Annotated in this window: 44 protein-coding genes (2 of these 44 running past the window's edge); all 44 read right to left on the bottom strand. The window is 42.4% G+C overall.

The genetic code is table 11. The features are described 5' to 3' along the window. A protein-coding gene (locus tag ACSNJE_RS01430; protein ID WP_495251805.1) for an LCP family protein crosses the window boundary here: on the bottom strand, nt 1–855 show its 5' portion. It extends 522 nt beyond the left edge of the window; 855 of the gene's 1,377 nt are visible here — the first part of the coding sequence; its start codon is at nt 853–855; the stop codon falls past the left edge of the window. 87 nt (nt 856–942) lie between these two features. Next, complete coding sequence (locus ACSNJE_RS01425) at nt 943–4,491, bottom strand: S8 family serine peptidase (protein WP_495251804.1); 3,549 nt, start codon at nt 4,489–4,491, stop codon at nt 943–945. 41 nt (nt 4,492–4,532) lie between these two features. Then, nucleotides 4,533–5,606: a mannose-1-phosphate guanylyltransferase gene (locus tag ACSNJE_RS01420; RefSeq protein ID WP_495251803.1), complete on the bottom strand. Its 1,074-nt coding sequence runs from the start codon at nt 5,604–5,606 to the stop codon at nt 4,533–4,535. A 135-nt stretch (nt 5,607–5,741) separates the two neighbouring features. After that, on the bottom strand, nt 5,742–6,338 hold the full coding sequence (locus tag ACSNJE_RS01415; RefSeq protein ID WP_052217281.1) for a TetR/AcrR family transcriptional regulator: 597 nt from the start codon (nt 6,336–6,338) through the stop codon (nt 5,742–5,744). Nucleotides 6,339–6,369: 31 nt separating this feature from the next. Then, nucleotides 6,370–7,527 (bottom strand): TolC family protein, encoded by a 1,158-nt coding sequence (locus ACSNJE_RS01410; RefSeq protein WP_495251802.1) that lies wholly within the window; start codon nt 7,525–7,527, stop codon nt 6,370–6,372. Between the two features lie 31 nt (nt 7,528–7,558). After that, nucleotides 7,559–8,677: an efflux RND transporter periplasmic adaptor subunit gene (locus ACSNJE_RS01405; protein WP_495251801.1), complete on the bottom strand. Its 1,119-nt coding sequence runs from the start codon at nt 8,675–8,677 to the stop codon at nt 7,559–7,561. A 156-nt stretch (nt 8,678–8,833) separates the two neighbouring features. Next, nucleotides 8,834–10,408, bottom strand: coding sequence for an ArnT family glycosyltransferase (locus tag ACSNJE_RS01400; protein WP_013121656.1), 1,575 nt, complete (start codon nt 10,406–10,408; stop codon nt 8,834–8,836). A gap of 4 nt (nt 10,409–10,412) precedes the next feature. After that, complete coding sequence (locus tag ACSNJE_RS01395; protein ID WP_013121657.1) at nt 10,413–11,339, bottom strand: NAD-dependent epimerase/dehydratase family protein; 927 nt, start codon at nt 11,337–11,339, stop codon at nt 10,413–10,415. Nucleotides 11,340–11,387: 48 nt separating this feature from the next. Then, on the bottom strand, nt 11,388–12,371 hold the full coding sequence (locus ACSNJE_RS01390; RefSeq protein WP_013121658.1) for a lysylphosphatidylglycerol synthase transmembrane domain-containing protein: 984 nt from the start codon (nt 12,369–12,371) through the stop codon (nt 11,388–11,390). Nucleotides 12,372–12,391: 20 nt separating this feature from the next. Further along, nucleotides 12,392–13,474: a DUF362 domain-containing protein gene (locus tag ACSNJE_RS01385; RefSeq protein ID WP_013121659.1), complete on the bottom strand. Its 1,083-nt coding sequence runs from the start codon at nt 13,472–13,474 to the stop codon at nt 12,392–12,394. Between the two features lie 4 nt (nt 13,475–13,478). Further along, the gene (locus tag ACSNJE_RS01380; RefSeq protein WP_495251800.1) at nt 13,479–14,624 is read right to left on the bottom strand and encodes an AarF/UbiB family protein; all 1,146 of its coding nucleotides are present in this window, start codon (nt 14,622–14,624) and stop codon (nt 13,479–13,481) included. A 96-nt stretch (nt 14,625–14,720) separates the two neighbouring features. After that, entirely contained in the window at nt 14,721–15,638 is a 918-nt protein-coding gene (locus tag ACSNJE_RS01375; RefSeq protein WP_495251799.1) for a decaprenyl-phosphate phosphoribosyltransferase, read from the bottom strand. Nucleotides 15,639–15,738: 100 nt separating this feature from the next. Further along, nucleotides 15,739–17,196 (bottom strand): undecaprenyl-phosphate glucose phosphotransferase, encoded by a 1,458-nt coding sequence (locus ACSNJE_RS01370; RefSeq protein ID WP_474659077.1) that lies wholly within the window; start codon nt 17,194–17,196, stop codon nt 15,739–15,741. 25 nt (nt 17,197–17,221) lie between these two features. Further along, nucleotides 17,222–18,322 (bottom strand): glycosyltransferase, encoded by a 1,101-nt coding sequence (locus ACSNJE_RS01365; protein WP_013121664.1) that lies wholly within the window; start codon nt 18,320–18,322, stop codon nt 17,222–17,224. Next, on the bottom strand, nt 18,319–19,710 hold the full coding sequence (locus ACSNJE_RS01360) for an O-antigen ligase family protein (protein ID WP_495251798.1): 1,392 nt from the start codon (nt 19,708–19,710) through the stop codon (nt 18,319–18,321). The genes ACSNJE_RS01365 and ACSNJE_RS01360 overlap by 4 nt, the downstream gene beginning before the upstream one ends. A 17-nt stretch (nt 19,711–19,727) precedes the next feature. After that, nucleotides 19,728–20,825 carry a glycosyltransferase family 4 protein gene (locus ACSNJE_RS01355; protein ID WP_495251797.1) on the bottom strand — a complete coding sequence of 366 codons (1,098 nt, stop codon included), beginning with the start codon at nt 20,823–20,825 and terminating at the stop codon, nt 19,728–19,730. A 31-nt stretch (nt 20,826–20,856) separates the two neighbouring features. Further along, nucleotides 20,857–22,080, bottom strand: coding sequence for a glycosyltransferase family 4 protein (locus ACSNJE_RS01350; protein ID WP_474659073.1), 1,224 nt, complete (start codon nt 22,078–22,080; stop codon nt 20,857–20,859). Between the two features lie 4 nt (nt 22,081–22,084). After that, nucleotides 22,085–22,975 (bottom strand): glycosyltransferase family 2 protein, encoded by an 891-nt coding sequence (locus tag ACSNJE_RS01345; RefSeq protein WP_495251796.1) that lies wholly within the window; start codon nt 22,973–22,975, stop codon nt 22,085–22,087. A gap of 15 nt (nt 22,976–22,990) precedes the next feature. Then, the gene (locus tag ACSNJE_RS01340; protein WP_495251795.1) at nt 22,991–23,779 is read right to left on the bottom strand and encodes a class I SAM-dependent methyltransferase; all 789 of its coding nucleotides are present in this window, start codon (nt 23,777–23,779) and stop codon (nt 22,991–22,993) included. Next, nucleotides 23,772–24,596: a glycosyltransferase family 2 protein gene (locus ACSNJE_RS01335; RefSeq protein WP_495251794.1), complete on the bottom strand. Its 825-nt coding sequence runs from the start codon at nt 24,594–24,596 to the stop codon at nt 23,772–23,774. Before ACSNJE_RS01335 ends, ACSNJE_RS01340 begins: the two co-directional genes overlap by 8 nt. After that, complete coding sequence (locus ACSNJE_RS01330) at nt 24,596–25,336, bottom strand: class I SAM-dependent methyltransferase (RefSeq protein ID WP_474773496.1); 741 nt, start codon at nt 25,334–25,336, stop codon at nt 24,596–24,598. The genes ACSNJE_RS01335 and ACSNJE_RS01330 overlap by 1 nt, the downstream gene beginning before the upstream one ends. Nucleotides 25,337–25,553: 217 nt before the next feature. Then, nucleotides 25,554–27,014 carry an oligosaccharide flippase family protein gene (locus tag ACSNJE_RS01325; protein ID WP_495251793.1) on the bottom strand — a complete coding sequence of 487 codons (1,461 nt, stop codon included), beginning with the start codon at nt 27,012–27,014 and terminating at the stop codon, nt 25,554–25,556. A 227-nt stretch (nt 27,015–27,241) separates the two neighbouring features. Next, nucleotides 27,242–27,703: a polysaccharide biosynthesis C-terminal domain-containing protein gene (locus ACSNJE_RS01320; RefSeq protein ID WP_495251792.1), complete on the bottom strand. Its 462-nt coding sequence runs from the start codon at nt 27,701–27,703 to the stop codon at nt 27,242–27,244. A 12-nt stretch (nt 27,704–27,715) separates the two neighbouring features. Then, entirely contained in the window at nt 27,716–28,474 is a 759-nt protein-coding gene (locus ACSNJE_RS01315) for a sugar phosphate nucleotidyltransferase (RefSeq protein ID WP_495251791.1), read from the bottom strand. After that, the gene (gene rfbD, locus ACSNJE_RS01310; protein ID WP_495251790.1) at nt 28,471–29,340 is read right to left on the bottom strand and encodes a dTDP-4-dehydrorhamnose reductase; all 870 of its coding nucleotides are present in this window, start codon (nt 29,338–29,340) and stop codon (nt 28,471–28,473) included. The genes ACSNJE_RS01315 and rfbD (ACSNJE_RS01310) overlap by 4 nt, the downstream gene beginning before the upstream one ends. Before the next feature lie 45 nt (nt 29,341–29,385). Continuing rightward, complete coding sequence (locus tag ACSNJE_RS01305) at nt 29,386–30,147, bottom strand: nucleotidyltransferase family protein (RefSeq protein ID WP_495251789.1); 762 nt, start codon at nt 30,145–30,147, stop codon at nt 29,386–29,388. 16 nt (nt 30,148–30,163) lie between these two features. Then, nucleotides 30,164–32,278 (bottom strand): O-antigen ligase family protein, encoded by a 2,115-nt coding sequence (locus ACSNJE_RS01300; protein ID WP_495251788.1) that lies wholly within the window; start codon nt 32,276–32,278, stop codon nt 30,164–30,166. 154 nt (nt 32,279–32,432) lie between these two features. Next, nucleotides 32,433–32,627: a hypothetical protein gene (locus ACSNJE_RS01295; protein WP_495251787.1), complete on the bottom strand. Its 195-nt coding sequence runs from the start codon at nt 32,625–32,627 to the stop codon at nt 32,433–32,435. Between the two features lie 77 nt (nt 32,628–32,704). Beyond that, entirely contained in the window at nt 32,705–33,874 is a 1,170-nt protein-coding gene (locus ACSNJE_RS01290; protein ID WP_495251786.1) for a metallophosphoesterase, read from the bottom strand. Between the two features lie 83 nt (nt 33,875–33,957). Further along, nucleotides 33,958–36,996 carry an S-layer homology domain-containing protein gene (locus ACSNJE_RS01285; protein WP_495251785.1) on the bottom strand — a complete coding sequence of 1,013 codons (3,039 nt, stop codon included), beginning with the start codon at nt 36,994–36,996 and terminating at the stop codon, nt 33,958–33,960. Nucleotides 36,997–37,152: 156 nt separating this feature from the next. After that, a complete protein-coding gene (locus ACSNJE_RS01280) occupies nt 37,153–37,614 on the bottom strand; it encodes a polysaccharide biosynthesis C-terminal domain-containing protein (RefSeq protein ID WP_495251784.1) in 462 nt (153 codons plus the stop codon). A gap of 12 nt (nt 37,615–37,626) precedes the next feature. Further along, nucleotides 37,627–38,397 carry a sugar phosphate nucleotidyltransferase gene (locus tag ACSNJE_RS01275; protein WP_495251783.1) on the bottom strand — a complete coding sequence of 257 codons (771 nt, stop codon included), beginning with the start codon at nt 38,395–38,397 and terminating at the stop codon, nt 37,627–37,629. Then, nucleotides 38,394–39,251 (bottom strand): dTDP-4-dehydrorhamnose reductase, encoded by an 858-nt coding sequence (rfbD, locus tag ACSNJE_RS01270; protein WP_495251782.1) that lies wholly within the window; start codon nt 39,249–39,251, stop codon nt 38,394–38,396. The genes ACSNJE_RS01275 and rfbD (ACSNJE_RS01270) overlap by 4 nt, the downstream gene beginning before the upstream one ends. 199 nt (nt 39,252–39,450) lie before the next feature. Continuing rightward, nucleotides 39,451–41,757 (bottom strand): glycosyltransferase family 117 protein, encoded by a 2,307-nt coding sequence (locus ACSNJE_RS01265; RefSeq protein WP_495251781.1) that lies wholly within the window; start codon nt 41,755–41,757, stop codon nt 39,451–39,453. Further along, a complete protein-coding gene (locus ACSNJE_RS01260) occupies nt 41,754–44,345 on the bottom strand; it encodes a glycosyltransferase (RefSeq protein WP_495251780.1) in 2,592 nt (863 codons plus the stop codon). The genes ACSNJE_RS01265 and ACSNJE_RS01260 overlap by 4 nt, the downstream gene beginning before the upstream one ends. Nucleotides 44,346–44,347: 2 nt before the next feature. Next, a complete protein-coding gene (locus tag ACSNJE_RS01255) occupies nt 44,348–46,171 on the bottom strand; it encodes a hypothetical protein (RefSeq protein WP_495251779.1) in 1,824 nt (607 codons plus the stop codon). Next, nucleotides 46,171–47,454 (bottom strand): ABC transporter ATP-binding protein, encoded by a 1,284-nt coding sequence (locus tag ACSNJE_RS01250; RefSeq protein WP_495251778.1) that lies wholly within the window; start codon nt 47,452–47,454, stop codon nt 46,171–46,173. Before ACSNJE_RS01250 ends, ACSNJE_RS01255 begins: the two co-directional genes overlap by 1 nt. A 16-nt stretch (nt 47,455–47,470) precedes the next feature. Further along, nucleotides 47,471–48,340 carry an ABC transporter permease gene (locus ACSNJE_RS01245; RefSeq protein ID WP_495251777.1) on the bottom strand — a complete coding sequence of 290 codons (870 nt, stop codon included), beginning with the start codon at nt 48,338–48,340 and terminating at the stop codon, nt 47,471–47,473. A gap of 3 nt (nt 48,341–48,343) precedes the next feature. Further along, the gene (locus ACSNJE_RS01240; protein ID WP_495251776.1) at nt 48,344–50,113 is read right to left on the bottom strand and encodes a glycosyltransferase family 2 protein; all 1,770 of its coding nucleotides are present in this window, start codon (nt 50,111–50,113) and stop codon (nt 48,344–48,346) included. A gap of 162 nt (nt 50,114–50,275) precedes the next feature. Then, entirely contained in the window at nt 50,276–51,502 is a 1,227-nt protein-coding gene (locus ACSNJE_RS01235; protein WP_495251775.1) for a glycosyltransferase, read from the bottom strand. Between the two features lie 2 nt (nt 51,503–51,504). Then, nucleotides 51,505–52,650, bottom strand: a complete 1,146-nt coding sequence (locus ACSNJE_RS01230) for a glycosyltransferase family 4 protein (protein ID WP_495251774.1) — start codon at nt 52,648–52,650, stop codon at nt 51,505–51,507. Beyond that, entirely contained in the window at nt 52,647–54,014 is a 1,368-nt protein-coding gene (locus tag ACSNJE_RS01225; protein ID WP_495251773.1) for a sugar transferase, read from the bottom strand. The genes ACSNJE_RS01230 and ACSNJE_RS01225 overlap by 4 nt, the downstream gene beginning before the upstream one ends. A gap of 157 nt (nt 54,015–54,171) precedes the next feature. Beyond that, nucleotides 54,172–56,313: an O-antigen ligase family protein gene (locus ACSNJE_RS01220; protein ID WP_495251772.1), complete on the bottom strand. Its 2,142-nt coding sequence runs from the start codon at nt 56,311–56,313 to the stop codon at nt 54,172–54,174. 128 nt (nt 56,314–56,441) lie between these two features. Then, nucleotides 56,442–57,671, bottom strand: the 3' end of a protein-coding gene (locus ACSNJE_RS01215; protein WP_495251771.1) for an S-layer homology domain-containing protein. 1,668 nt of this gene lie beyond the right edge of the window; 1,230 of the gene's 2,898 nt are visible here — the last part of the coding sequence; the start codon falls outside the window, past its right edge; the stop codon is at nt 56,442–56,444.

Raw genomic sequence — 57,671 nt, 5'->3', positions numbered from 1 at the left:
TTTCTCCTCATCAGCCTTCCAGTAACTGATGCCTTTGTAATTGTAAAAGGTTCCCGGCAGGGTTTGCGCCACAATATTATCCGGGCTCAATGATGAAGCAACTCTGGTCAAAAAGAATATATCTTTAAATCCAAAGTTTGTATCTACTACCGAAAAGATTTGTGGCAGCAGTTTGGGCAACTTGACTATGGTTTTCGCCTGCAGAATTTCATCGGCTAAAGCCATTAGAAACTTCTGCTGCCGCTCAGTACGGGAGATATCGCCAAGAGCGTCATGGCGGAAACGCACATACTGCAAAGCTTTATTGCCATCCAGGCGCTGCACGCCCTTGTACAGGTTAATTGTGTTCTTCCCATCGCGCCAGTACATCCTTTTTTCCACATCGATGGTAACCCCGCCCAGGGTGTCAACAATATCTTTAAATCCCTCGAAATTGGTTTTAACATAGTATGGTATATCTACTCCCAGTAAATTTTCCACAACGTCAACGGCCAGGTCGGTTCCGCCTATCTGGTTAGCGGCATTGATCTTTGATTTGCCGTAACCGGGAATATCCACCAGTGTGTCTCTGGGAATAGAAAGCATGGCAATTTTCCTGGTTTCCTTATCAATACTCACCAGAATCATGGTGTCAGTCCGGGCATCTTTTTCCCCTTTCCGGGCATCAATGCCGAGCAACAATACATTCAGCCTGTCAACAGGCAAGTCGTCTTTTTTGTCGCCAGCTTTTATCTTAACCGGCTCATTATTCTTTTCCTCACCTACATTGGCCAAAATATTGCCAATGTAAAAAGAACCGGCAAAAACAGCGACTAACGCGAGGATATTCATGATCTTAAAAAATTTGTTCTTCATAAAAACCCACCCCAAATCAAAAAAGGTGCTACCTAAATAATTTTACAGTATTTTTCTGCCATATTCAATAACCAACACTTGGCAGCTCTAAAAACGAAATTCGTACTCTACGGGTCTGGCCTTGGAGATATCGGTTACCGTCTTTACAACCAGGCGCCGCTCATCGCCCGGTTTGAGCGGAATAGTAATATATCCTTTACCGGTGTAATATAACTTCCCGTTTACCTCGACAGCTCCCCGGAACGGACGCTTATCCGCCCGGTTCCTGATCTGCACGGTAACAAAACTTACCCGGTCTACCGGTAAATCTCTTGGTATTACGGACACAATAACGGTACGTTCGCTGACAGGCAAATCAGACCCATTCTCTCCTGAAGCGGCCACACTCAGAGAAAACTGTGAACGATCAAGGCCCAAAGCGCTAAGGCTGGCGGAACTGTATACTACCACTTCCCATGTACCGGCCCGGGGGGAAAGAACCTGGGCAGAAACACCGGGCTTACCCGCGGCATCGCCGCCGGCAAACCCCGTCTCAGCTTTTTTGTTGCCCTCCGGGTCATACAGGTACATCCTAACTTTGCCGGCATATAGGTCTGTATTTAGTTTATTAACGCTTAAAAGAACATCCAGTTGCGCTCTTCCAGGCGGCACTTCGAAAAAGTACCTTTTGTACTGGGCGGGCTTTAGTGTTTCTTCCAGGCTGCGGCTGTAGTTGTCAGTCTCATTTAAAGAGTAAGGTTTTACAATATTCACTGAAAGGTCTGTATCAATTCCATAACTGGTCTGGTCATTGGCGCGGACCAAGGTGGAATACAGTCCTTCCTTAGCCGGAAGATCAAACTGGAGAGGTATTTCCCGTGTCTTTCCGGGCGGGACAAGAATCCGGTCTGTGTCAGGCTTGATCCACGGCGATAGAGTATAAATTGACAACTCTTTTATTCCCGAAGAGTTGTTTTTCACATACCATGATACTTTACCCGGTTCCAGACGCTGTTCCAACAGTCCATATCCCATACCGCATTGCGAGTTATATATCGATGAGCTAAAGTTGGCATTCTCTTTAATAAACTGCATTTCAATCCAGGTCTGAGCAATATTGACCAACCCATAGCCCTGTTCAGCATAGGAATAGTCAGGTATTTTTCTCGCGCCCAGTTCTATAGCTCTTTTAATAATATACGGAGTAACATTGATTTTTTCATGTGTAGCAGCTTCCTGCAAGAGGGCAATACCCCCCGCAACGTGCGGAGCTGCCATGCTGGTCCCTTCACTGATGAAGTACTGTTCACCTTTTCTCATCGGCACAGTAGACACCACACTGCCGGGGGCTACTACCCGCGGGGCCATGGCGCCATCTCTGCGGGGGCCCACAGAGCTGAAAAACCAGAGGTTTTCTGCCGGCACCTTCCAGCCATAGTCGGTTTCCCACATTTCCGGAGCAGTATACGCCCCGACACTGATAGCCGAATCGGCATCGGCAGGAGTAGTTACTGAACTTAATCCGGGACCGTCGTTTCCCGCAGCCACCACAAAAACAACGCCGTATTCTTCTGTTAAGGTATTTATTAACTTGGCCGGGACACTTCCCCCAACGTAATCATCGGGCTTAAACCCCAGGCTGAGATTGACAACTTTAGCCCCATGTGAAGCAGCATAAATCATGGCCTCCGAAACAGAGCTCCAACTGCCGTAACCGGCGGAATCCAATACTTTTAAAGCCATAATCTGCGCCCCCGGAGCTACCCCCTGAGCATACCCGTTAGCGGCAATAATCCCCGCCACATGTGTTCCGTGATCATTGCCGTCAAAACCCAGGTGAATTCTATTTCCATTTGGATCGATTTCCAGCAGGTTAAAATTAAAAATATTTTTTCCGTCCAGGCTTTTAAAATTGGCGAAGACCCCTGAACCTTCAAACAAATTAAGGGCAGTCTCATCTGCAAAGTCCTTGTCCAGGTCTGTATCTACATATACAGTGTCATATTTTCCACTTACTTTTGCATCGGTAACCAAAACAGCAAAAACATCGTTTGTATTCCCATTGAAATTTATATCCATACCGTTTCCGTTAGCAGTGGAAAAATCGCTTTCCCGTATATAACCGTAATGAAAATGTTCACTTTTAGAGACGATAGAACCAATCCGATAGTTCCCGTCAGCCAAATTTACGGCTCCATTATTTTCGGGGGCAATAGCCTTTGTATCTAATACGCCTTCCCCTGTAAAATCTTTCCAGGTGATAATTTTTCTCTTCCCGTCGGTAGTCTTCTGCAGGTCAGGATGGCCGGGATCAACCCCTGTATCAATTACCGCCACAATCTGGCCTTTTCCGTCGGCTCCCGTTGCATTCGTGAAAAGATCCGCCGAAATACTGCTTTTTGTCACCTGCAAACTTTTCCGGGGGTCCATAAGCATACCGGCATCCGTTTCGGCTGCTTCCAACGGCGCAACCCTTTGTTCCCTGTCCAGGTTTATCCTCTCTACGCCTTGCATATGGGCAATTATATCAAGTTGGCTTGGTGGTACGGTAGCCGTAAGGTAATCCAGGCGTGGATAAAACAAATTAACCTTTCCGCCCATCCGTTCAATGGCCGTCCTGACCCGGCCGGCCTGCCCGGCGGCAGTGGTTATCAGTATTTCTTGGTCACTGTCTATTGAGACACTGTCTTTACCGTTATTAGTCAATTGATTGCTTGTTTCCAAAGTCAGACCGGCTTTTTGCGCAGCTTCCCCGTTAGCCGGGGTTTGCTGTTCTTCCTGACCGCTTATTTCCTGCGTAAGTTTTTCCACATAGTTTAACTGTCCATATTCGTCGATTATAACAGCTACTTTATCTCCCGGCTTTAAATATTGTGGCAAAATTCTTTTTGTATCAGAATAAAAGTCGGTATTATTTGCGTAGGTAAACTTTTCCCGCTGCCCGTTAATATTGAGCGCCAGTTCCCTGTTTTGTAGGCTGACATCCTCAATTTCCCCGACAAAAGTATATCCCCGGTCCAGTTCAGCCAGCAGTTTATTTATCAGAACCGCCGTTTCTCCCCGGCTGGCCGGGCGGTCCGGCCTGAAGGTTCCGTCAGGAAAACCGGACAAAAACTGAAGTTTTACAGCAGTGGCGATGAAACTTTTTGCCCAATCCGGGATCATATCGGCATCGGTAAATTTGTTCAGCAGGGCAGAATCGCTATCGGGCTCAGTTTGCAAAGCCCTGATTAAAATAGATGTTATTTCATCTCGCCGGATTTGTTTATCGGGTTTGAAGGTTCCGTCCGGGTAACCTGAAATTAAACCTCTTTCCCTGGCCACCAGGACGTGTCCGGCCGCATAATGCGAAGACTTCAAGTCCGTAAATCCGGTAGGAACACCCTGCAAAGCCGCAGCTTCCGTATCCAGTCCCAGCGCGTTAACAATCATTACGGCAAACTGGGCCCTGGTAACACTTTGTCTGGGCCAAAAAGCCCCGTTATAACCATTTATTATTTTGGCGGCCGCTGCCTTTAATATTTCTTTTTCCGCCCAGTGCCCCCCGGTATCGGAAAAACCGCCGGCCAAAACAACGGCAGGCGCAAAAAAACCTGTACATAAAAAACAGATTAACATGCCGGCCAATATTTTAAATTTAACAGTTTTTTGCCTCAAAACGGATACCTCCAAAAGAAAGGACTTTTCCCCGGCAACTTTTACAGGTATTTTTCCATGCGCTGTTTTCTCAGCTCTTCCAGAATAAGCTTGATATCCTGGGACCGTTCTTTGGGACAAATAAGCAGCACGTCTTCCGTGTCTATAACTACGAGATTATCTACTCCCACTGCGGCAATCAATTTGGTCTTTCCGTCAATTATGCAGTTATGGGCGCCGATGGTCACTACTGAACCCTGCAGGTAATTACCTTCCGAATCAACCTCGAAAAGCCTGGATAAAGCAGCCCAACTGCCAACGTCATCCCAACCAAAATCACCCGGCACAACCAAAATGTTGTTTGCCTTTTCCAGGATAGCATAGTCTATGGATTGTTTAGGCAACTTTCCGTATACCTGTAGCAGCCTTTGCTCAAAATCCCCCTCATTCAGCCCCCTGCCGATTTGACACAAGCCCTCGTATAACTGAGGTTGATATGTTTCCATGGCTCTCAGGATCGAACTTGTCTTCCATATAAACATTCCGCTGTTCCAAAGAAAATTGCCGGAGCCAAGGTAAGCCTGCGCAGTTTGGTAATCAGGCTTTTCGGTGAAAGATTTCACCTCAAAATATACCGCTCCGGAATACTTCTTTTGCTCTCCCAATTCTATATATCCATAACCGGTCTCCGGCCGGGTCGGGACAATTCCCAGGGTAATGAAGGCTTCTTTATCAGTAGCCAGCCTTACCCCTGTTTTCAGGGTTTGAACAAACCTGTCATTATCAGCCACATAATGGTCGGCCGGCAGGATAACCATTACAGATTCGGAGTCTTTATGCTGTAAAAGAATTGCCGCCAGGCCTATACAAGGAGCCGTGTTTCTGCCCTCAGGTTCCACGATAATGTTCGCCGACGGTAAACCGGGCAATTGCTGTTTGACCAAATCAACATAAGGTCTGGCCGTCACCACATAGATATGATTTACCGAAACCATTTTTCTGGCCCTGTTAAAGGTAAGCTGCAGCATGGTTCCCTGGTCCAAAAGCCTGATAAACTGTTTGGGCATAGACTCCCTGCTCCTGGGCCAAAAACGTTCTCCTTTTCCGCCTGCCAAAATTATTACAGAAACAGCCACTGCCTTTACCTCCCAGAAAATGTTAGTAACTTAGTTCGACAATAGCTACGGTCTCTCCTGCCGGTTCGTGTCCGAAAACGCAAATTAATTCCAGAAATAAAGTTGGCGCCAAAATTAATAAACCCATAGCACAAGCTACGGGTTTGCCAGAAGTCCTTTCAATAAAATCTCCAGCATTTGTTCCAGAGTATCTTCCAGATTTTGCACTCCCTCATCTCCAAAAACCGCAGGACCAACAAGCCCTCCCATCATACCGGTAAAAACCATAGCGGCTGCCCTGGAATTAACTTCATTCCTTATCTCGCCTCTATCAATCCCAGATTTAATGATGTTTTCAATGGCCGCAAACTTTTCTTCCCGCATTTTCATTAACCAACTGCGAAATTCTCTACCAAAGTGGGCATGTTCGGTCATGGTTACTTTAGCCAGATCCTTATATTCAAGGATAAACCTGAGATGCAGCCGGGCAACCTGTTTCAATTTTTCCGTGGCAGAAATACTTGCACTAAGCTGTTCCGTTATGTTTTTGTTGTAAAATTCCATGCCGGACTTTAATATTTCCTGAAACAGTTCAACTTTACTGGAGAAATATTCGTATACCGTCCCTTTGCCAACATCGGCAATCTGGGCAATTTCCTCCACTTTGGCTTCGTGAAAGCCCTTGGAGGAAAAAACCTTTACGGCCGCCTCGATAATTCTCTGGCGTTTATCTGATAAAACATCTTTAGTCATCCTGTCTCACCATATTTCTTTGCAAAAGTTTTTAATACGCAGCGCCGGCAGACGATGACGCTCCCGCGGTTGAACCGGAAATAAATAACCCGTACTTAAACTTCGACTTCAGTTGGTTATAATTATAGATAAGCTCGGTTAAACCCTGCTCAGCGGTTTCCAGGTCAATAGTTGACTTTTTGACGTCCTGGTTGGTCAGCAAGCCGGCTTTAAATTTCAGCATATCTATTCTAACGACTTCCCGCTGTTTCTCAACTTCTTTCTGCTTATACGCAATGCTTTTTTCCAGGGCTTTGAGTGATAAATAATCCTGCTTGACGGCCAGGGTGGTGGCCACTTCCTGTTTGTTCACCGCCACATTTGCTGCTTCCGCATCCAGTTTTGCTTTGTCAAAGTAGACTACTCCCCCGCTGTAATATTTCCTGGCTACCTCGTATTCCTTTTCCTTGACAGCCTGGTTTTCCCGGACCGATATTATTTCAATGTTATTCTGGAGGGCTTTGTAGACTTCGTCGGCTACATTAACATCTTTCATCGGGACATATTCAAATTTATCGGTTAACTTTAACTGGGTGTCTATATCCAAACCGATCAATTCATTCAACTTCATAACAGCCAGGGATAAATCATTTTGTGCACTTGTTACTCCGGCTTCACTGGCAGCCACCAAAGCCTCAACGGCGAGAACGTCGCTTTTGGCCACTGTTCCCAGTTGATAACTGTTTTGCACAATCGCCAACTGGTCCTTGGCATAATTCAATGTATCTTTTTTTATCTGTAGCATTTTTTGCGCCTTCAGGACATTGTAATAAGCTCCTTCAACAGCCAGTTTCGTGCTTTTTTCCGTAACTTTCTCCTTTTCCCTGGCTAGCGTAAAAGCCATTTGCGCCGCCCTGGGAGCAACCCATTTCAGTTTGCCGCGGTCGTAAGTATTCATTTTGTCCAAATCAATGTCATCAGCGGTCTTCTCAGCCAAAACCAGATCCCTTTCGGCCTTTTTAGTCTCTATGCGCGCCAGTTTCAGGTCGTTATTGTTGGCCATGGCCAGATCAATGGCCTGCTGCAGTGAAAGCTCCTTTACCTGTGGCCCGGTACTTTGCGCATATGTAATACCGCCTACGGCCAGAGTTATAAGCAGCATGGCTGTAATAAAAAAGGTAACCTTTTTGTTTGATAATCGCGCCGGCATTCTCTCTCCCCCTTCTTTAAACAACAAATCCCTATTCTTTAATAACCACTCTGGTCTTATCGGTTAATGAATTTTGCCCCAGAACAACCACCTGTTCACCTTCTTTTAAACCTTTGGTGATTTCTACATTCTTTTCATCTTCCAGACCCGTTGTAACATCCTGTTCGTAGGCTACTCCATCTCTAACCACATAGACCACTTTTTTATCTCCCCGGGCTACCAATACTTCCTTGGGAACCAGAGGCACATCCTCCCTGGCCTGCGTGGTGATGGAAATCTCCGCAAACATGCCGGGTTTTATCTTGCCGTCCGCATTTTCTATTTTTACTTTGACCTGGTATCCCTTGGTCCTGGAGTCGGCAGCCGGACTTAAGGCAGCAATAGTTCCCACAATATCTTTTTCGCCCAGAGCATCTATCTCGACCTTTACTTTTTGGCCTTCTCGCACAAAAGGAATGTCTTTTTCAGTAATTACGCCTTCCACATAAACATTGCCGGTATCAACTATTGTTAACACAGGGGCGCTGGGACCTACCAACTCGCCTATTTCCACGTTTTTTACTGAAATTTCACCGTTTATAGGCGCGGTGATACGGGCATTAGCGAGCTGGGCTTTAATCAGGTCCACATTGGCCTGGGCCTGTTTTACCTGCGCCTCCGTAGGAGTATTCAGGGACAGGTTATACTGTAAAAGAGCCAGTTCATATTGCTGCTTTGATATAGCGCCCTCTTTATATAAATTTTCCATGCGCTTTAAATTGTTCCAGGCATCCTGGATACGGTAGTCGTTTTGCACGGCGTTGCCCTTGGCAAGTTCCAATGCGGCCTGGGCCTGTTTCAACTGCGCATTTAGCTCGGTTGTATCCAATTGAACCAGTAAATCGCCTCTTTTCACCTTCGAACCTACATCAACGGTTACCCTGGTCACTTTCCCGGCAATTTTGGGGATAATCATAACCTCAGCGCTGGCAGTTACCTTGCCGGTTATTACAGTATTATTGGTAACACTCCCTTTCTCCACTTTAACAACAGATACCGGTACCGGTTTTTGTTCATCATTAGCAGCGGTATCTTTGTTCCCGCATCCGCCGGCAAGTACGGCAAACAGCAGTAGCATAAACAAAATCAATGTTCTTTTTAATCTCCTCATCCACACCAAACTCCCCTGATACGTTAAAATTGATTTAATGCACAATAAGAAAAAGGCAAAAGGGTACTTAGAACCGACCAGTCAGTCAGTCTAATATAAGTATACTTTTACCAAGAAGCTTTTGTCAATCAATTTTAGACCGGTCAGGAGCAGTTTTCAAGGCTTTTTTTCATATATTAACGAACCGTCCGCAAAGACCTTTCTAATTACATAACCATTGAACTCCTGCGGCCTGGCCCAGTAAATTTCCTGCCATTCCTTGTCTGCTTCCGGGATGTTCCAACTGCTCCTGGAAGAAAGGAACAGGTACCTGGCTTTCTGATACCTGTTTAATTGCGGCAGCATTTCCGGGCTGTAGGGAATTTTGCTGGCATTCCTGTCCCCGTACCAGCTCAACATATGCCCATCGTTGGAGATGATTAAATCAGACCGGGTGGAATGGTTGGCCAAAAAAGTTATCTGGGCCGAAAACTTTTTAAAGACAGGTTCGGGGGTATGTTTACTGTTCCAATCGGGCAGGTTGCCCAGGATAAACACAGTGGTTAAGACGCTTAAAACGAGTACCTGTAAAGGTTTCCGCAATTTCAGCGAAGGCAGCCTTTCGAGCAGGCGCCAAACGAAAGCCAATCCCAGCAATATATAAAAAGGAACAAAGAGGAAGAACAGCCGGGGGATATAATGGATAACCAGCAGCGCGGCCAACTGGGCGCAAAAACTGCCTGCCAAAACCAGTTTTAACGACGCTGTTTTTTTGCCCAAAGGCCATACCAGGGCCAGGAGGCATAAAACCATCAAACCCCAGTGAATACCGGAAAACGAGGGGTTAAAAAAGTCACCGGCAAAACTGAGCCACCCTGTTTTTACCTTGGCCATAACCTGGCCGGGGTGTGATACAATAAAATCCAGCACATCCGGCTTCTTTAACATCATATAAAGAGAATATTCCGGATAGGCCGCAGTAAACATCACCGGTTCAAACTTTTGCAAGGAAAACAGCGGGCTGCCAAAAAGCAGGAAATTCCTTATAAACCAGGGCGCAGTGGGAATCAAAAATCCTGCTACAAACCGCAGTATAATAAATATTTTCTTTCTCCGTTTTAACATGAGATAAAACAAAACAAAAGGCAGAAAAACCAGCGCATTGTACCTGGCCAGGTAAAACACTCCGCCAATTAACCCGATAATCAGGTCTCCCCGGGGACCTTCCAGTTTTTCACCCGTCAACAAATATAACCATAAGCACATCAAAAAAGCCGCTAACGGTTCGGTCAGGCCCGACACGCCAAAATGCAGCGCCAGGCCGCTGAACATAAAAATAAGCGCCGCGCAGAAACCGACAGCCCGGTTAAAGAGATTCTGCCCGATCAGATAAATCAAAGGGACGGTAAGCACAAAAAACAGCCCCGTGGTTACAGCAACAGCATTGTCATTAGAACCCAGTATTTGCATGGAAAAGGCTAATATCAGCGGCCATAAAGGCGCCCGCCATGGGTTGGGATGCGGGATACCATAGTACTGTAAACCCAGGGGCGTTATGTAAGCGGAAACAAAACCCTCGCCGCGGGCCACATTCCTGCCTATGCTGGCATAATCCATAGCATCATTATATAAAAGGCCGTTGAAAACAGAGTCGTAATAAGAGTACCAAACGGCTGCGGCAGCAATAAATAAAAAAACTGCCAGAAGGATATTTGTTTTTTTCTTGTTCGGGCAGGCAAAACCGAAATCCAATTAATTACACCTCTCTCCAAATATCCCGGTAAAATTCAATAGTTTGCCGCAATCCCGTTTCCAGGGAAACAAGGGGCTGCCAGCCCAATACATTCTTGGCCAACGAAATGTCAAATACGCTCTTTTTGATGTCGCCCGGCCTTGGCTCCAGGTACTCGGCCCGTAAATCACTCTTGAATATTTCCCTGAAACGGCTGCATAAATCGTTAACGGATACCTGGGCACCGGTTCCTATATTAATAACCATCCCGTCGCCCTGTTCAAGGGCCAGGAGGTTGGCATTAACGATGTCCTCCACAAAAACAAAATCCCTCGTTTGCTCACCGTCGCCATAAATCAAGGGAGGTTCTCCGGCCAGAAACCGCCTGGCAAACAGGAAAACAACGCCCCCTTCCCCTTTCAGCCCCTGCCTGGGCCCATAAACATTAGCGTAACGAAGGATGGTATAATTCAAATTAAAATTTTTGTGAAAAGCTTTGATATATAACTCCGGTACGTATTTTGAAATGCCATAATTGGAAATAGGATTAACTGGATGGTTTTCGTCAACAGGAAGGTAACAAGGAGCGCCGTAAACGGCGGCCGAAGAGGCATAAATCAACTTTTTTGCATTATACGTAATACAACATTGCAGCAGATTAACAGTGCCCAAAATATTAGTCATAGAATCAAAAACAGGTTCCCGTTGTGCAACCTGCACATCTGCCTGGGCAGCATGGTGTATCACCACTTCAGGTTTTTCCTTGGCAAACAAGTCTTGCAAATCATCCCCGGTAATATCAACCTGATAAAACCGGCTTTCCGCATTGATATTTGCCGGGCTTCCGGTAGAAAGGTTATCGGCGACCACCACTTCATACCCTTCCAGAATCAACCTGTCCACGATATGGGAACCTATAAACCCCGCTCCTCCAGTAACCAAAACCTTCAAATGGGTAACCTCCAACCAACAACTTATTCATCTGGCTCAGTGCCTTTATCATTCCCCTGCTACCGCATCGCTTGCCGGAGAATCGGCTTCAAATTTCCTGGCAAAGCCGAGGATACGCTTATTTGACATCAGGGCAATTAGGCCAACCAGTACGCCAAACCAAAGGGTGCAAAACCTGATTAAAATGGTGGCTACGGCCGCTACGTTCCTGGGGACACCTACCAGGACCAGCAGCCCCAAAATACTTCCTTCCGTTGCACCCAGCCCCCCCGGCAGCATGGAAACAGCCCCGACTATACCCGAAAAAGCCAGGGTAAAGGTGGAAACCAGCAGGGAAGCGTCATAGTTCAAGCCGGTAAAGACAAAGTAAAAGGCTATACACTCAAAAGACCAGGATACCACGCTGATTATTACCATAAAAAGAAGTGGCAGCGGCCTCAGGAGCTGATTGGCGCTGTCTATAAGATTGTGCATTACCTGTTCAAACCTTTGTAAGAACTTCACCCGGGATACAAGCGTAATAAGCCTTTTTGTAAAGCCGGGAAACTGCAGGAGAATTACCATGGCCAGCAGCATCAGGGCTATCAGACCCACTACTTTTTTACCGTACTCGAAATACCACATGCCGGCCAGGGACAAAACAATTAAACCTATACCGTCGGAGAGCCGTTCGGCAAATATAATAGGGGCAGATTTGCTGATGGGCACTCCTTTTAATTCTTTCAGCAAAAAAGACTTCAGTAATTCTCCAACTTTACCGGGTGTTACAGACATAGCCAATCCGCTCAGGAATATGGTGAAGCTCTGCCGGATATTTAATTTTACGTTAATGATGTTGAGAAAATAATGCCATTTGACAAAGCGCAGGACGTAATTTAAAAATGTAAGGCCCAAGATCAAAGGCAAATAAATGACCTTAAACCTGCTTAAAGCGTCCAACGTGGCCCTGTAGTCAGAAATCAGCGAAATGGCCAGAGTTGTGGCGACCCCTAACAGGATAGCCCAGATAAATTTTTTGTTTAGCTTGGTCAAGGCCGCCCCTCCCTTGAATCTTACTCACTGTATTTATCAAAAAGTTGGCCCCAGCGGTAGTTTTTTCTTACGTACTCCATCTTTTTCTTACCCCTGGTGGGCCACCAGAAATAATCGTGATAGAAAAAGGAACCGAAGATAAAGAGGTTTACTAACGGGGTACGGAAAAAGAGATTTTGCATGGCTTTTAAGGGTCCGAACCACAAAAGGTCGCCCACCCGTGAAGCCAGGTTATCGCCTACACTGAAGTTAAAGTTTACCCTTTCAATATCCTCTCCGACTATTTCGATCTGCCGTGGATCACCAACCCCTAACCCCTTCTCATGGGCAAGCCTGATGAAAGGAAGGGAAAGGGGGTCAAAGCCCATCATTTTGGCCGCAATAGCATCAATGGCCACCTGGTCAGCACTGGCCAGGATGTAATCTTTTTCGATGGGCTCCATGGTACGCGGCCCCGGGCCGTTGCCGCATACGGTACCGTCCATAACAGCAAACACGCCGGGATGGATTTCCTTTTGGATAGTCAGCAGGTCCACCAGTGTTTCGTGAATTACACTGTGGGTATAATGCCGCTTGGTATTTAAGAGCCCGCCAAAGGCATTTTTCATGGCCCCGGTAGTCGTGGTATAGATATGGCACTTCATTGTCGGCAGGTGTACCACGTTTTTACCAAAGAAATAATCAGGGATCCTGATGCCTTCAGGGAAAATCTTGTCCAATACCAGAATATCGCCTTTAGGCTCATAAGTAACCCACTTCATGTCCTCATCCCGGAAATTGTAAAGCACGGGAATATTATATTTTTTGAATATAGGCACGTATTTGTTGAGCTTTTCTCCTTTGAAAGCGTTAGTAACAACGGTCTTGTTCTGGACACAGGTTATATCGCGAAAACCCAGTTCCTTAAGCCCCAGGATAGTACCTTCCAACTGCCATGGGGTAGTATTGGCGCTAAGGTAGGGAAAATGCCAGGAAATGTTGTCCTTTAATATAGTTGTGGTATTGGGATCCAAATGCCTGTTCACCTGGGCGGTTTTCAACAGCTTAATGTAATCATCCACAACAGTTTCCGGCCTGGTTTTAAATACATAAACAGTGCTCATTTTCTCACCCCAAATAAGTTTTCGCCGCTTCGTGCCAATTAAATTTTATGGCCGATTTTCCGGCATAATAGTAAAGCCCTTGCAGCACCCGGAACAATAGGAGAAGCTTCAAAGGAATCTGCAGCGGCTTCTCCCATGCCCTGGAAGCCAACAAGGTATTTATTTTATACTGCATGCGCCAGTCGCCAAAATCGTAGGCACCGGGACAATAAAACGGTTCCAGCAGAACCGATACCAAATCTCCGATAATCGGCCGGTAGGTGGCCAGGCTTTCTTCGCTAACCCCTAACAATTGAAGGTCCTTAATGAGTTCAGCCTCGCTTGCGTATCCCCCCGTTAACAACCTGCTAACCGCTACTGATTCCACCGGAGTAAACTCCACAACTGACCCGAAATCCAAAACCGTCAACTTCCGGTCGGCTGCGCTGCCGTTAATAATAAAGTTCCCCGGGTGCGGGTCAGCATGAACCATCCCCAATGCCTTCAGAGAATATAAAATAAAAGCGGTATAATTTTCAACAAACCATTTATCGGTTCCTGGATAATGTCGCAGGTCGTTTCCTTCCACCCACCGGGAAGCAATAGCCTCGTCATTGTAAGCTATAATTTCCGGAACAGAAACAGCCTCATGGTCCCGGAAAACCCGGCAAAAACGCTGCTGCTTCTCTGCCTCAGCCATATAATCACATTCATTCAGCAGCATGGTTCTGAGGTTTTCCAGCACCGGTAAAAGACCGCTGTTCTGCAAAGGCAAAAAACGAGTAGGCCAAATAATCCCTTTCAACAGCCATAAATCGCTTTTGATTCTTTTTTCCACGGCAGGATATTTAACTTTAAGAGCCATATCCCCGGCATCGTTTTTCACTCTGTAAACCTGCCCGATAGAGGCCTGGGCATAAACTGCAATCTCAGCATAATCAAGGCCTAATTTATTGAGGGCTTCTGCTACCGGGATTTTTTCGGTTTTGCTCTCGGTGCAAAGGGACGCAAAATACCGGTCCAAGCCGCTTCCCCGGTAAAGGGTGAAATGCTGACCCAGCTTTTGGGGCAGTCCGTGCATTTCCCCCATGATTACGGAAACACTGCCAAAATCTTTTTTAACAAGCCCTTTTAACAGAGCCAGCAGTTTAATTGCTCTTGATATAACCAACTTTCATCCCTTTCTAATTAACCACAATGGTTCAAAAATATCACCACAGAGGGCACGGAGAACACGGAGAAAACATGTTTTACTATTACAATAGTATTAAGTCAGGTAAAGAATCAGGGCCGATGTTACAACCCACAGCAAAACATTGATCAACAAAGGCTTGTCCTTAAGCAGGGCAACCTCGGGGCTGCCGCCCATGTCTTTCTGGTGCACGAGGTATTGATACCGGAAGATGCCGTAAACAACAAAGGGAATCGTGGTCATCAAATAAATGGAATGCCCTGAAGTAAAGGTATACAGGGAATAGGCCATTACCGTAGATGATGTTACCACCGAAATCATTTGGTCCAGCATTTCCGGCTGGTACTCGTCCAAAATCTTCCGGTGGGACCGGGCCTTATCATCCAAAAGAAGCAGCTCATGCCGCCGCTTGGTTAAAGCCAAAAACAGGGCCAGCAGAAAAGTGCACACCAGGAGCCATGGTGAAATATCAGCAGCTATAACGACTGCGCCCGCTACCGCCCTGAGTATAAAACCTAAGGCAATAACAATAACGTCAATTATAACAACATTTTTTAGTTTAAAACTGTAACTTAAAGTGAGCAGGAAATAAGCCAGGGCCACAAAACCGAAATTTATATTCAGGAAAAAGGCGCTACCCAAAGAAAGAACCGTTGAAAGTATAACAAAAACTGTGGCTACAGGGACACTAAGCTGTCCCGAGGCTAACGGGCGGTTCCTCTTTTTGGGATGCGCTTTGTCTTTCTCGATGTCTACCAGATCGTTTATTATATAAACACTGCCCGACAGTATACAAAAGTCCAAAAATGCATAAATGGTTTTCAGCAGGTACCCATCAGTGAAAATTTTCCGGGCAAAAATTATGCCGGCAAAAATAATCAGGTTTTTCGTCCACTGTTTGGGCCGCATGGTCTTCAGCAACAAATATAAACCGGACTTTTGCGATACCACGGGTTGTGTCTGCAATTGGGCCTCTTTGGGCTGCAGATTCATATTATTACCCCCAAATGCTTCGACAAAATCCCATCATTGTTTAAGGATATCACTGTTCTGTATATTTGTAAATTATAAAAAAATACTAAAACAAGAGATGCTAGTAGGCCCCTTTGCCTGTAAGCACAACAGGAACAGTCTGCAGCAATATTTTCAGGTCCAGCCAAAAGCTCCAATTTTCTATGTAATAGATATCAAGTTCCATCCACTTATGGAAGGATAAATCGCTGCGGCCGCTGACCTGCCATAACCCCGTGATGCCGGGAATTACCTCCAGCCTGCGCCACTCAAAATCACCATATTGGTCCACCTCGTTGGGCAAGGGGGGACGGGGTCCCACCAGGCTCATATCTCCTTTCAGCACATTAAATAACTGGGGCAATTCATCGATACTGTATTTCCTGATAAATTTGCCTACCCTGGTAATCCGGGGGTCTTCTTTTATTTTAAATACAGGCCCGTCGGCTTCATTGGCTGCCGCCAGTTCTGCCAGCAGTTCCTCGGCATTGGGCACCATGGAACGAAATTTGTAGAAATCAAACAGTTGTCCGTTTTTCCCGACCCGTTTCTGCCTGAACAGCACCGGCCCCGGCGAATCCAGTTTGATGGCCAGAGCAGTAGCCAACATTAAAGGAGACAGGACGACAATTCCGGTCAGTGATACAATGACGTCAAACAACCTTTTGAAAACAAGGGGCATCCCCTGCATGGGCGTTTTGACAATACGCATGTAAGGTACCGGCCCCAACTGTCCGACCTCCACTGAAGAAGTCATAAGGTTAAACATTTCCGGTACTATCCTTATCTGGACATCCTGTCTCCGGCACTGGGTAATAATTTGCCGGATAAGTTCTCTTTCCGACGGTATGGTAATCAGGATTTCATCAATATGGTATTTTGCCACGGTTTCCGCCAAGTTGTGGCTGCGGCATAAAACTTTTAAACCGGCAAAGTCCTGCTGTTCCTTGGTGGCATCATCGTCAGCGAAACCAATCACGTTAAACCCTAACTGGGGACGGTGGGCCAGTTCACCGGCAACCCGCTGCCCCACCCGGCCGGCGCCTACGATAATCAGGTTTTTTTGGAAATAACCACGTTGCAGCAGGTTTAAAATAATTTGCCGCCTGATTAACCGCCAGAACCATAATGTTAAGGTTGCCAGAATAGTAAAGGCAAAGAAAACGAAGCGGGAAAAAACCTGACTTTTAAAAAGGTAGGATAAAGCCGCTACCGTGAAAATAGAATAGATAACCGCCTTCGTCACCTGCCAGAATTCATCCGGCCCGCTTACGTTTATGCCGGACCTGTATAAGCCGTATCTATGCAGGAAAAAGACAGCGGCAACTGTAACAATGATGTAAAACCTGGCATAGTCCGAGAAGTATGTTAAATTGTTCCAAAACCCGTAATCGAAAAGTTCCCGCCACGTAAAGACCAGCCGGAATTCATGGGAAATACGGTAAAGATACAACCCAAAATAAATTGCTGTAATAAACGTCAAATCAATAACAATATAGCAAAACTTGACGAGTAAGCTGATAATTGTTTTCCGGAGCACCAAACTCCCCCCCGAAAGCTTTGAATCATCTGTCAAAAAATTGTTCTACTTTTTCTTTAATGAATAAGCTTAGCCTTTCCTTAAATATCACTGAGTCGAAAGTTTCTGCGTGGGACCGGATAGTCTGCGGGTCAAAATCCATATTGTCAAAACGTTTTAGGGCTTCTACTAGTGAAGCTTCCGATTGTTCGGCAAAAAACAACCCGGTCTTTCCCTCTACCACTGTCTCCAACGCCCCGCCCCGCCCGTAAGCTATAACCGGCCGGCCGCTGGCCTGTGCCTCAACGGGAGTTATACCAAAATCCTCCTCGCCCGGGAACAGGAAAGCCCTACAGCGGGCATAATGCCATTTGATATCTTCCTGCGAAAGACGGCCCATCATCTGTACCGTCGGCCCGGCCAAAGCTTTCAGCCGGTCAAACTCAGGCCCGGTTCCTATAACCCGCAGGGGCAGCTTTAAACGGTTGCAAGCCTGAATGGCCAAATCAACCCGTTTGTACGGCACTAGACGGGATACGACCAAAAAGAAGTCTTCGACTTCAGGAACAGGGGCAAAAAAGGAAGTTTCTACCGGCGGATAAATCACTTCTGCATCACGGTGATAATGCTTCCTGATTCTTTTGGCCACATTTTGAGAATTGGCGATAAAATAGTCCACTCTGTCTGCCGTCAGCCTGTCCCACATGCGGATATAGTTCATCAGCCAGGGAATCAATTTGCGTTTTATTTTCCCCACATCGGGACCGTTCAGGTATTCATGGTAAAAATCCCAGGCATACCGCATGGGTGTATGACAGTAGCATATGTGCACCGTATCAGCCCTGGTAATTACTCCTTTAGCCACTGAGGAACTACTGCTGATCACCAGGTCAAACTCGCGTAAATCAAATTGTTCCACCGCCGTGGGCATAAGGGGCAGGTATTTTTGGTAGCTTTTTTTGGCCCCGGGCAGCTTTTGAATGAAAGAAGGCCGGATATCCATGGAATGAAATACTTTGTCCACAGTATCAGGGTTATATACCGTGGTATAAATCGGCGCCTCGGGAAAAAGCTCTTTCATGGCCAGAACAACCCGTTCCGCGCCGCCCATCTGCGTAAGCCAGTCAGTGATAATGGCTGTTTTCAATATAAACCTCCCCTTATAGCAGATAATGTTCTGGTTGTGGGATCAAGCTTTAGAAGAGACATGGTTAATGCCAGTAACAACCACACTTGTAAGTGGACAAGGATGCCGAAGGCATAACCATGTACGCCTACCGCCAACAAACAAGCTACCAGCCCGACAAGAATCCTCCTTTTGTTTGGCTCCAGGCGGGGCCAGCACTGAAATATATGCCAAAACAAATTCAGTATTATACCGATAAAGGCCAGCATCCCAATTATTCCTGTTTCAGCCAGTATTTCCATGTATTGATTATGCGGTTTCGGGACATAGGGTGGTGCAGGGACGCCGGGCGGCCGGTACTTATTGTACAGAGCCTCAAAGTTACCCGCCCCGATACCCAAAATCGGCGAACTCTTGAACATATTCCAAAGAGCTGCCCGGAACCAGCTTCGTTCAACTTTGGAAAACACGCTTTCGACATATTGTTGATCTCTCGAAGCCGTACTCTGAGGCATTTCCTGTTTCAAAACCTCAAAGGCATTTTTATTAGCAAACTTTTCCGGTGCAGGAGCGTGCCCAGTAATTTTAAAGATAATTGAATTGAAACCTTCCAGGTAATTGGGATATATTGTTCTATCTATGAGGAAAACACCCATAGTTACGACCAAAACAACCAAAGCAGACGATACGATAGATTTTGGGCTGTAATACCTGAACCACAGAACCAGAAATATCACCGCCACGACTAAACCAGCCCAGGCGCCCGCCGAAAAGGTCATAATTAAAGCCAGCAGCAAAATCCCCATATGAAAATGATTCCACGGTCTCTCAAAAATGTTAATTTTAAACAATACATCTGCTATCATCAGAGGTAAAACGGAAATGACAAAACCGCCAAATACCTGCGACTCGCCCGCCGTGGCAAGCAACCGGGGAACTGTCCACCCCTGGGCCAGCCCATAATCGGAACCGACCATAAACAATATAAGCCTGGTTATTCCATATATACTAGCTATCGACGAACAGATAACAAAGGTTTTAAGAGATTTCATGAACCTTTCTTCATTGTCGACAAAAACTGTTACCGCCCAGTAAAAAAGTACGGCAAACCCTAAAAAGCCCATTTCTTTGAGGTTATTGGCATTTAAAGCCGCCATTCCCTTTGATATAATAATCCGCAAAATTGAAAATAAATTTACAGCGAAAAAAATAAGAAGAGGAACTACGAGTTGGACACGGGAGATGTTTTTCCATCTGAGGCGGTCAGGACGTTCCAGTAATAACATTAAAACAAAAACCAATACCAGCCCCACGTAGATGAACCCGGCAGGGATCCTCATAACTTTTTGCCATGGCGAAACTGCCAGGTAGGGTATAAGAAATATAATTAAATAAAAGAAATACTCCATAATTTCACCTTAACCAGTCAATATGGATTCAGAACAGTCTTGATCAACTTAAAAGTTTTCCGGGCGCACTCCAGCCATGTAAACATCTTAACTCGTTCAAGCCCCTTTTGACGTAATCTCTGCCGCAAACCAGCATTATTCATGACCTGCTTAACTTTATCAGCTATATCGGAAGCGCTGTGCGGATTGCAATATAAAGCCGCATCACCGCAAATCTCGGGTAAGGAAGCTACTTCAGACACTATAACGGGGCACCCACAGGCCATCGCTTCCAGAGGCGGCAGCCCAAACCCTTCGTAAAAGGAAGGATAAACAAAACACGCCGCTTTTTCATAAAGGGCCCAGAGCTGCCCATCGGAAACATATCCCAGATGTATCACACCACCGGGCAGCGGTTCAGCCGAACTTTTAAAGACCTTTGGATTGACTCCCCCGGCAATAACAAACTGAAAACCGGTATGACCAAGTAATTCTATAGCTCTTACCACAGCCTGGAAGTTTTTATGAGGGCTCAAGCTGCTGACAGCCAGTATGAAGGGCTTTTCCGCGTCAAATTTCTCCAGAATGGAATAATCGGGCGCAACGGAAAAAACTTGCTCCTTACCTTCGTAAATAACTTCTATTTTCTCGGAATCAATGCCGCAAAACCTGATAAGCTCATTTTTTGAAAAAGAGGATACGGTAATTATTTTCCTTGCCCTTTTACCCAGTCCCTTGAAAAGTATCCTGTACCAGACACGAAAAGCAAAAGAATAAGCCTCCGGGAAGGCAAAAACGCCGGCATCGTGAATTGTAACTACCTGGCTGTCTTTTAACAAAGGCCCGGTATTACATAAGTTAACAAGGAGTCCTCCCCTGGAATACAAGGGTAACTCCAACTGTTCCCAGGCATGTCCCGATAAAAATCCCACCTGTTGCAAAGGAATATGTTTAAGTTCCAACGGGGCCTTGGTTTCCCGCCTCGGCGAAAGTAGTGTAAACCTGTATTTTGACTTATCTATTTCACCATGTTCAATAAGGTGGTCCAGCGCCTTAACCACTTCCCGGGCATAACGCTGGACACCGGTAACAGGTTGGGTGAGAAAACGAGCGTTGATAAAGATATTCGCAGACATATTTCCTCCAAAGGGAGTAAGAATCCTCTTCTTAACCCTTGACAAGTTGTTGCAGTTCCTTTTCATATTCTGCCACAATGCTTGGCCAACTGTATCTATCCTCTACCAGACTTCTTGCAGTTTTAGATAACTTCGTTCGGAATGAACCGTCTTCTAAAAGTTGGTTAACTTTGGTAGCAAATCCTTCTTCACTGTCAGCGATTAAAAGGTGTTGTCCATCTTCAACTTGGAGACCCTCGCACCCTATGGAAGTCGTAACCACCGGTATGCCGGCCGACATGGCTTCGAGAATTTTTAGCCTTGTCCCGCTTCCCATCCGCAGAGGGCATATAAATACAGTCCCCCTATTTAGATATTCCCTTACATCATCAACAAAACCGGTAACGGTTACCTGACTATATTTATTTTCCAGATTCCTGATCCTTTTACTGGGACCACGCCCAACCACAAAAACCTTTATTCGGGGATACTGCTTTTTAATATAAGGAAAAACCTTATGAAAAAACCACAATATCCCGTCCTCGTTGGGAAAGTGCCCCATAAACCCTGAAAAGACAAGAGTGCATTCATCCCTTGGTCCCGAATAATACTGAAAATATTCCACATCAACCCCGTTTGGCACAACAATAGTCTTGCTCAATACCTCAGGTACAAGTTCGGCTAGCTGATTTCTATCATCATTAGACATCATTACACAAAGACCGGCTCTTTTCATAGCATTTATTTCAAATTCCTTAAACCTGCCAAGGTCTATATACCCTTCTATTTTCCTGCGCAAAGAGGTCCCCGGCCACCTGGCCCCGGCCTGTTGTTCGATAAGCTTGTATTCCAGGTTATGTTGAACAAGGACCTTCGCTGGTTTCCTTCCGGTATAGACCGGTATTTCATAAACATCTATATATGAATGTTCTAACTGCACAATATCTATATCATATTTAGCCATAAACTCGTTAATCTTTTGCTGAAAAACCGGCGAATAAAATCTCGACAGCATAATTGTCTTTTTTTTGTTTAACAACGCCTGGAGTCGGCTGTTAATTTTTGTAAAAACGGTATGATTTCGGCTCAACAAAGCCACGTCTTTACAGTAATCTAAAAGTTCCGGTCTATATTTAAGTTCTTCTTCTTTATCAACAAAAGTTATTAAAAAAACATTGTTATTCCTGGCCAGTTCTTTCATAACATTGAATACCCGTAACCTTCCTCCGCTCACAGGAGGATACGGCGGTTCAGGGCTAAGTATTAATATATTCACTGTCTCACTTCCTCTGCCCCATTCTACCCCGGAAGAAATCCAGGTAACCCTGAGTAATTGCCCGCGTCTTTTGTCCCCAACAGGGATCATTTTTTATAAACTGTGCTATACCTCGGAAGTCACTGTAAAACCTTTTTAACCAGTTTACCTTCCTGCCAAAGTTCTTTAAGAAATACAACCGGTTTCTGGTCATGTAATAATAAAATAATGGGGAACGCGCTCCTGTAGAACCAGACTCCTTATGGTAAATAACTGACTCCGGTACAAAGACTACCTTGTAACCAGCCAAAGAAGCTTTTACACACCAGGCCGTCTCTTCAAAGTACAGAAAATATTCTTCGTCCATCAGGCCTATTGTTTCTATAAGATTTCGCCTGGCCAATAGACTGCATCCTGTAATATAATCAACCTCTCTCCGGTAGTCAAACTGCCCGGTATCTAGATCCCCCATCCCCATGTGCAAAGTCTCTCCGCTGTGAAAATCTATGTGGCCACCCGCAAACCAAAGGGTTTTTGGTTTGTTGTAAAAATAAATCTTAGAACCGCCAATTCCCACTTGAGGGTTTTTTTCCGCAACATCAACCAATGCCGTTAATGCATCAGGCGTAACGGTGGTATCGTTATTTAACAGCCAAATATAATCAGCTCCATGGGCAAGGGCATATCTAATACCTACATTGTTGCCACCGGCATAACCCAGATTGGCACCGGTCTGAATAAATTCGACATCAGGAAAGCGGTTGCGCAGTATGGCTTCGGAGCCATCGGAAGACCCATTATCTACAATCAGAATACGAAAATTGGGATAGGTGAGCTTTTGGCAAGATTCAACACATTCAACTGTGTCCTGCCAGCCGTTCCAGTTGAGTATAACTATATAGATTTCAGGTACCACTCAACCACTCCCGTTTTACTGCTTTTCAGCAATAACATAGAATTGATCCCCTAACCCAAATTTCCCTGATATTCTGGCAATAATTGCTATTAATAAACTTTTTATATTAAATTCAATTGGATAATACATAATGTTAAAATCAAAACCTTTTATCTTAAAACTATTATGTTCTAAAACCAGAGTAATTGTTTCTGGAGTAAAATGCCAGACATGATCTTTTGGTACCCAACCATACCATTTATCCTTCAATAAAGTGGTAATGAGGCTTTTATATGTCGGTAGACTTAAAACCAATAGACCTGAAGGAGTTATTATTCTATATACTTCATTCAAAAAATTGTTCAAATCGTCAACGTGTTCAAGAACATGACTCATAACTACGATATCAAAATTGTTATCCGGAAAAAGGCATTCGTCGAGACAACCATTTTGTACCTTCAGACCTTTGGTAATACAATAATCCGCTGCTCTTTTATTCAGTTCTATACCTTCTACTTCATAGCCATACTTTATCGCTTCATCAAGAAGAAAGCCTGTACTACAGCCAATGTCTAGTAGCTTCCCATTATCTTTATATTTTTTTATAAACTTAACAAGCGGCCTAAAAAAAGACCTAAATAATTGCTCATTCTTTAGATAGTTATCGATATAGTCAGGGTTTTCTTCATAGTGCATCACAGGTGGGGGGAATGTTTGTGCTAACCCGCAACCTTGACATACTACAATTCGATACTTTTCGTTCAATACTAATTTTAGTTTAAAGTCAGACGACCCACAAAATTTACACAGCCCAGCATTAATCATTTGTGTAATCCTCAATAATTTGTTTGTTAATATTATCGTAAATGTACGTAGAGTCTATTTTGTTGACTATTTCCCAGTATTTCACCCATGTTAAAAATCTGTAAAATGCCATAAAGTAACTAAGAATAAAACCGATAACTCCGTCTTTATACCCCTTGGCCTTAAAAAACCTATCGTAAAATTCTCTGAACGGTTTAGTTATTAAATAGTAAATCTTAAAAGGTACTTTTTTATCAGATAATTGGTTAGATTCAATAGTTGTATATTTATTTAACCTTGCAATAAATTGTTCGCTGTTTAAATAATTAAAATGAACAATTGAATTTCCTTCTTTTGCTTCAAGCGCATGAATTTTGCCTTTTGGCCTATAAAAATTATGTATATCACTTGTAAAGTTAAGATAACCTTTTTTAAAAAAGCGCATCTGGTAATCGGGGTACCAACCCGTATGTTGAATCCATTTGCCTAAAATATAATTTTTTCTGGGGATTAAATAAATGTCGAATTCAACGTTGCTATTGGCAATTTGAATCAACCGGGTGGCCAACTGTTTCGGAATTCTTTCATCAGCATCTACAAGTAAAATCCAGTCACCACTTGCTTTATCTACGGCAAACTGTCTGGCGGCGTCAAAATACATAATCCTCTCGTGAAAAAAAATCTTATCTGTAAATTCCCTGGCTATTTCAACGGTTTTGTCTTCACTATACATATCAACAATAACTATTTCATCGCACCAGCGTAAACATTCAAGGCAAGAGCGAATGTTATTTTCTTCGTTTAAGGTATTGATAACAGCAGAAATACGAGGTTTCATTAATTTTCACTCCGGTCTTCTTTAGCTGAAAAGACAAGTATTAGTGCACCTTCAGTATATTGTCGATTCAGATAAAAAACTTTAAATATGAAATTAAGTGCAGGTTTTAAGAGAAATTTAAATCGTAAAAAGATTTTTCTAATGAATACAATTGGAATAGACATAGAGACGACATCTAAAATATTATCAACAAACTCGTCGATTTCATCAAAAGTACTGCAATGTAATATTTTAAATCCTGCTTTGTTCAATAGTTTTGCTAAAGTACTTTTTGAAAAATGGAATAAATGTTGCGGGACCAAAAGCCACCGCCAATGTTGGCCACATAATCTAGCCATATTGCTGTTTATATTCGGGCACTGAATTACTAATAACCCATCATCTTTCAATATTCTTTTTATTTCTTTTAGAACGTTCAGCGGTTCCGGTATATGTTCAAGTACATCAAATAAACATACAACGTCAAAAAATTTGTCTGAAAACCTTATCTGATCAAGAGTTCCAATAGCAACATTCAAATTCAACTTCGTTCGAGCAAATATGGCTGCACTTGATACAGGTTCTATTCCATATGTTTTAAACCCATGTTTCCTTGCTACATCAAGAAAAAGCCCTAAACTACATCCAACGTCAAGGATTTTACCTGAATTCTTATACTTTTTTATTTGTTCAAGCAGCGATTGATATCTACTTTTAAGACGTTCTTGCAAGGCAAAATATATTTGACCCCAATTTTCCAACCTATAGAATTCTTCATTATTCGCCTGGACACTGCAATCATTAATTAATGTAAAAACTAAACCGCAATTGTTACACCGTACAATTTCGTAACCATTAATCGAGTACACCTTTGAAAATTGTGTGCCTTCACAAAAGTAACAAACCGAGTTTTTACCCAAATACCTCAGTCCTTTTAAACTTTTTATTGGGTGTTTCTTTGATTCATTAACATCCTTTTTAGTTAATTACAAGTTTCATATTTTCAATAAATTCATTTATCAAACTACGTTTAATTAAATAAAGGATTATTACATATAACATTATGCCTGAAAAAGCTATTGCAATAAGAATATAAAGATTTATTACTTGTATATACTTAACAACTAAATATGTTAAAACTCCTGTTAATAGCGCAGTAATTAATTGCCAAGATACATTCCCGATAATCTTTATCTGAACTCCCTCGGTTTTTAACACAAATAAGTAAATATTGGTAAATATTGTTATAGTTATAGGCTGTGTCATAGCCACACCAACAAATCCAAAATAGATTACAAATGGAACCCCAAGACCCCATTCAAGAATAATTAGCCCTATAGTCATAATAAGTAAAATCCTGGACTTACCCAAAGATAAAATTGCACTATATAGAGGAAGAAAAACCCCTATAAAAAACGGCGACGTACAATAAAAATAAAACGCCCATATCCCCGGAATCCATTTATCTGTGAAAATCACATGGGTAATCTCGGGTCCCAATGCAATCATAATTGCTGTTATCGGGAACATTACCAATGTCATATTCCTGATGGAGCGCTCCACTGCCTTGGTTAGCAATTCCTTATCATGCTGGATCTTTGAAAAAGCAGGAAAAGCCACCCTTCCGAAACTTTCCGATAGAATTAGCGGCGCAAAGGCGAGATTCCTGGCCCAGTTGACATAACCAACTGCCGCCGCTCCGGCGTAGGCCCCAACAAAAAGCGGGGTTACCGCATCCTTAATGAAGCTCAAAATTGCATTGCCCTGATAAGGGAGGCCAAACCGCACCAGGGCTTTCACCGAATCAAAACTGTAATGGAATGTCGGCCGCCAGGATGAGAGCGAGTATATAATGACTGCTCCCGTTATCCCTCTTATAATGGCGGCAATAATAAAACTCCACACTTCAAAACCGGCCAAAGCAAAAGCGATGGCTGAACCCTGGAAGACTAGATTCTCCGCAATATCTACCCAGGCAATCCGGTTAAAGTCCAGGTTTCGCTCCATAAGTATGGCCGGAATGGTTTTAAGAGAAGAAAACAGAAAACCGAGAGCCATTGCCCTGATTAGCCATACAGCACTCGGGGGAAGAGTTGGGTAAACCTTTAAAGCCAGCGGCGCCACCATGGCAATTAAGGCTGCGACAATCCAGACCAACGCCTGCTGGAGCCAAAAAGTCGTGGAAAGTTCCTCTTTACTCAGTTCCCCCTTTTTTTGAATTAGAGCCGCACCAAGCCCTACATCGCCAAAAGTTGAAAAGAATTGAACGACGAAGCTTACAATGGCGTATATCCCAAAAACCTGGGGAGCTAACAGCCGGGCCAGTATTACGTTACCGATAAAAAAGATTATCTTAATAATTATCTGCCTGCGGACCAATGCTCCTATGCCTGACAGAGACTTATTTTTTAATTCCTTTATGTTGTCTGTCGTTTCCAATTTAACTCCTCTTATAAATCTATATCTTTTAAAAAACCATAAAATATACTTAAGTTTACTTTAATTACTGATTAATCTCAAAAATAACTATTATAAAACCTTATATATTTCTAGAAAAATCTCCAAAATTCCTCTTTATTTTGTATCCCATATTTTAAAACACCCTAGCCAATTTAAATCCATATATTTCTTTAGGCTTACTCCAGGACAGTTTTGCCATTCATCCCCTACCCGTCCTTTCTGGCCCAGTCATAGGGGATGTCGTTATCGTGGGGGTGTACCCGGAATTCATCGGGTTCGTTGTAATTATAGGGTTCGGTTGGAAAATTAATTACCATAGCCTCTTCCTCACCAATGCATTTAAACCCGTGGAATACGTAAGGAGGTATCTGCAAAAGGATGGGGTTATGGATGCCCATAAAAAACTCGTTGATTTCCCCTTTTGTCGGCGAATCTTCCCGGCTGTCGTAGAGCACTACCTTCATCATCCCTTTGACAACAACAAAGTTGTCAGTCTGCTTTTTATGGTAGTGCCAACCCTTCACAACCCCCGGGTAGGCAGTAGTTATGTATGCCTGTCCAAACTTAATAAACAAGTCATCATCACAGCGCAGCATCTCCATGAGCCGGCCCCGTTCGTCGGGAATTACCCGGAGCCTTTTTATTTTGACACCATCGATTGTATTCAAACCAAAAACCCCCTACCCTGCCATTTCTTCAAATTTGTTATTTTTTTCAGCCTTTGTAAGGTCCAACCCGTTGGCAAGTTCATTGGCCTTTAACAGTGATTCAAAAGTACCGGCATCAGTCCACCAACCGTCCAAAATGCCATAAGTAAGCTTATTTTGAGCTATATAAGCGTTATTAACATCTGTAATTTCCAATTCACCACGGCCGGAAGGTCTTAGTGTTTTAATGATATTAAACACCTGGCAATCGTACATGTATATGCCGGTAACGCAATAATTGCTCTTGGGCTTTTGGGGCTTTTCTTCAATAGACACAATCTTACCGTCCTTTAACTCAGCCACTCCGTAACGTTGAGGATCGGGTACTTCCTTAATCAGTATTTTGGCCCCTCCCCCCTGGACGGCGAAATCGGCAACATACCTTTTAATTTCATCCTGAAAAATATTGTCGCCCAGAATGACCACACAGTTTTCCCTGCCTACAAACTGTTCCGCCAATCCCAAAGCCTGGGCAATGCCGCCGGCCTGGTCCTGCACTCGATAGGTAAACTCCATTTCAAAGTCACGGCCGCTGCCTAACAGGTTAACAACATCGCCCATGTGTTCTTTACCGGTAACAACCAGGACCTCCCTGATACCGGCATTTTTAAGTTTAAAAATGGGGTGGTAAATCATGGGATACCGCCCTACAGGCAGCAGGTGCTTATTGGTAACCTTTGTCAGCGGAAAAAGCCTCGAGCCCGTCCCACCGGCAAGGATAACACCTTTCATTTTGACTCCTCCTTGATATATTCTTGCAAAGCCTCTCTATAATGCCTTAAAGGCTCATTACCGTGCAATACCCAATTGTGATTCTCCAGAACAGAATTTGCGGGTCTAAGTGCCAGGCGGTTACTTTCTCTGGTGGAAGCCGGGCGCAATTCCACGTTATCAATTCCTGCTTCTTCCAAAATCACCTGAGCAAAATGGTACCAGGAACATGTCCCGCTGTTGGTAATATGGTAAATACCGTATGAAGGTTCTTTTATCAATTGAACAATAGCTTTTGCCAAATCAGCCGCATAGGTTGGTGAACCCACTTGATCGTCAACAACGCTTAATAGTCGCTGCTCTTTGGCCAGTCTCAGTATGGTACTGACGAAGTTTTTGCCCCACCTGCCAAAAAGCCAGGCGGTGCGCACTATATAAAACCTTTTGGTATGGTGGCAGACATTCATTTCACCGGCCAGTTTGGACCAACCATAAACATTTAACGGTCCGGTCGGGGAGTATTCGTTATAAGGAGTATTGGACTGGCCGGAAAATACATAATCTGTACTTATTTGTACCAGGGCTGCGCCAACATCTTCGCAGGCAACCGCCAGGTTCCTCGGCCCCAATGCATTAACCCTGAATGCAGTATCGCGGTCTGCCTCACAGCCGTCAACATCAGTAAAAGCTGCAGCATTTATAACCACATCGGGTCTATAATCTTTTACAGCAGACATTACACGGGTGAAGTCTGTTATATCCAGCTCAGTCACATCTGAGGATACATCGTTCACATCTGTAGCCATATATTCAAAGCCTGTTTGCTGTAACTTGTTAATTAATGCCCGGCCAAGCATACCGGAAGCGCCTGTGACCAAAATTCTCAATAGCCACACCCCTATCCGAATGTCTTTGCGGTTTCCAAACAATATTTAATAATATATGGAATGCTGACACCGGGGTTTAGTCAATGCCGCGCCAAGTTTGACTTTTCCGCAGGCAGCATCCTCCCTGGCCTGCCTGTAGCTCTCCAGGGTCCCAATATCCCGCCAGTACCCATCCATGGGGTAACCGTAGAAGGGTAACCCCTCCTTAACCAGCAGGGGAAACAACTGCTTGCCGAAATCGTAAACCTGATGCTCCGGTATGTATTTAAATATCTCGGGTTGAAATATATATATGCCTGTATTAACCAGGTTGCTGAGAGCTTCTTCTTTCCTGGGCTTTTCCTGAAATGCCGCTATTTTGCCCGCCTCGCCGGTAACTACCACACCAAATCGTTCCACCTCTGCAACCCTTTTCAGCGCAATAGTGGCAAGGGCCTTCTTTTGCCTGTGATAACGGGCAAAATCAGCCAAATCAATATCAGTCAAAGCATCACCGCTTATGACCACAAAAGTTTCATCCAGAAACCATTCATTGTTTTTTACTCCGCCGGCAGTGCCCATAAGATTCTGCTCTTCAGAGTAAAGCAACTTCACGCCAAAATCAGACCCGTCACCAAAATATGATTTTATAACGCCGGGCAGGTAATGCAAATTGGCTATGATGTCCCGAATCCCATAGTGCCGTAACAGGTTTATGATATGCTCCATCAAAGGTTTATCCTGAATGGGTACCATAGGTTTGGGCAACGTGCGGGTGAGCGGGTCCAGCCGCGAACCGACCCCCGCCGCCATAATCATCGCTTTCATTCCTTAATCCCCTTAGTTATAGCTTATTTAGAAGCTGGTCAGCTTCCGTCTTTATCTGGTTAAACCTGTCGGAAGGCCCCAAAAGCGGCCCTTTCCAGAATCTTTTTTCTATGTCATTTTTAGTGGCCATGATATCTTCCATCCGCAGCGAAAGGGTTTCGACCTTTTGCAAATACTCCCTGGCTTTATCCGGATGCTTCAGGTTAATGTACATCTTTCCTGCATTAAGGTATATCAGCGCCAGTTGCTCATAATTTGCCTGGACCAGAGGCGCCAGCTCTACCGCCTTTTCCGCATACCGGACCATTTCCGCCACCTGGCCCGTGCCGGCAGCGGCCTGCGCGGCAGCCCAATAATTTTCGGCATTGGTAGGATTCCATTTGATAGCCTCCTCAGCCTCTCTTAAGGCCGCTCCGTTCAGGTAATAGTTTTTATTCTGGGCTGCTTCGTAACTGTAAACCTGGGCCAATTGCACCCGCAGCCTGGCATTAAGGGGATCAAATTTCACCGCCTGTTCCAGGGCTGCTCTTCCATCTGTGACATTGCCGTAACGCAAGGCTTCGGTCGCTTTTATCCAATATCTGTCACCAATAAAAAGCAGCAAACTGGCGACAAAGAAAGCTACCGCCACGACGCCACCCAATACTTTACGGGCTACCGGCCTATAATTCACTATTGCTTTAGGTTGCCTATCGAGACGCTTCTGCACGGCTCTGATCAAACCAAACTGGCCCCATAAGAGGATGGAAACAGCGCCTTCAGACAGGGAGAAATCAATCAGGCTGTGCAGCCCCAACGCAATAGCGGCGCAGAAAGCAGTCCATGCCAGGGCTTTATACTCTGTCGGCAAGGCTGACCTGTAAATTTGTATTATGGTAACGACTCCGGCCAACCATAGCAATATAAAGAAAACAAAGCCTATTGTTCCCGCCTCCACCCAAACCTGCAGCGGGTGGTTGTGCACCTCCGTAGAATGGTAGAGGTAGCTCTGGTACTGCCTGTACACAGCATTCCACCCTCCGCCGCCCGTTCCCAGAAGGGGATGGTCCTTGATGATTTTCATGGCGTCTTTATAGAATGTAAAGCGTTCCTGAACACTGTTTTGCTGGAGATTAAAATTATGCAGCCGGTCGGAGATCCCCTGGGGCATGATTTGCTCACTGAAAATGAACAAAACAGCGCCCAGCGCCAGAAACACAACAGTCACTGCCGTCCATACTTTTTTTCTGTCAATATTAAGCGACAATCGACCAACGGCTTTATCCAATCCCAAATGTATAGCTGACGTCAAAAACATCCCGATAAACAGGAATAACCAGGGCAGGGATAGGTTGTTGAAATCAAGCAGGCGGGACGATAACAAGGCAAAAGGAATGGCTGCGGCAAGCAAAGATATGAGAGTTTTTATCCGCAGGCCGGGCACACCGATAAAGAATAAAGCAAAGGCTATCGGACCCATCAACATGGCCCCCCGGGAACCGGCCCCAAAGGCTGTAAGCAAAACAAGGAAATTACCTGCCGAAACAGCATACCTGAGCCAGAGGTTTTCGGAAACCGCAGCCAGGTAGAGGCCAATAATCCCGCAAGCCATCAGATATATGGCTGCCGCATTATGGTATTGCAGCGTTGAATTAATCAGGCCATCAACAAAAGCGCCGTTAAAATCAAAGGTTCCATAGGCTGTCCCCAAACCGGTCAGGGCTACTCCGATACCGGCAACAAAAAAGGTCCATAAGGCCAGGCGCATTTTCTGCAGATTTTCCGCCAGGGCAGCCAAAAGAAGAAAAATAATTAGGTAATTCAGGTTTCGCAGGGCATCGCCCACAGCTTCCCGCAAATCGTATACCGGCATAGAGGGAACGAACTGAACAAGCATAGAAATAAACCATGCCAACACAAAACCGATGAAGGTTGCTGACATCAGGTTAAAGGATAATTTAAAATTATCCTTTCTGTACAGTACATATACCATCAGAACTGCAGCAGCGTACATATAGGCAACAAAGGATTCACTGTCAAAAAAAAGTCCTCTGAAAAAGGGCGGTAAAAAAAGCAGGGGCAACAATAAAACAAAGGGAAAAAGACGATCGCTACCAAAACCATTTAAACTTTTTGCCTTTTTTTTGGCCATTTGATATTCCTCCGATTAGTGCTTTTTACAATAAAACGTTTTTTTGTTATATTTCGCCTAATTGCGCCAAATTCCTGCAATAAAATAAAAGGATGCCTAATTGTAAACCAGGGAGCTTTGTGCTGCAAAACCTTGCCAGGAAGTCCGCTAACCGCTATGGAGGTAAAACAACCATTGCTCCGAGGTTACGGGCGGAGACAGTATAAACTCCGTTCAGTTGAAATCGCTGAACCCGGCCAAATCGCCGTCCGTGGCTCAATGGCCGGGTTTCCGGCGTCCGTGCCGGAAACAGCGATTTCAAGCTCTCACTGTCGTTAACACAGGCTTGCCGCCCTCCACCAAGTCGCAACTCATTGTTTTACCTCCATAGCGGTATTTCCTTTTTTGCGGTACAGAGGCCTAGAAATAAGCCTCCCTCAGGAGGCCTCAAAAATTCTTCGTTGGAGAAAACCTGATGACTATATCAACTATCTCCGGCCGGCTGCCTATTCTGATAGGTGGGCCCCAGGTGCCAAAACCGTTGGAAACAATCAACTGATAGGACCCTTTGCGGAGGTAACCCCAATCTTTTTCGTATATCCGTCCGGTAATCAGATTGTTAAAAATAAACTGGCCTTTATGGGTATGGCCGGACAACTGCAGGTCAATCCCCTGTTCTGCCGCTTCCTTAAGGCTCGGGCGGCTGGGGTTATGGTCCAGCATGATCAGCGGGAGGGATTTGTCCACACCTTTCAACACCTCCGCCAGCGCCTTGCGGGGCCCGCGGCCGTGCCCGGCATCGTCACGGCCGATAAGGTAAAAACTGTCATTGACCTTTACATAACGGTCTACCAGAACCTGTATGCCCGCCTCATTCAGATAGCGAAAGGTTTCATTACTGTCTTCGCCAAAATGCTCGTGATTGCCGGGCACAGCATATATTCCCAGCGGCGGGTTCAATTTCCTGAAGGTCTTGGCCATTTTTTCCTCAATGAAGGGACGCACACTTTCATCCACTATATCCCCGGGCAACAGCACCAAATCGGGGTTCAGCTCCCTGGCCATAGAAACAAAACGCTCCAGTCTTCGGTTATTCATTATTAACCCCAGGTGGAGGTCTGAGGCCATGACAATATGAAGCTCCTCCATTTGCCCTGCCCTTTTGTTTATATTGATATCATAGTGAGTAACCACGGGATTGCGGGCATTCCAGGTGCCGTAAGCCAACAGGCCGGCCACCAGCGCTAGCACTCCCCAACCCAGCAGGGCGGGACTGGCCTTCACCGGCCCCGGTATAAACTTGAGCCACCTGTCCAGCAAACGGAGCAGGTCAAGCAGAAGTACGATTAAAAACAAGTAATAAAAGGCGGCCAGCCAGTACGCGCCGATATAAACCAGCCAGCGCTCGGCGGCAAGCGGAACCATATTTCTGAGAAAGCGCGCGATTATGTACAGGTAGGCAGCCAGCCACAGCAGTGCCCAGTACACCCGCACGTTCAGCCAGGGAACGGTCCTGCCTACCGCCTGCCAGCCCCTTAACCCTATATAGTAGTTCATCAGGCCGTAGATTACCAGAATGAGCGTAAATACTGCCGCAAATATCAGGTTTCTGTTCATTTTTTCCTCCCAGTTTTTTGCTGTGTTTTCTCTCAAGTCTCTGGCGCTCTTCCTCCTGCCGGATACTTCTTAACCTCTGCAAGTCATCTGATATTCATAAATTTAACTATCATCGTGATGGCTTCGGCTCTGGTAGCTTTGCGGGCCGGGCCGAAAGAGTTATCGGCATAACCGCTGATCAGCCCCTTTTCGACAGCCAAAACCACTGCCCCCTTTGCCCAGGACTGAATCTGTCCGGCGTCCTGGAAGTTCAGGCTGTAGTTTTGCCTGGCCTTTGCTTCGGCCTGTAATTTCAATGCCCTGATGAGCATAGAAGCCATTTCCTGGCGGGATATTTCCCGGTCGGCCCGGAAAGTATTGTCGTCGTAACCGGAAATAATCCCTTCGTTTACCGCCCTGGCAATGTAGCCTCTTGCCCAGTCAGGGATTTTTCTGCGGTCGCTGAATGTAAGCTCAGGGTTTTGCACCGGGGACAGGCCCATAGCGGCAATGACAAATTTGCAGAACTCGGCCCTGGTAATGGTACGGTCAGGACGGAAGGTGCCATCGGAATAACCGCTGGTTATGCCCAAATCCAGGACTTTTTGAATATTCCGTTCCGCCCAGTGCCCGGCTATGTCATTTAAGACAAGAGTGGGATTGCAGTTAATTTTGTATTCATCAGACCAGTCACTCATATTGCCGGCAGCATCCTTGGCCCTTAATTCCACAGTGTTTGCTCCTACTTTAAGGTAAACATCCAAACTAAAAGCCCCTGTTCCGCCGGCCTGTGTTTTAAAGGTTTCTCCGTTTAGCCTCACTTCCACTGCTGCATATTTCTCGGCTTTTCCGGTAAGGGTTACATTCCTTTTAACAGCAGTGGCAATATTGTTTAATGTAGGTATTTCAGGCTCGCTGTCATCGGCCAGCAGCGCGAAAACCGTCAAATGGTCTGTCCTGGCCGTTACTTTTTTCGAGGAGGAATATACCGTTGATTCCAAAGGGGCCCAAACCCGGTTCGCGGTATCCCAATAATAAATGTTCAGGGTATTCGGGTCCATGTCGCCAAGCTGGTCAGAGGTATAATAGAAAGTAATCGTTAAATCCCTGTCAAAAGCCGTTACATTGGACGAACCGGCTTTGGCCGTTATTTCTACCGGCTGGCCAATAGTGTGGTAACCGGTATTGGTATAACTGCCAAAATTGCGCGTCTGCATCCTGAAGGTTGTATCCCTGGCCAGGGTATCTGCAGGTATATCCAGGCGGGCCAGAGATGAAATCTCTAAATAACCACTGTCGCCCTTATCAATTGTTTTCTCGACCTCTTCACTGACCAGAGACGTATAAACGTTTACGTAATTACTGGCGTCCGATTCATTACCTGCTGAATCATAAGCGGTAACATAGTATTTATAGGTTTTACCGGCGGCAACGCTCCTGTCATAATAACTGAGGCTGGCGGTCGAAGCTATACAGTAATAGTCCCCCGAATCTTCGGCCCGGTATATATTATAGCCGGCTATTCCCCGGTTGTCTGTGGCAGCTTCCCAGGACAGCCTGACTTCTGTTTCCCTGGGCAACGTGTAAGACAGACTTTTGGGTTCCGAGGGGTCGGTGGTGTCTCCGTTGGTGGTTACAGTCACAATATTGCTGTTGTCCGAGTAATTGCCGGCAGCATCCCTGGCCCGCAGGTAATATTTATAAGTTTTCCCTGAAGATACATCTGTATCATAATAGGGAGATGACGATGGAGCGGCAACTTTAACATAACTGCCACTTCCCACGGCCCTGTACAAATCATAACCGGTAATGCCTACATTATCGGAGGCCCCGGACCAGGTTACTTTCACCTTGGTTGTGCTGACAGCATTGGCCCAAATCCTGGGGCTAACCGGTTTTTGGGTATCGACGGTAGTTTTGGCTGAAACAACGGCCGATTGGGCCGATTCGTTGCCCGTTGAATCTTTGGCAGATACTTTGTAGTAATAAGTAGTATTGGGACTTAAGCCAGTATTGGTATAATAAGTAGTTGTGCTGGAGCCAACTCTGGCAAAGGTGCGATTATCAGTACTCCTATAAATAATGTACTCGGCAACGCGAACATTATCCGTTGACGCATTCCAGGACAGTTTGATCTGGGTTGCACTTAAAACCTGGGCAGAAACTGAACCCGGGACACTGGGTGCCTGGTTGTCGGGCAGTGTGGTACGGCTTACTTCGGCGCGGCCAGCCGATTCATTCCCGGCTGTATCCACGGTAGCCACCTGATATGTGTAGGTGGTCCCGGGAGTTAGACCGGTATCGTAATAATTGGTAGCACTAACCACCGAACTGTTTATTTTTATAAAACCTGATGACCCTGTCTTTCGGTATATATTATACCCGGCCACGCCAACGTTATCTGTCCCGGCGCTCCAGGTCAAACTGACCTGCACGCTGCTGTCAGCAGTGGCAGATATGGATGCCGGGGCTGCCGGTTTTACATTGTCCGGAAGGGTTTGCAGAGTAATCGTTGTACCGGCCGATGATGCATTGTTGTAGTTATCGACAGCGACTACATAATATTGATAAGTGGCGCCCGGCTGAAGGCCGGTGTGGGTATAGGAAGTACCGGTAACAATAATTTTACTGAAAGACCCGGTATTCCCCTGGCGATACCAAAGCTCATAATGCTTAATACCGGAAACATCTGTCGAACTATGCCACGAAACAGTAACCTGTTGATAGGAAACCGCTGACCCTGTTAACCCCGTTGGAGTCGTAGGAGGTATATTATCGACAGCCAGCGTGGTTACCGCCACATGCTCACTGGGAGCGGACTCCTCCATTTGTGAGTTAACTGCAGTGAGATAGTAGTAATAGGTCGTCGCAGGAGTAAGACCAGAGTCTTCATAACTTGTTCCCGTGACCGGTGTCCTGTTGACTTTAACAAAAGATATATTGTCCAGACTGCGGTAAATGTTAAAACTATTACCCGCTCCGGTAGCAGCCCAGGTTAACATTACCCTGCTCCCGTCAGTCACGGAAACGGCCTGCAGGCCAGTCGGGGCTGCGGGCACGTCTGCCTGAGCCGCGCCGGAAAAAGACACCAGCATTAAAAAGATGAATAAAAATAAAACCGTATTTTTTAACCCTTTGTTCAATAAAACCCCTCCCTGGTTAATGAAGGTAATCCATGCATTTATTGGCAAGCACCTATTTTTATTATATCTGGCGGAAAAAGAAAAGCAAACTGATTTTTTGAATAGATGAAAAAAGACCTTTAATGGGAGTCCCATCGAAGGTCTTGACTGTCGTGCTTACCCGTCTTTCCTGGCCCAGTCATAGGGAATATCATTGTCATGGGGATGCACCCGGAATTCATCGGGTTCACTGTAATTATAGGGTTCCGTTGGAAAATTAATTACCATAGCCTCTTCCTCACCAATGCATTTAAACCCGTGGAATACGTAAGGAGGTATCTGCAGAAGGATGGGGTTATGGATGCCCATAAAAAACTCGTTGATTACCCCTTTTGTCGGTGACTCTTCCCGGCTGTCGTAGAGCACTACCTTCATCATCCCTTTGACAACAACAAAGTTGTCAGTCTGCTTTTTATGGTAGTGCCAACCCTTCACAACCCCCGGGTAGGCAGTAGTTATGTATGCCTGTCCAAACTTAATAAACAACTCATCATCGCAGCGCAGCATCTCCATCAACCGGCCCCGTTCGTCAGGAATTACCCGGAGCCTTTTTATTTTTACACCATCGATTAAATCCAAACCAAAAACCTCCTACCCTACCATTTTTTCAAATTTGCTGTCGTTTTTACTGTCGTTCTCTTTGTTTGTAAAGTCGATCCCATTAGCTAATTCATTGGCCCTTAGAAGTGATTCAAAAGTACCGGCATCGGTCCACCACCCGTCCAAAATGCCATAAGTAAGTTTATTTTGAGCTATATAAGCGTTATTAACATCTGTAATTTCCAATTCACCACGGCCGGAAGGTTTTAGTGTTTTAATGATATTAAACACCTGGCAGTCATACATATATATCCCGGTAACACAATAATTGCTCTTGGGCTTCTGGGGCTTTTCTTCAATAGACACAATCTTGCCGTCCTTTAACTCAGCCACTCCGTAACGTTGAGGGTCAGGCACTTCCTTAATCAGTATTTTGGCTCCGCCACCCTGCACGGCGAAATCGGCCACATACTTTTTTATTTCATCCTGAAAAATGTTGTCACCCAGAATGACCACACAGTTTTCCCTGCCTACAAACTGTTCCGCCAACCCCAAAGCTTGTGCAATGCCGCCGGCCTGGTCCTGCACTCTGTAGGTAAACTCCATTTCAAAGTCACGGCCGCTGCCTAACAGGTTAACAACATCGCCCATATGCTCCTTACCGGTAACAATTAAAACCTCTCTGATACCGGCATTTTTAAGTTTAAAAATGGGGTGGTAAATCATAGGATACCGCCCTACGGGCAGCAAGTGCTTATTGGTGACCTTTGTCAGCGGAAAGAGCCTAGAGCCTGTCCCTCCTGCAAGAACTATACCTTTCATTGGTTCTCCTCCTCGGTGAGTGATTTAAGATAATCGCCCAGAGCATCCTTGTAATGGCGGAGGGGCCGCATCCCCTGCAACCGCCAAAGATAGTTGTCTAAAACTGAATATCTGGGACGTGGTGCGGGTCGGTTAATTTCTTCTGTAGTTATTGGTTTGACTCGAACTTTGTCAATTCCTGCCTGCCTAAAAATTTCCCTGGCAAATTCGTACCAGGAACAGGCCCCGCTGTTGGTGATATGGTAGGTTCCGTAAGCAGGTTGCTGTATTAATTCTGATATGGCTTTTGCTAAATCTTTTGTATATGTAGGAGAACCCGTCTGGTCGTTAACCACTCCAAGTTCATCCCGTTCCTTTGCCAACCGGAGCACAGTGGCAACAAAGTTTTTCCCGTTTTCCCCAAAGAGCCAGGAGGTGCGGATTATGTAGTGTCTGGGGCATAAGTGGCAGACGTATTGTTCGCCTAACAATTTTGACTTGCCGTAAATGCTTTGCGGGTTAGGCTTGTCCCATTCTTTATAAGGAGTAGTCGCCATACCGTCAAAAATATAATCTGTGCTGATGTGGACCAGAGGTATATTTAATTCGTTACAAACCACAGCCAAATTGCGCGGTCCCAAAGCATTAACGGCAAAAGCATGGTCTACATTGGTCTCGCAGCCGTCAACGTCGGTGTAGGCAGCAGCGTTGATAATTAGGTCGGGCTGGTGAAAAGAAACGGCAGATTTGACTGCGGATAAATTGGTGATGTCCAGGTCGGGCAGGTCCAGGCCGGTGAGTTTATGCTGTTGTGATAATACGGTTGTAAGGGCATGGCCGAGCATGCCGTTGGAGCCGGTGATGAGGATGTGCAAAATGTCACCTCTTTTCATAGCTCTTATTATTCTTCAAAAACAAAACTCCTATCGGGCATCTTAAAAATGTTTTAAAAAAGCTCCACATTTTTTGTTGTTTTATTTACGCTAACAGCTTTTGAAGATTTCATCAGTACACTCTAATATATGTTCTCGCAGCTACTTAATCTTTAATAATTTGACTAATGTATAATATGTTTTATTTAATTAATATCCAATCCAAAGCAATACCTAAATCACGGTTATCTCCATTTATACCTAGTTTTTTCGGGTTAAACGTTTTACTTCTCATTGTCACCTTAAATAAGGGTTCTTTTGACCCACTTAACATTTTGGGGGTAATAGTAACTGTATATGTATCAAAATTTTGAGATATTTTTTGTCTTTTAATTAATTTGTCATTTACGAGTATTTCTACTTCTGGCACAATTTCAACGTTGCTGAAAGTTCTATATTGCAAAATAATCTCGTTTTTCGGTATTTTTACAGGAACTAATATATCTCCATTCCCGTTAGTCCACCGATAACTTACACCGCCAGCATTTTCACGCCAATAAAAACCAGATAACTTTAACTTTATTTCATCATCAGGATCACCAAAATTGACCTGTAGCATTTGTGGTTCCAATAATATCCAATTTAGGGCTATACCTAAATCACGCCGATCATTATTAACATTAATTTTTTGGGGATTAAACGTTTTGCTTCGAAAAGCTAGCTTTAACTTATGTTTTGTCGAATCTAATAAAATATCTTTTTTTATTCTAACTTGATAATCCTGAAAATCCTTAGATATCCGGAGCTTATCAACCAAGACATCATTCGCAAAAATTTCCACCTCTTTTACGAATTCCACATTGCTATAAGTGCTAATCGTTAATATGTGGTCAACGTCTCGATTTTTTACTGGAAATACAATTTCAGCATTTCCATTTGTCCATCTATAACTAATGCCACCCGCGTTTTCACGCCAATAGAATCCTGATACATTAAAATACTGATCATCATTTGGTTCACCCAAGTCGACACCAGTATCTGTCATTATAACTTTATAAAGGTTATCTGATAATTTATACAATTTGTATCCTTCTCTTTCCAGGATACTTTTGTGGTCTGGACTAACAACATAAACCGATAACCCAATAGGTACATTTTTCCTTTGTTCACCAATAAAAAAAGGTTTTTTTTTGATTAAATAATCTTTAATAGCGTCGCGAGAAAAATGATTTACGCAATAAATATTATTACGCTGCAGACCTTCTCCAATCAAATAATACCAAAAATATTCAGAATAATCGTAGCTCGGAGACATTATAACAGCATTATTTTTCACTGCTAATAAAATGTTTTTTACTTTTTGAGAATCCTCAATATTTTTGTGTTGATTCACACTATCGTAATTAAATACCAACAAAGTCAAGGGAATTATACTAAAAACCGTAATCGCATATAATACGAGTTGTTTAGATAATTTCCTTTCAACTAAGTCTAGTCCTTTTCCCAGATATATCGCTACAACGAAATAAGAAGGAATAAAATAAACAAATATATCAGGAATATCGTAATTTAAAGCATAAAATAAGTTCCCCAGAAGGGATAATAATAAAAATAAATTAATTGGCTTATTGTTAAACTTAAGAAATCCATATAATGCTACTAACGTAAAAACAAAGTATTCTCTTATTAAAAAATTGAGAAACATCGGAATTCTGTCTTGAAAAAATTGATTAAGGCTAAATGAAAACATTTGTTGTTTAAATTGAGCTCCTGTTACATACCACCAAAATGTTTTCAAATCAGGTGTCTGCATTTCCAAAAAACTGCTACCGGATGAATAATACCTCCAAAAAACATATGAATATTGAAAAGCGCCTAAAATAATAAAGATTACAACAAAAGTTACTTTTTTAAAATCAGTAAAGACTCTATTGTTTGTAACCCATACAAAATAAATTATTGCCGGTAAAAAAGTAATCATTGTTAAATGATTCCCGAAAGAAAAAGCATAAAAAGCACAAGCTAAAAGGAAATCATTATCATTTCCAGTTTTATTCCATTTGATAAAATAATAAATAACTATGGACACAAATAAAATATTAAGGGTGTAAACTTCTGCTACAACCGATTGTGACCATAGTGTAAACGTACATCCAAAAGTCAAGCATGTTATAAAAGCTGAGTAATTTTTTAAACTCAAAAGCTTAAGTGTTCTGAAGAGAAAAAAAGAACAAATACCAGTAAAAACGGCTGACAATAAGTTGGCTTTATAAGCCAAACTTCCAAAAGGGAAAAATTTAGTAAAAAAATGATTTATTATGATATATGTAGGGTAGCCTGTTGCATGTGGAGTTCCCAAAACCCTTCCAACAAATTGAAATTTCGCCGTGTCACCTGAGTAACCAACACCCGGCAACAAAGTAACTATGTATAAACCTAATAATATTAAAGAAGGTAAAATACTCCAAAATAAAGATGTTTTTAAACAATTTTTTACTTGTTCTATCATTCAAATAACCCCAACTTCGTCAAACGTTGTTTAATCATCTTGCCTACAACTATTGGTGAAAAATTTGACCGAATTGTTTCTTGTCCTTTTGCTGCTATCATTTGACACCATTTTGAATCAGAAACCAATTTACGCATAAAATAAGATGCATGTTCAATATCTGGGTCTGCCCATAATTGATATGCCTTATAAGGCCCTTGGTCCTTTCCAACTTTAATTAGTTCATAATCGACCACACAAGAATTCATGTTATTCATAAAATCTGTATTCCCGGACCAATTGGTCCCTATCACCGGTTTACCCAAATACATGGCTTCGGCTAAAACCAGACCAAAACCTTCCGAACGGTGTAAAGAAATAAAGCAATCTACTGAATTAATCAATGCATTAATATCACCGCGACTTAAAACGTCATCTATTAAGTATATATTGTTGTAACCTTTAATAAGTAGTTTTAGCCTGTCTAATTCTGCTGGAGATTTTTGAGCGTTGTTAACTTTTATAACAAGGCCCACTCGTTTATCTAAGTTGTTGCCAAAAGCAATTTTAAAGGCTTCAATTGCCGCTTGGGGGTTCTTTCTTTGTTGGTAACTCTGTGTATCGTACATTGACAAGAAAAGAAACTGGTCTTCGGGGAGTTTGAACTTGGAACGTTCTACCTTCGGTAATGGATTAATTTCGATTGCATGCGGGATTCTTACCACTGGTACAGGAGACTTTCTTGAAATTGAATCCAGCACAAAATTAGACGGCACCCATACTTCGTCAACTAGATTAAAGCTGTTATCCCACTCATCGGGAAAATCTGGAAGCTCCCATGCCCAAAAACCTATATTGTAACGGCCCTTAAATACATCTTGACCTAAATATTCGTAAGCAATCGGCATCTGATCAGCATTTATATGAAAAATATTAGTCCCGTAAATTGGGCTTTCTATCTCCTTATGCTGCCACGATTTATCCTCCATTCTGGCTGGATTCCCAACGGTGAAGTTTATTATTCCAAATGGAATTTCAGTTGTATCTATTGCTTTTGCAGCAACCCGACAAGATTCTCCTACTCCCGTCTCTGCATAGGCATAGCCAATTAAGTTTATTCCTTTTTCTCTCATGCCATCTAAAGCAACGTTTCTTGACCTATCCCGTTCGGTTACAACAGGAGGATACGCCATCTTCATTAGCTTGTCCCTGACATTCCGAAGTTTATCTCTTTTAGATGGAGGTACCAGATTTATAATCACCGGTTTCAGTTTAGCAGCTATAAGATAAATTTTTCTGAGAACACAAATCTTAATGTCCGAGGGTACTTTTTCAAATTTTAAACTCGCTTTATCTTGTTCTATGCCTTCTGAACTTTTTGCATGGTTAACTAGCGATTCTATAACTGGCTGTATATAATCTTTGGAAAATCCATATTCCCTTTCCGCACTGTCAATGAACCACTGACAAAACGCAGTTCTGTTTTTTTGCCAAATATCCGGGAAAACTTCCTGCAAATCCTTTCTATGTAACCAAAGCTGGACCATAAGGTCAGTAATGAGCGGAAGATGCTTATCCTCTGGTTGAGCTTGATTCGTTAAGAAAAGGTGCGATTTCGTAAACGGATCATCCCCACATTTGTACTGAAGAACAGGACTTTTTCTATAGGCAATTCTTGCAAAATCGTTAATTACGATTCCATCACTAAACTTAGAAAATGCATATTCCCAATTCTTGCACTCTTCGTAACCCTGTTTAATAACCTCGTTAGAATAGTCAACTACCAATTCCCGTACCGTTTCATTTACATCACTTAAACTGAACCTATTTTGGTGCTTAGATAAATTTTGATTAGCAGTTGGAGTCAAGCCGCTAAAATGAAAAAAGACTAATCTTTCACCATTAACATAAATACTACCATCTCTTTTTTCAACTAAACGGTGCTTTAAGTTCCAATACGCAACGTTGTAACCGGGATGACGGAGAATTAATACATCATTGAAAACCCCTGGAGCTAAATCCATCCATTTTTGATCAACAAATAATCCCCTTGAAATCTCCACAACACAGTCAAATTCCAGCTTGTTTTGCCACCATTTCAGAAAAGTGTAAGTTTCACTATGTTTAGATACACCCAAGAAACCAAGGTTATAAGTCCCTGAAACTAAAATATCTAATTCACTAGGTTTTTTATCGTCATCTAAAAAACCGGTGAGATGAGGAGTTAGGACCATAAGTTTTCCCTGATTTAAAGCTGACTCTACCTCGGTCAGTCTATCATAAACAAAAATATCAGGGTCTAAATAAATAACTTTGTTATATCCTCCTTCCTTGAACAACCATTCGAACATCCAGGGCTTTACAGCAGTGTTAAGCTCTAAAATGTTATAACGAAACAAAAATTGTTTTTTATTTGGTAACTCGAGTTCACCCACAAATTTTACTCTAAACGGTTCTTTTGACGAGTCAAACTTACCTTTTGGTTCGTCCACAATTAGTACGTACTGTTTCCATTCTGGATGAAATCTTCTAACGGACTTTAATAAAGCCCTGGCAAAATGGATATAATTATTAGAAACAATTGTGAAAACAGCCGTAGTATGATCCATAATTACCTCCTCTTCTTTTTGAAAACCACTTTGCTAATCCACCGTAATGGGGCTGTAATTTGCCAAGACCGGGAACTCAATAATTCTGTTAGTTTTCTTTCATTGTCTTCAAGTAATTTGGTTTTAATAAATAATTCCTTTTGGAGCTGGTCAATTTGCTTTTTATGCTCTTCTAACTCAATATTTAACCTAGTTAATTCTTTGTTTTGATCCTGAATCTTTTGGTTTTTTTCTACCAGTTTTACTTTCGTTTGATCTACAGTTTCTTGTAGAGAAATTATTGTACTTTCTGCTCGATTAAGGTTTACCTGCCAATTTTCAATGTCGTTTTTAAGAACCTCTGCAAAATCTGTTGTTCCAAAATTTTTAATCCGGAAAACAATTCTTATATATAAACAACCTGAAGTTATATATTTGGGTAATACGACCTCCCACAACAATTGAGGATCCGGATCAAATGAGAGCAGTATACATTTTCGCGGATCTTGTAATCGCATTAAGCCTTTACCAATGGAAAGACCGCTAAAGTTATTTTTTGTTGAACAGAAGCCAATCACCTTTCGGTCGTTACTTCCAACTCTCCTTGAGTATAATTCGAGAGATTGAATCTCGATTAATGCCGGGCCGTCTGCTGGATCAATTCTTAAAGGTCCTGTGAGATCCCGTTGTTTAATCTCGAATTCTATGTATTGAATATCACCGTTAGCATCGACGCTGAATCTTTTGGAACTTTCTTCCGAATAATTACCTTCGTTCTGCCAGAATACCTGAAATACAGCCAATTCTCTTTTTGTTTCCAAATATAACCGGTTTTTTAGCTCCCTAACATAAATTTGGTTATGCCTTTTTGTAACATGGTCTTTTAAGATTTTTTTTAGATTAACTTTCTTATTGCCTAACTGAGAAAGAACATTCGAGACATTATTTGTAAGAGAATAACGTTTTTTAGCCAAATCATGTAAATATTTCCTATCATCAAAAGCATTGATAAAATTTAATTTAATATCAAGAAAAATTTCTTCGGCACTTTTCCTATCGCCAGTACATCTGCCGGAAAAGTTGTAGTATTCGGAGTTCAATACGTTTTCCTTTCGAATCCAACCCGGTCCGCCAAAATGATCATAACAATAAACGGGCAAACCCATGGCAAGACCATACTGAACAGTCCGACCAATGGTTATAATTCCATCATAACATTCAAGAATTTCAGGAGTAATCCTCTCAAACCGGTTGTTAATACCAAAAAAGTCAACACCGATATTGTCTTCTCTTAGCATTTCACCGACCTTGACCAATTCGTCCGGAACATGATTTGATACAATAACAATTTTCTTTAAAACAGGCTCCTTGTCTGGATTAAAAAACGAAAAGAAACTGTCAGGTACTGAGTTAAGCATAACATGTATCTTATTCTCTTTAACGCCCAACTTTATGAGTGAGGACTTGTTCTCCTCTGAATTGGCCAAACATAGTGTTAATTCATTTACAAATACTGGCGGAACTTCTAGCGGCTCAAAAGTAGACAATGAACTGCTTATTATATGTGCCGCCCTAATATTTTTCTCAAATAAAACGTGATACAAAGCCGGGGGATGTTGGGCCCAAATTACATCAAATTCTTTTTTTTCTAATTCTTCTTCTAAAATGTTTATAACTCTTATATTCTCTTCCTCAAAATGCTTTTTAATTGGATAACCAAAAGTAAACGTCCCTACGGTAACATCAAAAGAGCGGATTTTAAATTCTTTAGCTAAATCCAAGATATTTAACTCCGACCCTGCGTAGTTTACTAAGTGATGAGTTGTAAACAAAATTGTTTTTTTCATTAATTGTCACCTAACGATAAAATTGGGTTATTATTAATACTCCAAAAGTGATCAATAGCAACTATTCCATCATATTTTCTCCAACCACATTTAGAGAAAGACGTCGAGACTTCAATTTTTACTAAATTCTCTATCTTATGGTATAATTCAACAATATTGGATTTTGCCAAATAAAAAGACAAAAAATATTCTCCTGTTAGTAACTTCAAACTATTTATATTTAACTTAACTATATTAATGCCTTCAGTCAATGTTATAGGTAAGTCATCTCTTATATTATTAATTCGACATACATCTATCCCACTCGTATGTGTTATAGCCACTCCTAATGAAACTTCTAGAAGTTTATTAAACTTGTTAACAATTTCGAAAGCTATGGTTAAACTTTCTCCCGTCTTGAAGGAATTAGTAACGTCACCAATTCCATTGAATATCGAAACATTATTAATCCAACATAAACTATCTTCCAGCAACTCACCCTTATTTTTAAAATTAGCTAGATTAAACTTCGGATCCGACAGTTCAGTATTTTTATTTTGCTCGGTAAAGTTAATTAAATTTTTTTCAAATAAATCTGTCACAGTTTCGGTTTTATCGTATAATACAATTTTCCCTTTATTTATCCAAATCGACTTTTGACAAAGAAGTCTTATAGCGCTTAAATTGTGTGATACAAATAATACAGTTTTCCCTCCTAAAACAAAATCCTCAATTTTGTTAAAACATTTGTTTTGAAAAGCTATGTCACCTACACTTAAAGCCTCATCAACTATTAATATATCGGGATCTACGTTAATGGCTAAAGCAAAAGCAAGTCTGGCAAACATACCACTTGAATAGGTCTTTACCGGTTGATAAACGAATTCCCCTATATCCGCAAAAGAAAGTATATCATCCAATCGTAGGTCTATTTCTTCTTTACTATAACCCATTATAGTTCCGTTCAAATATACATTTTCTATTCCTGTAAGTTCCGGATTAAATCCTGCACCAAGTTCTAATAATGCTGATACCTTACCATTTACTTGAATCGAACCCATTGTAGGCGTAAGAACTCCTGTTATCAATTGCAGCAATGTTGATTTCCCTGACCCATTTTTCCCAATAATACCAACAGTTTCACCTTTTTTAACTTCAAAGGATACATCCTTTAAGGCATAAAACTCCTTATGATATTTTTTCCCAAAAGGGTTAATGGACTCTTTCAATCTATCTATTGGCTTATCATACAGTTTATATATCTTTGATACGTTTTGGACTTTAATAGCTATATCTTTATCCATAAATATCCCCTTGTGATTATAAAACATCTGCAAAGTGCGGTCTAAGTCTTCTAAACATTATAGCCCCGATTACAAACAGAGAAAGGGTTATAATCCAAAAATAAATGCTTAAATATAAATGCTCCCAGAACCATGTACGATAAATAAAACTTTCCCGGTACCCTTCCACTATATAATAAATGGGATTTAGTTTCAAAATGTTGTGATACTTTTCAGGCACTATTTTTAATGACCAAAATATTGGAGTCATCCAAAAACCAAACTGCAGTGACATTACAACCACTTGTCCTATATCTCTTAGAAAAATCATTAGCGATGAAGTTATCCATGAAATCCCCAAAACCAAAATAACAGTTGCCAACAAATAATAGATTATTTGTATATTGTAAATATTTGGCTTGTAACCATATAAGAAAAACATTAAAAACAAAAAAATGATAAAAAACATATGAATAAATAACGCCGATACTATTTTAATGATTGGCAATATGCTGACTCTGAAAACCACTTTCTTCACAAGATAACTGTTTTCTATTACAGCATTGGTAGCATTGGATATAGCTTCCGAAAAGAAAAACCACGGTACCATCCCACATAAAAGCCACAGTATAAAAGGAAAATTATCAACAGGAGTCGATTTAAACCCAACTTGAAATACAAACCAAAAAATCAAGATGGTAATGGTTGGTTGAACAAAGGCCCAAAGAATACCAAGGTATGAGCCTAAATACTTTGCCCTAAAATCCTTTTTTGCTAATTCAAAAATTAGGCCTCTACACTTAATCGTATCAATCAAGAACAAATAAAACTGTTTCAAATAACTCATCTTTTTAACAATATTCTCCTCCTGAATCAACATAACATTTTCCAAACTTACTTTCAGCACAATTTATATTGCCAGTGAATAGTCATTTCGTTCAAGGCTTAGTTCAGGATGATAATAAGGATCACCATTAGATATAAATTCGCAATGAAGTCTTTTAAACATTTCAATTTCATTATCGTCTACATATTCGTTTCTGGTTAATGATTCATAATGGATCAGCTTTGCATATGGCGTATATACATTATATAAACCCATCTTTAACAACCTTAAGCACAAATCTACATCGTTCATGCCTAACCGAAACCTGGGATCAAAACCACCTACTTTGGCAAAAGTTTCAGCTTTAATCATCATGCAAGCTGCCGTTACCGCAGACACATTCCGAACACAATGAATTAAATTTAAATAACCGGGCTTATCAGCTTCGTGTTTGTAGAAAGCATGAGATGCGCTTCCTCTCATGCCGATAACAATTCCGGCATGCTGAATGAGGCCGTTAGGAAATAATAGCAATGCCCCTACAGCGCCCACCTCTTGCATCTGACTGTATTCAAGAAGAGCTTCCAGCCAATCAGAACTGATTACCATAGTATCATCATTTAAAAAAACCAAATGTTTTCCCGCTGCATTAGCAGCGCCAAAATTGTTAACCAGTGGGTAATTAAACTCCTTTGGATAACTTAATACCCTAATCTTATCGAATTTTTTTATATCCGCCAAGAATATTAAAGTAGATTCGTCAGTACTGCCATTATCAATAATTAATATTTCATAGTTGTCATAACTAGATTTTTCCAGTATGCTCTCTAAACATCCTTGTAATATTTTACCGTTATCTTTAGTGGGAATTATTATTGAAATCTTTTCTTTCTCTTTAATGCCCAACCTGGTAGCATAGATTCCCGTCTCAGGACAAAATCGAACTGTTGCATGAAGGCCTTTTTTACTTAATGCTTCCTTTATTGCCAAATAACCTGAATTATGATTCTCTTCCGATTCATTTACAATAAAATCGGCGGGACTAATTCTACTACACAACATTTCCGGTATTCGCTTGGCATTTACATGTAGGTTAGTCAGGCTTAACAAAATCCTATATTCCCAGTTGTTACTAAAAAATACCGTTTTGCCTACCTTTTCTAATAATTCCTTACGTAATACTACTGGATGACCAATATAGTTAAACGAAAGTAATAAGTGAGGTGACCATCCCGGTTTAAAAACAGGATTAAATCGTTGACCTGACACCCCGTCAAACGTATCTTCATCGGCGTATATCAAATCTAAATTTCGGTCTTTAATCAAAGTTTTTTGAAAAGTCGCCACGGCTTCAGAACTAAGACGATCATTTACATCCATAAACAAAACATAATCTACCTGAGTCATTTTTTTTACAATACCGGCGACGTCAGCACCTGAATGCCGAATAATTGAGATACGTTTATCCGTTTTAATCTGTTTTACTAAGCTTTCTTTTATGTCGTGTTCAGTAGGGTCATCAGTTACCAAATATAAATGCCAATATGGCGAATCCTGAGCTAATATAGACTTTACGGAATCTTGAATACGTATGTACTCTGTATAATTAACGGGCATCATAATGCCGATAACAGGAACGATACTGCAAGTAAAGGGTTTCTCAGAATAATTAGCTTCTCTTTTATGTATCCATTTTTGATACTGGGTGTTTATGTCCTCAGAAGCAAAAAAATTTCTCCACCCACGTCTCTTCACATATTTCCAACCTCTCCGAATAAAATACAGCAATCCATAAACTTTTAAAATCCGGAAACTCCTTACCAGCAGTTCAACAACTGCCCTAAAAATTCTCATTAAGTATCCCTCAATACTATTTTATATTTGCCAGCTTTCAAATTGCAGCCCAAACTACACTTCAAATCAATGGAATTTAGAACTTTATTAAATTTCCACTTCAGAACCAATTTTCCTACACCATACGTCAATTCCTCTTTATGAATTTTTAATTCCATTTTTTTATATCAATTGGTGCAACTTCTCCTCTAACTTACCGCAAACCTTTGCCCACGCATGCTCATGGGCTATTTGTCTTCGTTTGCTACGTAATTCTATACAATCCTCTTCAAGGGCTTTTTTCAGTGCGAAAACAAATTCTTCAGGAGTTTCAGCCACATACATAACCCCAGAGCCATGTTCTTTTGTAAACCTTTCCAGTTCCGGCAACTTAGTCGCTAATATCGGCAAGCCCATAACCATGTATTCATTGATTTTTGCCGGCCTCATCCCAGCTACATATGTATCCTTTACATATGGTATTAATCCCACTTTACATCTTTTTAAATATACACCTAGCTGGGTGTAATTTGAAAAAGGCGGTAACCATGTCACATTAGGCAGTTCATCGGTGGGCAATTTTTCTGTTTCTTTTGGCCCAATGAGAACGAACGATACTTCAGGGAAGTTCTTAGCGAGGTGGATAAGAGCCTCCCACCAGATTTTTTGATTAATTCCGCCGATGTAGACAGCAGTCGGTTGAACAGAAGCATCTGTAACTACATTTATTTCTTTATCAGCGGCCTCAGCCAGCCAGGCCGAAAATCCATCTTCAATCAATATGACTTTGTCAACCTGAATATTTGACATTTGCCTCCGAACTTCATCTAACATTGGCTTAGATGCACAGACAACCAGGTGAGCTCTCTGCAGCATTTGCAGGTGAAAAGGTTTGAGCTTTTCCGCCCCGGAAACCTTGCAAGGATCACTGACCAGATCAACCACTACCCCGGCCCAGGGCAACCCGTTTGACAGTTCCAGAGCCAACGGAGTTGTCATGTAGGTCCACATTAACATGCGGTTTACAGGTATGCCGGTTTCCTGGCTGAACTTCATAATCCGGCGTTTAAGCAAAATATTGTTTATTTTAATGGCCGGCTTGCAATATGGAAAGGGCAACGTAAGAGGACTATGTATTTTTAATGATCCGGGGTGTTGTTTATTTCTTGCCCGGGCCATACTCGTTTTTGGTTTGGCTAATGCATTTTTTGCCCGGTGTAATACCCTGGGAACGTCTTTTATTCGCGGCGTGCGCACACCTGTATTTTCAACAAAAAGAACGGGGTACCCCATACAGGCAAACTGAAACATTATTTCCTGCGTACGCTGCCATAAAAAGTCCCAGTCTATGGCAGAAAGACAAACAACAGCATCAAATTTACGTGAATAATTTTTTAACGCATTTTGCATTTTTAAGCCCCTGTCAAACCAAAAATACTCACATAACCTTCAATCATTTTCTGGACAGTAAATTCTGCATAATACCTTTGCAGAGCTGCCTTTTTCATTTCCCGGCGCAACTTTTCATCCTTTAGCAATTTTATCAGGCAGGCAGCCGCTTCTTCTTCATTGCCTGCAGGATACAGAAAGCCTGTCCGGCCTTTTTGAACAATACCGCTAATCCCCCCTACATCAGGAGCAACTACCGGTGTCCCGGTGGCCATAGCTTCCATCAGTACAAGCGGACAGGCTTCATACTCAGAGGTAAGCACCGCTACATCGGCATCCCAAAAGTGTGCGGCAGCTTCTTTTATCTCTCCTGTCAGGAGAATATCCTGCTCCAAACCGGTTTCTTTAACAAAATCCAAACACTGTTGCATCAAAGGGCCGTCACCGATTAAGATAAAAACCGGTTTACAGCCCTCTTGGATTTCCAGCAAAACTCTTTTAGCCACTCGCAAAAAAAACATGGGATTTTTTACAGGAGTAAGTCTGGCTGCCATACATACAATGGGTCTTTCTCGTGGAATTCCGTATTTTTGGTGCAATCCCTGCCTAGGATTTCTGGGTACAGGCCTACCATTGGGGATAAATTTTACTTTATTTTCATTAAGCCCTAATTCTAAGGCCTCCTTTATGTCAGCACGTGAAACAAAAATATATTCGGACGCCAGCGGAAAGGCCAATTTTTCTACAGCTCTGTAAACGGCTGATTCCACTGGTGAAATTCCCTGGTGAAAGGGTAGTCCGTGTACCGTCATGCATATTCTGGGAACACCGGCCCATCGGGCCGCAACGCGTGCCAGAAAGGAAGCCTTGGAACTATGGCAGTGCACAATATCGTATTTACGTTCTTTACACAGTCTCTTTAAAAAAAATAGTACTTTTAAGTCTGCGGATAAATTTAAGTTTCTTGCCATAAATGGTATTTGTATAACTTTGCCAAAAGGCCAACCGGCAAAAATTTCTTTTAGATAATCCCCTTTCCCAAAGACAATATCAATTTCGACATTCCGGCCATATTCAGTTATACCTTGGACTATATCGGCAAATACGTTCTGCGCTCCGCCAATCTCGCCCAACGTAATAATCTCCAGAATGCGCACTTTCGTGCTCATAACGCCTTATCCCTCATAAACAGCACTTTTACTGTGTTCAACAGAATTTGAATATCAACCAGAATGCCATTGCGCCTGGCATACAGTAAATCAAAAATCAATTTTTCCCTGGGCCCTGTATCGTACTTGCCCGCAACCTGAGCTACCCCTGTCAGGCCCGGTTTCATCCTGTGGCGGTGCTCGTAACCGTAAATTTCTTTGGAGAACCGCTCCACAAATACCGGTCGTTCCGGCCTTGGGCCAACCAAACTCATATCCCCTTTAATTACGTTAAATAACTGCGGAAGCTCATCCAACCTGGATTTGCGCAGAAACTTGCCTACCCTTGTTGCCCTTTGGTCATCTTCCACAGCAAAAACAGGCCCCGTACTTGCTTCAGCATCCTCTACCATGGTCCTGAATTTATACAAAGTAAAAACCCTGCCGCCTTTAGTTACCCTTTCTTGCCTATAAATAATAGGCCCCGGCGAGTCTAATTTAATAATCACTGCCAGAACAGCCATTATGGGTAGAGCAATTATAAGTCCAATACTTCCCAACACAACATCTAAACACCGTTTCACCGGATCATTATTTCCGTTGGTGTCTTTGACGCTGAACAAAGGTATATCGTCAATTAGATCAAGGTTTGCCCTGATCAAAAGCACTTCGTATAAATCCGGTACGAGCAGCGCTTCTTTCCCATAATTATAACAACTGCAGACTATTTTCTCTTTTATAGTTATGGGCAGGGAAGGGGTGATAACTGCAACATCATACAAATCAGTATTGGCCAGAATGCTTTCGTAATTAGTTAAGTCACCCAGTACTTCGTATTTTTCTAATTTGTCAACCGGTTTATTTTCCGTAACTATTAACCCTGCAATCTCAATGTGGCTTTCCGGAAATTTCTTCAGTTCATCTGCCAGTGCTGCAGCGTCCTGTTTACCGCCAATTAAAACAGCCTTTTGCACCCCTAAAACCCTTTTGGTCAGTTTCCACAGGAAATACCTCCATAAAAGCATGAAAACGATTTGAAGTATCCAGCTTAACAAAAAAACAGACCTGGGAAAAGAATAATTAGCGCTGATGTACGTTAGGGAGATACTTAACATCAAAGTAAGGGTTACTGCCAAAATAACGGAATAAAACTGATCGTCCCACTTGGTGCGGGCCGAAATGGAATAGAGGTGGTAGGCATGAAAAAAGAATACGGCCCCTAATGTAATCCACACCGACATCTCCAGGTACGGTTGAAAATTAAATGCCGGTAGAGCAAAGTTAAACCGAACCAGATAAGCGAGAACTATGCTAATATTAATAATTACCGCATCTGCCAGCATTATAAAAAAAGAATATCTGGATTTGTTGTATGTAAGCCACATAAGCAGCCTTCCTTAATTTCCATTTCTGCTTTGCCTTTTGTTAATTTTCTACTTAATAAGCTAAAATCCTCCTAATTTCTCATTTTTCTGCCAAGGAAATGTTAACCCTAAAAACCGTCAAAAAGCATAGGCTTTAAAACCTATGCTTCTGCAACAATCAAAGTTTCTTCATATTCGCTTCCGCTTCCTTCACCGCCTTTTCAATCACTTCCGATACTACCAGGTTATATTCTTTTTCTACCCAAGGCATTTTACTTGACATCGGAATTTTGTTGCGTTTCTGCATAATTAGCGAAGGAATGTCCTTAACTATGTTAAAATACCTCTTTGCTTCGTTCTTCTGCCCTAAATAAGCATAATATTTACCTATCCTTAAACTAACATCTGCTAAATCTTCGTATCTTTTTTGATTGGTAGGGTCTAATAAATAGGCACGTTTATATTCGGCAAAACCTTCTTTCGGCTGTCCCAGCTTTAAGTGTATATCTCCCTTTATCATGTGTTTATCGGGGTCGTTCTTATCTAATGAAATAGCCTTAATAGCAAAGGCCATTGCTGTTTTCAATGTTTCTTCACTTTTTGTTGCGGCATACTTAGCTTCAAGAATCTGTGCTAAAGCCATAGGATAATTACTATTCAATGGATCATATTTAATAGCCTTTAAAAGATTATCTTCAGCCATTACATATTGCCCTGCTCGAATATTTTTATAACCGTTTTCGCCGAAATGGGCTCCTACCATTAAAACGAGACTTACCAACACGTAAATGCAAAGCAAAACTGTAATGATTTTTTTCGTGCTTCCATCTACGTTACCAACTGCTCTGACAGGTAAAGCATATTCGGTGTTCAGCGCCATACCTCTGTTGATTCCAAACAAAACCCAAACGAAAATGGAAATTGCCCCTAGAGATAGGTTGAAGTCAATAGTACTATGTAATCCTATTGTCAACGCAGCAGTTAAAACAACCCATACAACCATTTTCTCCTCAACATTTGTTCGCAAACGAATCGTTTTAATAGCTGTATATACAAAACTAATCCAGATTAAGAGATATAACGATAATCCTATAATACCTACTTCAACTAGAGTTTCAAGCAAGTTATTGTGGACTGCCCTGGCTTTGTATGCATAGCTTTCATATTGCTTGTAGAGAGCGCTCCAGCCTCCTCCACCGGTTCCTAAAACAGGGTGATCACCTACTAATTTAAGAGCATCCTTATAGAATATAAATCGTTCCAGCACGTTCCTTTCATTAGTGGATATCTTCGTAATCCTTTTGAAGGCAGGAGAAACTCGATCATTTATGTGGTATATCGATGCCCCTATCGCTATTGCCGTTATGACAACAGTAAAACTTATTACCAGAGAACGCTTATTGGTCAAAAATTTTTCACTTATGATAGAAAACTTGTTTATTGTAAAATCAATTAGTACACAGACAATAATACCAGTTAATAACCACACCAATTTAGTACCTGTAAAAACTGAACTAATGCCACCTAAAACCCTGGGGTATGTAATAATAGCTAACAAAATTGAAGTTAGCGTTTGATATATTATAGCAAACCGTTTAATTCCAGATGGTCCTAAAAGTAATAATAGCAAAGACGCGGGTAAAAATACTAGTCCTCCTCTGGATTGGGCTCCCAGGAATGTCAAGAACAATAAATAATTTCCAATACTTATAGTCACTTTTCTAAAAGCATTCTTTTCCTCAACGTATAAGTATATTCCAATAATCAATATGGCGGTGAGATAAGCAGCTAAGGTATTTGGATACTGAATTGTTGAAGCAATCCGGTTACCGAAAACAATTGCATTAGGCAACGAGACGCCTAATGCTGATATAATGCCGAACAGTGACACTCCGATACCACTCAAATATACTGTCAGTAGTATTAATTTGATATCAGCTAACCTTTTGCTATAAAAACTAATCAAATAGTAAACCAACACAAAATTTATTAGCTTAAGTACTGACCCTACTGCTTCTCTGGGAAGGACTGCGTAAAAACAGGCAATCACATACATCAGTAAATATCCCACAGTAAAATAATCTATCGGCATTTTTAAAAATACTAATTGCTCGTAACTAGGTTTGAAATAAATAAGAGCCAAAAATACCAAAGCAGTAATTATGTGGGTCACTAAAAGTTCTTTAGTAAAAAACAGCCCCCGAAAGTAAGGCGGATAAAAAATTAGAATCAATAAAAAATAAAATATTAACTTTCCTTCTTCTTGGATAGTATTAATAACTGAACCAAACTTCTTTTTCTTCTTTTTCTTCTTGTTCATCTCTCATCTGCCTTCCAGGGTATTTTTTTCGACATATATTATTTCTTGCTTTTTCGAGTAAGTCCTTTTTTGATTAACATATTTAAAAAAAATAAGGACACCCGTTAGGGTGCCCTTATTAATTCATCTTAAGGATGAGCAACTTTTTCTTTAACAACTACTACGAAGTCAGCTACCCCGCCATCATCATCGGTGTCGATAGCCAGTACATAGTCCTGACTACTTACCCCATTGACTTTCTTCAGTGCGGTAGTATCGAAGATTTCGTAGTATACAGTGTTTTCATCTACAGAGACGTTAGCAGCTTGTGCTGATGCCCAATCCAGTGAGTTATCGGCCATATTTGCCGGTACAGCCTCACCAATAATCATATCGGAAGTAGTGGAATCTACCCATACTAACCTTGCACTGTCAAGACCAAGGTTACCTAATACATCTTTTAGGTTAGCAAGATCAGTGAAGCCGTCTTTGTGAGCAAGTACCGTAATCTTGTCAATTTCATTGTCTACGTTAGTTTCGTAGCGAATGAAGTCGCCCTTCTTAATAGTACCGTTATTTCTGTCATAGATGTAATCGCCAATATTAGCACCGTCATAGACGATTACTTGTTTTTCTCCTTTAGCGTTCAGAAGCTCTATAGCATCTTTGGTACCAACCTTACTGAAGTTGGTGATTACGCCATACTGAGCATCGCTGCCGATTGTGGAGCTGGCCGCAGTTACAACCAGGTAATCAAGGTGGTCTTTATCAGCCTTGTAGTAACCTTGTACCCAAGTCTTCTTCTCAATGTCAGCCCACTTGATTACTTTTACATCCTTCTTCTCAGCATTGTTCTGATCAACACTCGGATTCAAAGGATCGCTAAATCCGTTGTTAAATGCACCAGTGAAATCAAATATTACTGTATCAGAAGGAACTTTGTAAGTGTTGCCATTCAGCCTAATAGTATCAGCTACATCATCAGTATTGTCAGTACTAACTGCCAAATCAGCGAAGTAGTCATCGGTTCTATTGATAACCTTGGTCAGCTTACCGGCACTGTCAAGTTTATATTCGATTACAATAAGACTATTGGGATAAGTCGTGGTATCATCGAGGTTTAACTTAGCTACCCACTGTGCACCGGTTAATTCTTGATCAACAGCTCCATCAACACCAGCGTTGTAGTCAACGTCACTCGGATCGAAGCTAAAGTTCATTGTCTGACCTGATTTGTTTACGATGGAGAATTTAACTTCATCGTCAAATGCGCTGTACTTGGCCTCTTTAGTAACAATACCAATCAGCTTGCCGGATTCTGCAGCTTCACTGGTGGAAACAACCTTGATGTTACCTTGAGCATCCAGGTAAGCAGTGAT

The organism is Thermincola sp. GK-1 (assembly GCF_059412445.1).
This window is presented reverse-complemented; position numbering and strand designations above follow the sequence as displayed.

What these genes read in the sequence shown, in the direction of transcription:
- ACSNJE_RS01220 (WP_495251772.1), bottom strand. Translation starts at nt 56,313, where the DNA reads ATGAACAAGAAGAAAAAGAAGAAAAAGAAGTTTGGTTCAGTTATTAAT.
- ACSNJE_RS01340 (WP_495251795.1), bottom strand. Translation starts at nt 23,779, where the DNA reads ATGATTAATGCTGGGCTGTGTAAATTTTGTGGGTCGTCTGACTTTAAA.
- ACSNJE_RS01235 (WP_495251775.1), bottom strand. Translation starts at nt 51,502, where the DNA reads ATGCAAAATGCGTTAAAAAATTATTCACGTAAATTTGATGCTGTTGTT.
- ACSNJE_RS01255 (WP_495251779.1), bottom strand. Translation starts at nt 46,171, where the DNA reads ATGAAAAAAACAATTTTGTTTACAACTCATCACTTAGTAAACTACGCA.
- ACSNJE_RS01375 (WP_495251799.1), bottom strand. Translation starts at nt 15,638, where the DNA reads ATGAATCTGCAGCCCAAAGAGGCCCAATTGCAGACACAACCCGTGGTA.
- ACSNJE_RS01315 (WP_495251791.1), bottom strand. Translation starts at nt 28,474, where the DNA reads ATGAAAGGTGTTATCCTTGCCGGTGGGACGGGCTCGAGGCTTTTTCCG.
- ACSNJE_RS01300 (WP_495251788.1), bottom strand. Translation starts at nt 32,278, where the DNA reads ATGGCCAAAAAAAAGGCAAAAAGTTTAAATGGTTTTGGTAGCGATCGT.
- ACSNJE_RS01410 (WP_495251802.1), bottom strand. Translation starts at nt 7,527, where the DNA reads ATGCCGGCGCGATTATCAAACAAAAAGGTTACCTTTTTTATTACAGCC.
- ACSNJE_RS01290 (WP_495251786.1), bottom strand. Translation starts at nt 33,874, where the DNA reads ATGAACAGAAACCTGATATTTGCGGCAGTATTTACGCTCATTCTGGTA.
- ACSNJE_RS01225 (WP_495251773.1), bottom strand. Translation starts at nt 54,014, where the DNA reads ATGTGGCTTACATACAACAAATCCAGATATTCTTTTTTTATAATGCTG.
- ACSNJE_RS01240 (WP_495251776.1), bottom strand. Translation starts at nt 50,113, where the DNA reads ATGAGAATTTTTAGGGCAGTTGTTGAACTGCTGGTAAGGAGTTTCCGG.
- ACSNJE_RS01230 (WP_495251774.1), bottom strand. Translation starts at nt 52,650, where the DNA reads ATGAGCACGAAAGTGCGCATTCTGGAGATTATTACGTTGGGCGAGATT.
- ACSNJE_RS01260 (WP_495251780.1), bottom strand. Translation starts at nt 44,345, where the DNA reads ATGGATCATACTACGGCTGTTTTCACAATTGTTTCTAATAATTATATC.
- ACSNJE_RS01275 (WP_495251783.1), bottom strand. Translation starts at nt 38,397, where the DNA reads ATGAAAGGTATAGTTCTTGCAGGAGGGACAGGCTCTAGGCTCTTTCCG.
- ACSNJE_RS01385 (WP_013121659.1), bottom strand. Translation starts at nt 13,474, where the DNA reads ATGAGCACTGTTTATGTATTTAAAACCAGGCCGGAAACTGTTGTGGAT.
- ACSNJE_RS01415 (WP_052217281.1), bottom strand. Translation starts at nt 6,338, where the DNA reads ATGACTAAAGATGTTTTATCAGATAAACGCCAGAGAATTATCGAGGCG.
- ACSNJE_RS01405 (WP_495251801.1), bottom strand. Translation starts at nt 8,677, where the DNA reads ATGAGGAGATTAAAAAGAACATTGATTTTGTTTATGCTACTGCTGTTT.
- ACSNJE_RS01250 (WP_495251778.1), bottom strand. Translation starts at nt 47,454, where the DNA reads ATGGATAAAGATATAGCTATTAAAGTCCAAAACGTATCAAAGATATAT.
- ACSNJE_RS01305 (WP_495251789.1), bottom strand. Translation starts at nt 30,147, where the DNA reads ATGAAAGCGATGATTATGGCGGCGGGGGTCGGTTCGCGGCTGGACCCG.
- ACSNJE_RS01360 (WP_495251798.1), bottom strand. Translation starts at nt 19,710, where the DNA reads ATGGAGTATTTCTTTTATTTAATTATATTTCTTATACCCTACCTGGCA.
- ACSNJE_RS01265 (WP_495251781.1), bottom strand. Translation starts at nt 41,757, where the DNA reads ATGATAGAACAAGTAAAAAATTGTTTAAAAACATCTTTATTTTGGAGT.
- ACSNJE_RS01355 (WP_495251797.1), bottom strand. Translation starts at nt 20,825, where the DNA reads ATGTCTGCGAATATCTTTATCAACGCTCGTTTTCTCACCCAACCTGTT.
- ACSNJE_RS01335 (WP_495251794.1), bottom strand. Translation starts at nt 24,596, where the DNA reads ATGAAACCTCGTATTTCTGCTGTTATCAATACCTTAAACGAAGAAAAT.